Origin of the sequence: Chryseobacterium mulctrae (genome assembly GCF_006175945.1) — a bacterium.
Taxonomy (GTDB): domain Bacteria; phylum Bacteroidota; class Bacteroidia; order Flavobacteriales; family Weeksellaceae; genus Chryseobacterium; species Chryseobacterium mulctrae.
In genome coordinates this window covers 3,504,043-3,561,713 of the sequence record NZ_VAJL01000001.1, presented here as the reverse complement: position 1 = coordinate 3,561,713, position 57,671 = coordinate 3,504,043, and the positions used below count along the sequence as shown (strand labels likewise).

At 33.8% G+C, this 57,671-nt stretch carries 59 protein-coding genes, 2 tRNA genes, 3 rRNA genes and 1 other RNA gene (1 of these 65 running past the window's edge); 25 read left to right on the top strand and 40 right to left on the bottom strand.

The window, feature by feature from the left end; translation table 11 throughout:
* Positions 1-152: 152 nt before the first annotated feature.
* The 4 genes from FDY99_RS16475 to FDY99_RS16460 all read left to right on the top strand — a co-directional run bounded on the left by FDY99_RS16475 (position 153) and on the right by FDY99_RS16460 (position 2,673).
* Positions 153-608 (top strand): hypothetical protein, encoded by a 456-nt coding sequence (locus FDY99_RS16475; RefSeq protein WP_139422891.1) that lies wholly within the window; start codon positions 153-155, stop codon positions 606-608.
* The gene (locus FDY99_RS16470; RefSeq protein WP_139422890.1) at positions 605-805 is read left to right on the top strand and encodes a helix-turn-helix transcriptional regulator; all 201 of its coding nucleotides are present in this window, start codon (positions 605-607) and stop codon (positions 803-805) included. The genes FDY99_RS16475 and FDY99_RS16470 overlap by 4 nt, the downstream gene beginning before the upstream one ends.
* A gap of 271 nt (positions 806-1,076) precedes the next feature.
* Entirely contained in the window at positions 1,077-1,673 is a 597-nt protein-coding gene (locus FDY99_RS16465) for a hypothetical protein (RefSeq protein ID WP_139422889.1), read from the top strand.
* Between the two features lie 109 nt (positions 1,674-1,782).
* Positions 1,783-2,673, top strand: a complete 891-nt coding sequence (locus FDY99_RS16460; protein ID WP_139422888.1) for a DUF72 domain-containing protein — start codon at positions 1,783-1,785, stop codon at positions 2,671-2,673.
* A gap of 2 nt (positions 2,674-2,675) precedes the next feature.
* On the opposite strand, the gene FDY99_RS16455 is transcribed toward FDY99_RS16460, so the two are convergent.
* The 7 genes from FDY99_RS16455 to FDY99_RS16425 form a co-directional block, all read right to left on the bottom strand.
* Entirely contained in the window at positions 2,676-3,266 is a 591-nt protein-coding gene (locus tag FDY99_RS16455; protein ID WP_084550668.1) for a hypothetical protein, read from the bottom strand.
* A gap of 40 nt (positions 3,267-3,306) precedes the next feature.
* Positions 3,307-3,951 carry an HD domain-containing protein gene (locus tag FDY99_RS16450; protein WP_139422887.1) on the bottom strand — a complete coding sequence of 215 codons (645 nt, stop codon included), beginning with the start codon at positions 3,949-3,951 and terminating at the stop codon, positions 3,307-3,309.
* A 139-nt stretch (positions 3,952-4,090) separates the two neighbouring features.
* Positions 4,091-4,930 carry an alpha/beta hydrolase family protein gene (locus FDY99_RS16445; RefSeq protein ID WP_139422886.1) on the bottom strand — a complete coding sequence of 280 codons (840 nt, stop codon included), beginning with the start codon at positions 4,928-4,930 and terminating at the stop codon, positions 4,091-4,093.
* 91 nt (positions 4,931-5,021) lie between these two features.
* Positions 5,022-5,909 carry a ribokinase gene (locus FDY99_RS16440; protein WP_139422885.1) on the bottom strand — a complete coding sequence of 296 codons (888 nt, stop codon included), beginning with the start codon at positions 5,907-5,909 and terminating at the stop codon, positions 5,022-5,024.
* A 56-nt stretch (positions 5,910-5,965) separates the two neighbouring features.
* Positions 5,966-6,607 (bottom strand): DUF4241 domain-containing protein, encoded by a 642-nt coding sequence (locus tag FDY99_RS16435; RefSeq protein ID WP_139422884.1) that lies wholly within the window; start codon positions 6,605-6,607, stop codon positions 5,966-5,968.
* 52 nt (positions 6,608-6,659) lie between these two features.
* On the bottom strand, positions 6,660-7,136 hold the full coding sequence (locus tag FDY99_RS16430; protein WP_139422883.1) for a hypothetical protein: 477 nt from the start codon (positions 7,134-7,136) through the stop codon (positions 6,660-6,662).
* 95 nt (positions 7,137-7,231) lie between these two features.
* Positions 7,232-9,847 carry a valine--tRNA ligase gene (locus FDY99_RS16425; protein ID WP_139422882.1) on the bottom strand — a complete coding sequence of 872 codons (2,616 nt, stop codon included), beginning with the start codon at positions 9,845-9,847 and terminating at the stop codon, positions 7,232-7,234.
* A 129-nt stretch (positions 9,848-9,976) separates the two neighbouring features.
* Between FDY99_RS16425 and FDY99_RS16420 the strand changes: the two genes are divergently transcribed.
* Complete coding sequence (locus tag FDY99_RS16420; protein ID WP_139422881.1) at positions 9,977-10,432, top strand: DUF1573 domain-containing protein; 456 nt, start codon at positions 9,977-9,979, stop codon at positions 10,430-10,432.
* A gap of 225 nt (positions 10,433-10,657) precedes the next feature.
* Positions 10,658-11,548: a polyphosphate kinase 2 family protein gene (locus tag FDY99_RS16415; protein ID WP_139422880.1), complete on the top strand. Its 891-nt coding sequence runs from the start codon at positions 10,658-10,660 to the stop codon at positions 11,546-11,548.
* 82 nt (positions 11,549-11,630) lie between these two features.
* Here the strand turns inward: FDY99_RS16415 and rnpB are convergent.
* An RNA gene (gene rnpB / locus FDY99_RS16410) (RNase P RNA component class A) lies at positions 11,631-11,953 on the bottom strand.
* Between the two features lie 147 nt (positions 11,954-12,100).
* Between rnpB and FDY99_RS16405 the strand changes: the two genes are divergently transcribed.
* Together FDY99_RS16405 and FDY99_RS16400 are read left to right on the top strand one after the other, a co-directional pair.
* Positions 12,101-12,592 (top strand): RNA polymerase sigma factor, encoded by a 492-nt coding sequence (locus FDY99_RS16405; RefSeq protein WP_139422879.1) that lies wholly within the window; start codon positions 12,101-12,103, stop codon positions 12,590-12,592.
* Positions 12,585-13,259, top strand: a complete 675-nt coding sequence (locus FDY99_RS16400; protein ID WP_116097766.1) for a beta-carotene 15,15'-monooxygenase — start codon at positions 12,585-12,587, stop codon at positions 13,257-13,259. The genes FDY99_RS16405 and FDY99_RS16400 overlap by 8 nt, the downstream gene beginning before the upstream one ends.
* Positions 13,260-13,321: 62 nt before the next feature.
* Here FDY99_RS16400 and rpoN read toward each other — a convergent pair whose 3' ends face one another.
* The 9 genes from rpoN to FDY99_RS16355 form a co-directional block, all read right to left on the bottom strand.
* Complete coding sequence (gene rpoN, locus FDY99_RS16395; protein ID WP_102980834.1) at positions 13,322-14,785, bottom strand: RNA polymerase factor sigma-54; 1,464 nt, start codon at positions 14,783-14,785, stop codon at positions 13,322-13,324.
* Positions 14,786-15,585: 800 nt separating this feature from the next.
* Positions 15,586-15,693: ribosomal RNA gene (rrf, locus tag FDY99_RS16390) — 5S ribosomal RNA — on the bottom strand.
* A 143-nt stretch (positions 15,694-15,836) separates the two neighbouring features.
* Positions 15,837-18,596 (bottom strand): 23S ribosomal RNA (locus FDY99_RS16385).
* 204 nt (positions 18,597-18,800) lie between these two features.
* Positions 18,801-18,874 (bottom strand) — tRNA-Ala (locus tag FDY99_RS16380).
* A gap of 87 nt (positions 18,875-18,961) precedes the next feature.
* Positions 18,962-19,035: transfer RNA gene (locus FDY99_RS16375), tRNA-Ile, on the bottom strand.
* Between the two features lie 181 nt (positions 19,036-19,216).
* Positions 19,217-20,733, bottom strand: a 16S ribosomal RNA gene (locus FDY99_RS16370).
* The 16S, 23S and 5S rRNA genes sit together here with 2 tRNA genes alongside, the layout of an rRNA operon.
* 1,115 nt (positions 20,734-21,848) lie before the next feature.
* On the bottom strand, positions 21,849-23,297 hold the full coding sequence (gene asnS, locus FDY99_RS16365) for an asparagine--tRNA ligase (protein WP_139422878.1): 1,449 nt from the start codon (positions 23,295-23,297) through the stop codon (positions 21,849-21,851).
* A gap of 124 nt (positions 23,298-23,421) precedes the next feature.
* The gene (locus FDY99_RS16360; RefSeq protein ID WP_139422877.1) at positions 23,422-24,021 is read right to left on the bottom strand and encodes a CDP-alcohol phosphatidyltransferase family protein; all 600 of its coding nucleotides are present in this window, start codon (positions 24,019-24,021) and stop codon (positions 23,422-23,424) included.
* Positions 24,018-24,689, bottom strand: coding sequence for an LA_2272 family surface repeat-containing protein (locus tag FDY99_RS16355; protein ID WP_139422876.1), 672 nt, complete (start codon positions 24,687-24,689; stop codon positions 24,018-24,020). The genes FDY99_RS16360 and FDY99_RS16355 overlap by 4 nt, the downstream gene beginning before the upstream one ends.
* 90 nt (positions 24,690-24,779) lie before the next feature.
* Here FDY99_RS16355 and FDY99_RS16350 point away from each other — a divergent pair, with 90 nt between their 5' ends.
* On the top strand, positions 24,780-25,730 hold the full coding sequence (locus tag FDY99_RS16350) for a helix-turn-helix domain-containing protein (RefSeq protein ID WP_228448822.1): 951 nt from the start codon (positions 24,780-24,782) through the stop codon (positions 25,728-25,730).
* 83 nt (positions 25,731-25,813) lie between these two features.
* Here the strand turns inward: FDY99_RS16350 and rimM are convergent, their stop codons facing one another.
* From rimM to FDY99_RS16330, 4 genes are all read right to left on the bottom strand, one after another.
* Positions 25,814-26,356 carry a ribosome maturation factor RimM gene (rimM, locus tag FDY99_RS16345; RefSeq protein WP_139422875.1) on the bottom strand — a complete coding sequence of 181 codons (543 nt, stop codon included), beginning with the start codon at positions 26,354-26,356 and terminating at the stop codon, positions 25,814-25,816.
* 84 nt (positions 26,357-26,440) lie between these two features.
* On the bottom strand, positions 26,441-27,004 hold the full coding sequence (locus tag FDY99_RS16340; RefSeq protein ID WP_074232308.1) for a 30S ribosomal protein S16: 564 nt from the start codon (positions 27,002-27,004) through the stop codon (positions 26,441-26,443).
* Positions 27,005-27,301: 297 nt separating this feature from the next.
* Entirely contained in the window at positions 27,302-27,814 is a 513-nt protein-coding gene (locus FDY99_RS16335) for a nitroreductase family protein (protein ID WP_102981378.1), read from the bottom strand.
* A 208-nt stretch (positions 27,815-28,022) separates the two neighbouring features.
* Positions 28,023-28,472, bottom strand: coding sequence for a hypothetical protein (locus FDY99_RS16330; protein ID WP_102981377.1), 450 nt, complete (start codon positions 28,470-28,472; stop codon positions 28,023-28,025).
* 42 nt (positions 28,473-28,514) lie between these two features.
* Between FDY99_RS16330 and FDY99_RS16325 the strand changes: the two genes are divergently transcribed.
* A complete protein-coding gene (locus FDY99_RS16325; protein ID WP_139422874.1) occupies positions 28,515-28,901 on the top strand; it encodes a DUF805 domain-containing protein in 387 nt (128 codons plus the stop codon).
* Between the two features lie 63 nt (positions 28,902-28,964).
* On the opposite strand, the gene FDY99_RS16320 is transcribed toward FDY99_RS16325, so the two are convergent.
* Complete coding sequence (locus FDY99_RS16320) at positions 28,965-29,498, bottom strand: SRPBCC family protein (RefSeq protein ID WP_139422873.1); 534 nt, start codon at positions 29,496-29,498, stop codon at positions 28,965-28,967.
* Between the two features lie 18 nt (positions 29,499-29,516).
* Positions 29,517-29,867, bottom strand: coding sequence for a nuclear transport factor 2 family protein (locus tag FDY99_RS16315; RefSeq protein WP_139422872.1), 351 nt, complete (start codon positions 29,865-29,867; stop codon positions 29,517-29,519).
* Between the two features lie 183 nt (positions 29,868-30,050).
* Between FDY99_RS16315 and FDY99_RS16310 the strand changes: the two genes are divergently transcribed.
* The 12 genes from FDY99_RS16310 to FDY99_RS16260 all read left to right on the top strand — a co-directional run bounded on the left by FDY99_RS16310 (position 30,051) and on the right by FDY99_RS16260 (position 37,517).
* A complete protein-coding gene (locus FDY99_RS16310) occupies positions 30,051-32,126 on the top strand; it encodes a M3 family metallopeptidase (protein ID WP_139422871.1) in 2,076 nt (691 codons plus the stop codon).
* A 190-nt stretch (positions 32,127-32,316) separates the two neighbouring features.
* Positions 32,317-32,733 (top strand): hypothetical protein, encoded by a 417-nt coding sequence (locus tag FDY99_RS16305; protein ID WP_139422870.1) that lies wholly within the window; start codon positions 32,317-32,319, stop codon positions 32,731-32,733.
* A gap of 58 nt (positions 32,734-32,791) precedes the next feature.
* Complete coding sequence (locus FDY99_RS16300) at positions 32,792-32,986, top strand: YqaE/Pmp3 family membrane protein (RefSeq protein WP_394344552.1); 195 nt, start codon at positions 32,792-32,794, stop codon at positions 32,984-32,986.
* A 244-nt stretch (positions 32,987-33,230) separates the two neighbouring features.
* Positions 33,231-33,740 carry an ASCH domain-containing protein gene (locus tag FDY99_RS16295; RefSeq protein WP_139422868.1) on the top strand — a complete coding sequence of 170 codons (510 nt, stop codon included), beginning with the start codon at positions 33,231-33,233 and terminating at the stop codon, positions 33,738-33,740.
* 232 nt (positions 33,741-33,972) lie between these two features.
* Entirely contained in the window at positions 33,973-34,281 is a 309-nt protein-coding gene (locus tag FDY99_RS23410) for a hypothetical protein (RefSeq protein WP_228448821.1), read from the top strand.
* Between the two features lie 138 nt (positions 34,282-34,419).
* Positions 34,420-34,662, top strand: a complete 243-nt coding sequence (locus FDY99_RS23405) for a prolyl oligopeptidase family serine peptidase (protein WP_262711401.1) — start codon at positions 34,420-34,422, stop codon at positions 34,660-34,662.
* Between the two features lie 170 nt (positions 34,663-34,832).
* The gene (locus FDY99_RS16285) at positions 34,833-35,216 is read left to right on the top strand and encodes a hypothetical protein (RefSeq protein ID WP_074232318.1); all 384 of its coding nucleotides are present in this window, start codon (positions 34,833-34,835) and stop codon (positions 35,214-35,216) included.
* A 28-nt stretch (positions 35,217-35,244) separates the two neighbouring features.
* Positions 35,245-35,451, top strand: coding sequence for a YqaE/Pmp3 family membrane protein (locus tag FDY99_RS16280; RefSeq protein WP_139422867.1), 207 nt, complete (start codon positions 35,245-35,247; stop codon positions 35,449-35,451).
* 3 nt (positions 35,452-35,454) lie between these two features.
* On the top strand, positions 35,455-35,874 hold the full coding sequence (locus tag FDY99_RS16275) for a DUF4348 domain-containing protein (RefSeq protein ID WP_139422866.1): 420 nt from the start codon (positions 35,455-35,457) through the stop codon (positions 35,872-35,874).
* A gap of 72 nt (positions 35,875-35,946) precedes the next feature.
* The gene (locus tag FDY99_RS16270; RefSeq protein ID WP_139422865.1) at positions 35,947-36,621 is read left to right on the top strand and encodes a DUF4919 domain-containing protein; all 675 of its coding nucleotides are present in this window, start codon (positions 35,947-35,949) and stop codon (positions 36,619-36,621) included.
* 111 nt (positions 36,622-36,732) lie between these two features.
* Positions 36,733-37,110: a PEGA domain-containing protein gene (locus tag FDY99_RS16265; RefSeq protein ID WP_139422864.1), complete on the top strand. Its 378-nt coding sequence runs from the start codon at positions 36,733-36,735 to the stop codon at positions 37,108-37,110.
* 77 nt (positions 37,111-37,187) lie between these two features.
* Positions 37,188-37,517 (top strand): winged helix-turn-helix transcriptional regulator, encoded by a 330-nt coding sequence (locus tag FDY99_RS16260; RefSeq protein ID WP_139422863.1) that lies wholly within the window; start codon positions 37,188-37,190, stop codon positions 37,515-37,517.
* A gap of 1 nt (position 37,518) precedes the next feature.
* Here the strand turns inward: FDY99_RS16260 and FDY99_RS16255 are convergent, their stop codons facing one another.
* The 16 genes from FDY99_RS16255 to tssD (FDY99_RS16180) form a co-directional block, all read right to left on the bottom strand.
* Positions 37,519-37,974 carry a VOC family protein gene (locus tag FDY99_RS16255; protein WP_139422862.1) on the bottom strand — a complete coding sequence of 152 codons (456 nt, stop codon included), beginning with the start codon at positions 37,972-37,974 and terminating at the stop codon, positions 37,519-37,521.
* A gap of 91 nt (positions 37,975-38,065) precedes the next feature.
* Positions 38,066-38,668: a hypothetical protein gene (locus tag FDY99_RS16250; protein ID WP_139422861.1), complete on the bottom strand. Its 603-nt coding sequence runs from the start codon at positions 38,666-38,668 to the stop codon at positions 38,066-38,068.
* Positions 38,669-38,671: 3 nt separating this feature from the next.
* Positions 38,672-39,748: a DUF4280 domain-containing protein gene (locus FDY99_RS16245; protein WP_139422860.1), complete on the bottom strand. Its 1,077-nt coding sequence runs from the start codon at positions 39,746-39,748 to the stop codon at positions 38,672-38,674.
* The gene (locus FDY99_RS16240) at positions 39,748-40,809 is read right to left on the bottom strand and encodes a hypothetical protein (RefSeq protein ID WP_139422859.1); all 1,062 of its coding nucleotides are present in this window, start codon (positions 40,807-40,809) and stop codon (positions 39,748-39,750) included. Before FDY99_RS16240 ends, FDY99_RS16245 begins: the two co-directional genes overlap by 1 nt.
* A 3-nt stretch (positions 40,810-40,812) precedes the next feature.
* The gene (locus FDY99_RS16235; protein ID WP_139422858.1) at positions 40,813-42,957 is read right to left on the bottom strand and encodes a type VI secretion system Vgr family protein; all 2,145 of its coding nucleotides are present in this window, start codon (positions 42,955-42,957) and stop codon (positions 40,813-40,815) included.
* 204 nt (positions 42,958-43,161) lie between these two features.
* Positions 43,162-44,067 carry an ankyrin repeat domain-containing protein gene (locus tag FDY99_RS16230; RefSeq protein ID WP_228448819.1) on the bottom strand — a complete coding sequence of 302 codons (906 nt, stop codon included), beginning with the start codon at positions 44,065-44,067 and terminating at the stop codon, positions 43,162-43,164.
* 3 nt (positions 44,068-44,070) lie between these two features.
* Positions 44,071-45,324 (bottom strand): PAAR-like protein, encoded by a 1,254-nt coding sequence (locus FDY99_RS16225; RefSeq protein WP_139422857.1) that lies wholly within the window; start codon positions 45,322-45,324, stop codon positions 44,071-44,073.
* A gap of 5 nt (positions 45,325-45,329) precedes the next feature.
* Entirely contained in the window at positions 45,330-46,181 is an 852-nt protein-coding gene (locus FDY99_RS16220; protein ID WP_139422856.1) for a hypothetical protein, read from the bottom strand.
* Positions 46,182-46,292: 111 nt separating this feature from the next.
* The gene (gene tssD, locus FDY99_RS16215) at positions 46,293-46,697 is read right to left on the bottom strand and encodes a type VI secretion system tube protein TssD (protein ID WP_139422855.1); all 405 of its coding nucleotides are present in this window, start codon (positions 46,695-46,697) and stop codon (positions 46,293-46,295) included.
* A gap of 277 nt (positions 46,698-46,974) precedes the next feature.
* Positions 46,975-47,502: a hypothetical protein gene (locus FDY99_RS16210; protein WP_139422854.1), complete on the bottom strand. Its 528-nt coding sequence runs from the start codon at positions 47,500-47,502 to the stop codon at positions 46,975-46,977.
* Between the two features lies 1 nt (position 47,503).
* Positions 47,504-47,716 (bottom strand): hypothetical protein, encoded by a 213-nt coding sequence (locus FDY99_RS16205; protein WP_139422852.1) that lies wholly within the window; start codon positions 47,714-47,716, stop codon positions 47,504-47,506.
* Positions 47,717-47,995: 279 nt separating this feature from the next.
* On the bottom strand, positions 47,996-48,475 hold the full coding sequence (locus FDY99_RS16200) for a hypothetical protein (protein WP_139422850.1): 480 nt from the start codon (positions 48,473-48,475) through the stop codon (positions 47,996-47,998).
* A gap of 18 nt (positions 48,476-48,493) precedes the next feature.
* Entirely contained in the window at positions 48,494-49,072 is a 579-nt protein-coding gene (locus tag FDY99_RS16195; protein WP_139422848.1) for a hypothetical protein, read from the bottom strand.
* An 11-nt stretch (positions 49,073-49,083) separates the two neighbouring features.
* A complete protein-coding gene (locus FDY99_RS16190) occupies positions 49,084-51,777 on the bottom strand; it encodes a lipase family protein (RefSeq protein ID WP_139422847.1) in 2,694 nt (897 codons plus the stop codon).
* Positions 51,734-53,692 (bottom strand): type VI secretion system Vgr family protein, encoded by a 1,959-nt coding sequence (locus FDY99_RS16185; protein WP_139422845.1) that lies wholly within the window; start codon positions 53,690-53,692, stop codon positions 51,734-51,736. Before FDY99_RS16185 ends, FDY99_RS16190 begins: the two co-directional genes overlap by 44 nt.
* A 361-nt stretch (positions 53,693-54,053) precedes the next feature.
* The gene (gene tssD / locus FDY99_RS16180; protein WP_185148738.1) at positions 54,054-54,458 is read right to left on the bottom strand and encodes a type VI secretion system tube protein TssD; all 405 of its coding nucleotides are present in this window, start codon (positions 54,456-54,458) and stop codon (positions 54,054-54,056) included.
* A gap of 253 nt (positions 54,459-54,711) precedes the next feature.
* On the opposite strand from tssD (FDY99_RS16180), the gene FDY99_RS16175 reads away from it, so the two are divergent.
* The 3 genes from FDY99_RS16175 (at position 54,712) to FDY99_RS16165 (ending at position 56,551) form a co-directional block, all read left to right on the top strand.
* Positions 54,712-54,912: a cytochrome C551 gene (locus FDY99_RS16175; RefSeq protein ID WP_139422841.1), complete on the top strand. Its 201-nt coding sequence runs from the start codon at positions 54,712-54,714 to the stop codon at positions 54,910-54,912.
* An 85-nt stretch (positions 54,913-54,997) separates the two neighbouring features.
* The gene (locus tag FDY99_RS16170; RefSeq protein WP_139422839.1) at positions 54,998-55,261 is read left to right on the top strand and encodes a hypothetical protein; all 264 of its coding nucleotides are present in this window, start codon (positions 54,998-55,000) and stop codon (positions 55,259-55,261) included.
* A gap of 129 nt (positions 55,262-55,390) precedes the next feature.
* Positions 55,391-56,551 (top strand): thioredoxin family protein, encoded by a 1,161-nt coding sequence (locus tag FDY99_RS16165; protein WP_139422837.1) that lies wholly within the window; start codon positions 55,391-55,393, stop codon positions 56,549-56,551.
* Positions 56,552-56,743: 192 nt separating this feature from the next.
* On the opposite strand, the gene FDY99_RS16160 is transcribed toward FDY99_RS16165, so the two are convergent.
* Positions 56,744-57,671, bottom strand: the 3' portion of a protein-coding gene (locus FDY99_RS16160) for a 3-oxoacyl-ACP synthase III family protein (protein ID WP_139422834.1). The gene runs 95 nt beyond the window's last position; the window shows 928 of its 1,023 coding nt (coding positions 96-1,023); its start codon lies off the right edge, out of view — the gene reads right to left on this strand; its stop codon occupies positions 56,744-56,746.

Here is a 57,671-nt window from a genome sequence, read left to right as displayed (position 1 = left end):
GCCAAGTAAAAAGTAATAAGAGCCAAGTTAGGCTGTGAATATATTTAAACCGTAGAATTTTTTCTACGGTTTTTTATTTTAGACAAAATGTAAAATAAACTTTACAATATGTAAAATATTTTTTACATTTGTTTTAATAAAAAAATACAACTATGAATACATTACAACTTTTCTCAAACCGCTATAAAAAAATAGGCTGGTTTATTTTTATTCCATCATTAATTTTAGGAATAATTTCATTGACAGGAATTATCAATTCTACTGAAATTTCGTTACCCGTATTTTATAGCTCAGGATTTCCTTTGAACAATGAAGATTCGGGATTATTTACGACCACAACAATAGATCTTTTCCCAAATCTTTTTGGAATCTTAATTATCATCGGCGGAATATTGGTAGGATTTTCAAAGGAGAAAATTGAAGATGAATACATCTCAAGTTTAAGATTAAAATCTGTATTTTGGAGCTTAATGGTAACCTACTCTATCGTTCTAATCTTATTTTTAACCATATTTGGAACATTATTCTTCACCGTCATGATTTTGATTATGTTTTTACCTTTGGTACTTTATGTTTTCAGATTTAATTATTTATTACTTAAAAAATGAAAAATACCATTAAAATAGAAAGAGCATTAAAGAATATAACTCAGGAAGATTTGGCAAAAAAAATCGGGGTTTCACGACAGACCATCAATGCCATGGAAGCCGGAAAGTATGTTCCCTCAACAGTTTTAGCATTGAAAATTGCAAAATATTTTGACAAAAAAGTGGAAGATATTTTTGAGCTGGAAGATGAAGATTAATAGAAACTTGCATCTAATTAAAAAATAAACTACTCATTGTAAGTCCTTTATACATTTAACGCAAAGCTTGATCTTTGCACCGCATGTTTTTAAGCAACAAAGATGAATCAATAAATTGATTTTTTTTCAAGCACGCAATTTATTCAAGCTTCATCTGCGACTTTGTCGCCATTCTTTGCTCCTTAAAAAATAAGAGGCTTAAAAATTGAAATCTTTTGCGTAGTAAAATATTTTTCTCATTTTTTAACCCGAACTTAAGTTAATTGAATCAATGAAAAAACTAATCACTTTCTTCCTAATTTTGAACCTAAGCATTGTTTATTCTCAATCTAAAATTTATGCATTTTTAGGAAAGAAAATTTCTGTTGAAAGAGTAAATCCTGACGATAATTTTTATTTAAAATATAGAAATGTTTATAAAGTTGAGCAGGTGTTCGATAATGAAATTAAAACAGATACTCTAATTTTTAATTCATATACTCATATGAATCAGATAAGCTATTCTGTCTACGATTATGCAATCATTTATCTTGTAAAAAATGATAATGGAAATTTCATTCAGAAAAGAACTTATTACACTCCAATCATTTTAAATAAAAATGGTAATTGGTATGGTTTCGAGCCATCTGATGAAAGCACACAAAATTATGAATCAATAATTGCAAAGAATATTTACATCAAGAAAAATCTTAAAACAGCCAAAGAGATTTATCCTGAATTTAAAAAAAGAAAATATCTTATAAAAGCATTTTATCCATCATTGTTTTTTAATTATATGAATAAGAATTCCATAGAAATTAAAAAACTGAAAACAGCAGAAAAACTTTACGAGGAAAAAGTAAAAGAAATATCTGGTAAAAAGAATTGATTAATTATAAAGTAAATTATCCATTTACAAAACTCAAGTCAATCACATTAATTTATTTATATTTGTTTTAAACTAAAACCTCCCACCTAATTCCTAAAACCTTAATAAAATGAAATTCGGACAAGTAGAAGATCCTTCACAAATAGATTTTACCTTACCAAAAGATCATTCCAAAACCAAAGAAATTTTAAAGCAAAACAAAAAAGGACTGGAAAACATTTCGATTGGTTGTGCAAAATGGAACAAGACTGATTTGAAAGGCTTTTATCCTAAAGGTACAAAAGACGAATTGGCTTATTACTCTACACAATTTAATTCGATTGAATTGAATGCGACTTTCTATGGAATGCCTAGTTCTGAACAGGTTTTAACGTGGAAAGAAAAGACACCAGAAAATTTCAAGTTTTTTCCAAAAATAACCAATACGGTTTCGCATTTCAGAAGACTTTTGAATATTGATGATGTTGTAACGCAGTTTGCAACAGCAGTTCTTAATTTTGATGATAAATTAGGAATGGTTTTCTTGCAACTTCATGATAATTTTAAACCAAAAGATTACGAAAGGCTTGAACAGTTTGTGAATAAATGGCCCAAAGAAGTGCCTTTAGCCATCGAACTCAGAAATACAGAATGGTTTACTGATGAAGAAATTTTAGATAAAACCTGCGAACTTTTCGAGCAAAATAATATTACGAATATCATTGTAGATACAGCAGGAAGACGAGATATGCTTCACATGAGATTGACGACTCCAAATGCTTTTATTCGTTATGTCGGTGCAAATCATGAATCAGATTATGCCCGATTGGAAGATTGGCTAGACCGATTGACGACGTGGAAAAAAGAAGGTCTTCAGAATTTGTATTTTTTTGTGCATCAAAATATCGAAAAAGCATCTCCGCTTCTTTCAGCTTATTTTATTGAAAAGATGAATGAAGCTTGGAAAACGGATCTTAAGGTTCCAAAAATGGGACAGGAAAATATGCCTAGTTTATTTTAGAATTATTTTTTTCTTACCAAAAGAACAAAATTCAGGAACAATAAAAGAAAACAAAGCGTTACCCAGATTCCCATCAGCATATTTTGGTAATTGTCTTCTTCTATTTCTTTTTTTGCTATTGCAGAAAGTTTTTCGCTCTGGTTGATGTAATTTTGTACCTCAATCATCTGATCCATATTTTTATTGGGAACAGAATGCTGGGAAAAATAAACGAGATTTTTTTTGCCCAAATATCCTGCAACCCAATATTCATCAGATTTGGTCATTTTCAGATACTCTACTCTGTAATATTCGGGGCGAATTTTTCCGATATGCTTGGTTTCTAAAGGTGTATTTTTATCAAGATTATTGACATTAATGACATAAAAATCCAAAGGTTGCGGAAGTTTATTAATCACCTGTAATGACAAAGAATTGCTTACAACTCCTATCACAGATTTTTTGATAAACCAATACGTAAAAACGGAAACCGCAAAAACTACACTTGCAATCCTGAAAAGTTTTGCCAATTGACCCAACTTTCCTTTTTTCAGTTTAGAAAAAAAGAGCGAGAAAACAAGTGAAAGAAAAATAACAAAAATGATAAATCCCATAAGTGCAAAGATACTTATTTAAAGATTGTTGATGAGATTCTTAATCTACATTCCATTCTTTCATAAACTGGTCGAGGAAAGTCAGCATAAACTGATGTCTTTCTTCGGCTATTTTTTTGCTCTCATTGGTATTCATTAAGTCTTTCAAAAGCAACAGTTTTTCGTAGAAATGATTAATTGTTGTTCCGTCTGATTTTTTATACTCTTCTTTAGACATATTCAGTTTTGGCTGAATATCGGGATGATACATCAGATTATTTTTAAAACCACCGAAATTAAAAGTTCTTGCAACACCAATCGCACCAATCGCATCGATTCTGTCTGCGTCTTGTACAACTTTAAGCTCGATAGGCAAATCTTTTGGAGCTTCTCCCCTATTTTTAAATGAAATATTCTGAATAACAAATAAAACCTGCTGAATAATTTTTTCTTCAACATCCTGACTTTCTAAAAATTCTCTTGAAATTTTCAAAGCTAAAGTTTCGTCTCCATTATGAAATTTTGGGTCGGCAATATCATGCAATAAAGCAGAAAGTTCTACAACTTCAAGATTACAATCTTCGGTCTGAGCAATTTTTTTGGAAATTTTCCAGACTCTTTCAATGTGGAACCAGTCGTGACCAGCTTCTGCTCCTTCCAGTTTTTCTTTTACAAATTGTATTGTGTTTTGAATTATGTTATTCATTTTTAATATAAATTATATTAATTATTTTTTGCCACGAATGCACGAAGCTGATTTTAAATAATCAATTTCAAGTTAATCGAAAATTCGTGCATTCGTGGCTGATTTTCTTTTCTACATAAATCCTTCAGCGAAAATTTGTCTAAATAATTTCATTCAAAATAATATTCCAAAGTTTTTTATTATAGCTTCTGAAAAAATTGACGTGTCCGATTTCACCTTTTTCTGATTCTGAAGTCTTTAAGATTCTATAATCAGGTTTCAAATTAAAATAAACATCATTTAGAAGACTTTTCACCCCTTTATCAGTTAACCATGCATCGTCTTCAGCATATAAAACCAATACTTTTTGGTCTAATTCTTTTGAATAATCTTTAGTTTCAAGCAATAATTTTCCGGTAGATTTTCTGTTCAAAATTAAGGTTCTCCAGTCATAAGCGCAATTTTTTGGAAGACTTTCTCCCAATCCAAACCAATGTGCTGGAAAATAACCGAATAGCTCGGTAAAAAAAGGTTGCGCAAATCCGAAACCGAAAAAAGCTTCCAATTTTGTATTCCATTTTAGGTTTCCAATAAAAGCATTTTGGGTGGCAACGAAGATAAACCGTTCAAATATTGTTGATTTTTCATTCATTCCAACGATTAATGCTCCAACAGAATGTCCCAAACAAAACTTCTGATAACCTGGAAAAGTTTTAATGATAAATTCTGTGACAGTTTTAAAATCTTCATTTCCCCAAGTTCGCATTGAAGCTTTGAAACCCTTCATTTTTTCAGGCTTTGAAAGCCCTATTCCACGGTAATCATAAGTGATGACAGTAAACCCTTGTTCTGCAAAAAATTGGGCAAAAGAAAAGTAAACCTGTTGCTTCACTCCGGTTGCAGAATTGATCAGAATAATTTTATCATTAGATTTTTCAGGTTTAAAGAGATGGGTGGTCAGTTGACATTGATCTTTTGTGCTAAGTATCAGTTTTTCCATGGAACGTAATAAAAAAATCCACATCAAATGTGGAAATTTTTGTTTTATAAATCTCTATTTAAAAGACTTTTCAATATGCATTAAATAAAATCTATAGTAAATCTTTAAGGTAAGGAAGCGCCATTTGTGCACCTTTTCCCAAAGAAACTTTTGAAGAAACCAGATTACCGAATTTTACACAATCTTCAATGGTGTTTTTATGACATAATGCGACTGCAAAACCAGAGGTAAAGGCATCTCCCATTCCCATTTTGTAGACCATGCTTTCATTTTCGTTGCGGAAATATTTCATTTCGGCTCCGTCATAATAAATCGTGGAATTCGTTTCGTCTCTTACGAAAAGTTTATTAAAATATTTTTTAAGAATTTCTTCTCTTTTGTCTTCTCCAAAAATAATAGAAAGCTCATTGCTTCGGGCTATGATAAAATCAACATCATCTAAAATCTGTTCATTTAATCTTGTCCCAGGAGATGCATACAAACCTACCATTTTACCAAGACTTTTTGCTTTTTTTACGGTATATTCAATAACTTCCATTGGTATTTCCAGCTGCAAAAGAACAAGAGATGATGAATGAATATATCTTTCAGCATCATCAATTTGCTTTATCTTCACATTTTTATTGGCAGCAGAATCTACTACAACAGAAAAGTCACCGTTACAGCTCGTTACATAAGCAATGCCCGTAGATTCCTGATCTGTTTCGTAAACAAAACCTACATTCACATTTTCGTTTACAAGATTTCGCATGATCTGCTGTCCTAAAGGATCAATCCCTACACAGCCAACAAAATGAACAGCGGCACCTAATCTTGCGGTACCAACTGCCTGATTGGCTCCTTTTCCTCCAAAATAATTTTCAGAATGACGAGCCATCACCGTTTCATTACGAGACGGAATTTTGTCAGTATACAATATCAAATCTAACGAACAACTGCCAATAACGACAATCTTTGGATGCTCTGATGAAAAGTTCATAATAATATTTTCATAGTCTTCTAGATTTAAAAACTACATTTTAAATGTAAGCAATTTTAGCTAACTAATATCTCAATAAATTCAGTAATAATTTTTACCGGTTTATTTTCTTTATCAAGAGCTATATAACTTGCATAAAAGCCTTCTCCATAACCAGTTTCAAAAGCAAAAATATTTCCCGGATTTTCTTCAGTAGGTTTTAAAAATGCAAACTGATCGATAGCACCGTTTTCATCAAAGAAATGCTCATGGAAAAATTCTTCGTAAATCCCCATAAAATCATCCCCTTTTCTCTGGAAAAGTTTCTGCTCATGAAGATTAAGCTGTTCCTGAGTCTGTACATCCATAAAACAGCCCATTCCGCTTTCTACAGGATAACCAAAAACTTCACCTTCCGCTAAATCTTTTATATTTTGTTCTTTGGTTGTGGCAAGTTTCCATGATGAAATTTTAGCATCACTAAATACAATTTCTGCATAAGCAACACAGTTACTTTCTCTTTCTTTATGAATTAAAACCTGAAAATCTCCTTTTGGAAATTGGGTAGAAAAAGGTTGCATATCATTCGTAATCAAAGGATCACAAGCAACCAATTTTCCGGTGGAAAGGTATATTTTTCCCACTTCAAAACTTTCCAATAACGGACTTTCTACGAAGTCTTTTGAGAAAAGTTTTTGTATGTTTTCTAGATGTTGCATTTATATTATTAGGCTAAGATTTAGGTTAAGTTTGAGATTTAACCCTAAATCTTTATTTTAATGTTTTTAATTCTGTTTGTATTTTCAGCTTTTTCTCAATCCAATAATTCATCCTTTCTATTCTGTCTGGATATTCTTCAGGAGTAGCATTTTGATAAAATTTAATAGAATTTTCATAATCTGTCAAAACTTTTTCTAAGTAATCTTTGTAGTCTTTTTCATTTTGTGGAATGTATCCAATTCCATCACATCCACAACTGAAAAAAGTTTTACCTATTCTATAAAGTCCCTCTATAATTTCCCATTCTTTTTTGGCAGATACTTTTGGAGCTTTAAAATCATGCCCCAAATTAACCATTGCCTCAGTACATTCAGGGCATTCTATAATTCTACTTTCAATTTCATCACATAATTCTTTTAAGCTGTTTATTTCTTTTTTTGTAAATACTTGCCCTACTTTTCTAATAGACTTTCCGTTCAGTTCTTGATATACTTTATCCTTTTTTATTCTCAACAAAATATCATCCACAGGAGTTTGTTTAAATGTTTTTCTACATTTAAAACAAACATAGTGGAATTTATATGTTTTAAGAGCATATCTACACACGTTAGAAAAATAAAATATTAGAGTGTTTTTAATTTTTCTTCCAAAATCGCAATCTTATCTTGCGCATCTTTTTGTTTCTTGCGCTCACTTTCTACCACTTCAGGTTTTGCGTTGGCAACAAATTTTTCGTTAGAAAGTTTTTTATAAACAGAAATCAAGAATCCTTTTAAATATTTTAATTCTTCTTCTGTTTTGATCTTTTCTTCTCCTAAATCTAAGTTTTCACTTAATGGAATTGAAACTTCCGTAGATCCAACAAGGAACGTGAAACTTGGTTTATCTGTTTTGGCTCCGAAATGAATTTCAGAAATATTGGCTAATTTCTTAATTACAGGTTCATTTGCAAATTCAGAAGCATTGGTATAAATTTCAGCGGCTTCTCTTGGTGAAATTCCTTTTGTCTGACGGTAATTTCTAACACCTGAAATAATTTCTGATGCCGTTTCGAAGTTTTTAATAATATCTTCATTAAATCCTTCTGCTTTTTTCTGTTGGGCAATAACCAAAGCTTCATCGATGCTTCTTTCCGAAATCAATTGCCAGATTTCCTCTGACTGGAAAGGCATAAACGGATGAACCAATTTCATCAATTCTTCAAAAAGAGCAACTGTTTTATTGTAAACTTCTTTGGAAATTCCTTCCCCATAATTTGGTTTAATTGCTTCTAAATAAGAACCACAGAAATCATCCCAAATTAATTTGTAAATTAAATGTAAAGCATCAGAAATTCTGAATTTCTCAAACTGATCGTCAATTTCAACAATTGTTTTATTTAATTTATTTTCAAACCATTCGATAGTCTGAGTTTCTGTTGCATTTGCAGGCTTATCTTCATGATTCCACATGTTGATCAAACGGAAAGCACTCCAGATTTTTGTCATGAAATTTCTTCCCTGAAGCATTAAATCTTCATCAAAAAGAAGATCATTTCCAGCCGCAGAACTTAATAAAATACCAACACGAACTCCATCTGCACCATATTTATCCATTAATTCTAAAGGATCTGGTGAATTTCCTAAAGATTTTGACATTTTTCTTCTCTGCTTATCTCTTACAATCCCTGTAAAATAAACATTTTTGAAAGGAACTTCTTTTCTGTATTCCAATCCTGCCATGATCATTCTTGCAACCCAGAAGAAAATAATATCCGGACCTGTTACCAAATCTGAAGTCGGATAATAATAATTGATGTCTTTATTATCTGGATTATTCAAACCGTCAAAAACAGACATTGGCCACAACCAAGATGAGAACCATGTATCAAGAGCGTCTTCGTCTTGTTTTAAGTTTTCAGTTGTTAGTTGTTGGTTGCTTGTTTTTTGCTTCGCAAGTTCTAATGCCTCTTCGATTGTCTCGGCAACTACGAAGTCATTTTCTCCATCACCATAATAGAAGGCAGGAATTTGCTGTCCCCACCAAAGCTGACGAGAAATATTCCAGTCACGGATGTTTTCCATCCAGTGTTTGTAGGTATTTTTAAATTTCTCAGGATAGAATTTTACTTCATCATCCATTACAACATCTAAAGCCGGTTTTCCAATTTCAGACATTTTTAAGAACCACTGAACAGAAACTTTAGGCTCGATAACCGCACCTGTTCTTTCTGAAGTTCCTACTTTATTTACATAATCTTCTGCTTTTAGCAAAAGATCATTTTCTTCTAATTCTTTTGCGATTTGTTTTCTAACATCAAATCTGTTTTTTCCAGCGTAATGTAATCCGTGCTCATTTAGATTTCCGTCATCATCTAAAGCATCAATCATTGGTAGCTGATGTTTTTGTCCGATTTCGTAGTCATTAATGTCGTGTGCAGGAGTAATTTTCAAAGCACCTGTTCCAAATTCTATATCAACATATTCGTCTTCAATAATCGGAATAACTCTGTTTACAATTGGTACAATTACGTTTTTACCTTTTAGATGAGCATATCTCTCATCATTAGGATTGATACAGATTGCAGTATCCCCGAAAATAGTTTCAGGACGCGTTGTAGCTACCGAAAGGAATTCTTCTGTCCCTTCGATTTTATATTTAAGGAAATATAATTTTCCGTTTTGCTCTTTAAAGATTACTTCTTCGTCAGAAATATTGGTTTTTGCTTCCGGATCCCAGTTTACCATTCTGTAACCACGATAAATCAATCCTTTATTGTATAAATCAACAAAAGATTTGATTACCTGCTTAGAAAGAGATTCTTCCATTGTGAATCGGGTTCTGTCCCAATCACAAGAACAACCCAATTTCTTCAGCTGCTCAAGAATTGTTCCGCCGTATTTGTCGGTCCATTCCCAAGCGTGTTTCAAAAATTCTTCTCTGGTAATATCAGATTTATTGATTCCTTCAGACTTCAGTTTAGCAACAACCTTCGCTTCAGTAGCAATTGAAGCGTGATCTGTTCCCGGAACCCAACAAGCATTGAAGCCCTGCATTCTTGCACGACGGACCAAAACATCCTGAATGGTATTATTCAACATATGCCCCATGTGAAGAATTCCTGTGACGTTTGGCGGCGGAATTACAATCGTATAAGGTGGCTTTTCGTTGGGCTCTGAGTGGAAATATTTGTTTTCCAGCCAGTAATTGTACCATTTCTGTTCTGTTTCCTGTGGATTATACTTTTCTGAAATCTGCATAAATTCTGGTTTCTTATAACTTATAATTTGCAAAAATAGTTTAAAGTAAAAAAATGTAAGCACTAATTAAAATAATTTTTAACTTTGTTTCTCAAAATTTATCTAACAAACATATTAACTTTCAAGAATATGAAAAACTTATTAGCAGGAATTGCATTATTCGGAACATTTGCATTAGCATCTGCACAAACAATTACGTTTGACAAAACTACTTATGAATATGGTCAAATTAAACCAAATTCTGATGGTACAAGATTCTTTACTGTAACCAATACAGGAGATAAGCCTCTTATTATTTCTAATGTAAAACCATCTTGTGGATGTACTACACCAGAATTCAGCCAAGCTCCTATTGCACCTGGAAAATCAGCAAAAATTAAAGTTGGATACAACACTGCAAGCGTTTCTCCATTCAACAAAATGATTGAAGTATTTTCTAATGACCCTGTAAATAGCAGAAGCGTAATCTACATTAAAGGTGAAGTAACTCCTAATGCTCCTGAACCCAAACCATTAACTGCTGCAGAACAAAAAGCAGCGGCTAAAGCTGAGAAAAAAGCAGCTAAAATGGCTGCGAAAAAATAATTTTTACTTAAAAAATTTTAAAACCGTCTCAATTGAGGCGGTTTTTTTGTTACATTTATGTTGTTAGATGTTAGATGTTAGATGTTAGATGTTAGATGTTAGATGTTAGATGTTAGATGTTACAAAGTTAAGATATATTGAAATCTCATCATCATTTATCTATTGAATTAAATCATTAAATCATTAAATCATTAAATCATTAAATCATTAAATCATATAAAAAACATGGATAATAATTTCTCAGACGACTTTTTAATTAAAGGAAAATTTTCAATAAAAAAATCTTCAACAGAATATAAAGGAAAACTCACTAAAGAAGAAGGTGTACAATTATTAATTCAGGAAAAAGAAAAGCTTAGAGAGCTTCAGGAAAAACTTTATGCTGACGGAAGTAAATCATTGTTAGTAGTTTTACAGGCGATGGATGCAGCAGGAAAAGACAGTTTAATAGAGCATGTTTTTGGAGGTGTAAATCCTCAGGGTTGCAATGTTACAAGTTTTAAAACTCCAAGTTCTAGAGAATACTCACATGATTTTCTGTGGAGACATTATTTAGCCTTACCCCAGAAAGGGATGATTGGTATCTTTAACCGCTCTCATTACGAAAGTGTTTTGGTCTGTAAAGTACATCCTGAATACAATTTAAGCGAAAAAACCTGGGATTCTGTAAAGGATTTTGATAAAAAATTCTGGGAAAACAGATATGAAAGCATCAGAAATTTTGAAAAACATCTTGCCCAAAATGGAACGACAATTATTAAAATTTTTCTAAATGTCTCTAAAGACGAACAAAAGAAAAGGCTTTTAGACCGTATCAACGAACAGGAAAAAAACTGGAAATTTTCGGCTGCAGACTTACCCGAAAGAGCTTTATTTGACCAATATATGGAATGCTACGAAACTGCCATTAATGAGACTTCAGAAGATGAAGCACCTTGGTACGTAATTCCGGCTGATAATAAATGGTTTGCAAGACTTTCGGCATTACAAATTATTATCGATACTTTAGAAAAAATGGATTTGAAATTCCCTGAGCTTTCAAAAGAAGATAGAAAAGGTCTGGATGAGGCTAAAAAACAATTGGAAGTGAATAAAAAAGAGCTAAGGAAAAAGTAAAAAGAATCAAAGAAAATTGCCACGAATGCACGAAATAAATTTAATAAAAATCATTCGTGTATTCGTGGCATCCTAATAAAAAACCACGAGAAAATCTATAAGCCGGATTTTGTACTTAAAAAAAGTGCCTGTTATTTATCTACGTTTTACATTGCTGCAAAACTTGAGCTGATTACCCCTCGGCTTTCAGAACGAGCCGCCCCTATTTTCATTACTGAAAAGAACCGATATACTTATCATTGCACCACAAAGAGTTTACCTGGTTTCACTACAGCCGAACTGTACCTGCTTTCTGTTGCACTTGTCCTATCCTCACGGATGACGGATGTTATCCGCTTTGCTGCTCTATGGTGTCCGGACTTTCCTACCCTTGACGAAACAAGAATCAACAAGCCGATTTTCTCGTGGTTGCAAAGATACAATTTAATCTAACAATGAAGCAGTGTAACAATTTACCAATTATAAAGAATTACTTTTTTTTTAAATTGTTACACTGTTAAATTATTACATTCTTACATTATATTATTATCTTCGTGCAGTTATACATTTATTTTGATTTCTAAAGAGAAAGAGTTTGCACAGCTTGTAAAAGATAATCAGGGATTGATTATTAAAGTATCGCGTCTGTACACCAATTCGCTGGAAGATGAGGAAGATCTTTTCCAGGAAATTGTTTTACAGCTTTGGCGAAGCTATGATTCTTTTAAAGGAAATTCAAAAATTTCTACTTGGATGTATCGTGTTGCACTGAACACAGCCATCACTCTTTTTAGAAAAAAAAGTAAAAGTTTACAGACTAACGAGCTAGACATCAATCACAGAGATTTCGTTGAAGTTGATGATGACAAACAGCAGCAAATTTCACTTCTTTACACCGTAATAAAAACCTTACCAAATGTAGAAAGGGCAATTGTAATGATGTATCTCGACGACTTGCCTTATAAGGATATAGCCGAAAACTTGGGTATTACGGAAGTGAATGCACGTGTGAAAATGAACAGATTAAAGAAAATCCTTAAAGAAAAAATGGAAAAACATGCCTGAATTTGATTTAGACAGCTTTAAGAAAACCTGGCAAGAACAGCCGGTGAAACCGAAATACGACAACAATGAGATTCTTAAAATGCTCAATAAAAAGTCACGCAATTACATGAAATATATTTTCTGGATTAGTGTAGTAGAGTTTTTATTTTTCAGCGTTTTAGGAGTATTTTATCTTATACAAAGTAATGAATCAGACAGTTTCCTGAGTATCTTAGAGAAAATGGGAGTTCACAGAGATAGTCAACTTGTCACTAAGCTTGATAACATTTATTTGATTGTAAAAATTCTAAGCCTTGTGGTTACCGGATTTTTTGTACTTAAATTTTATCAAAACTACCGTAAAATTAAAATTGAAGAAGATCTTAAGCTTTTTATTATAAGAATAATTACCTTCAAAAAAACAGTGAATGCTTTTATTTTAACTAATATAGGTTTATTATTAGTTCTAATAAGTGCATTTATAGGTTTTACTTTTTACATTATCAATATTCAAAATATCGATGTCAGCAATTCTACTCTAATCAGTTTTTTAGTAGGATTTATTATAGGTACCATCTTGTGCGTATCCTTAATTTGGGTTTATTATAGATTGGTTTATGGAATTATTATGAGCAGGCTCGATAAAAATTTAAATCAGTTAAAAGAAATAGAATCTCAGGAAAATTAAAATATTCATGAATATTTAGCAATAAAAAAAAGCATTCCAAATCTGAAATGCTTTTTTTTATTTTAAAGTTCTTTTCTAAGTCTTGCAACCGGAATATTGAGCTGTTCACGGTACTTTGCAATCGTTCTTCTTGCAATATTATATCCTTGTTCTTTAAGGATTACCACTAAGGCATCATCCGTTAAAGGTTTTCTCTTATTTTCTTTGCTGATTACTTCCTGAAGATGATTTTTAATTTCTTTTGTAGAAACTTCTTCACCGTCATCATTGGTTAAACTGTCAGAAAACAAATCTTTAAGGTAAAGAATTCCGTTAGGTGTATCTGCATACTTACTTTTAACAACTCTTGAAATCGTTGAGATATCAAAACCTGTAATATCTGCGATGTCTTTTAAAATCATAGGTTTTAAAGACTTCTCATCACCTGTGATAAAATAATTATGCTGAAACTTCACAATAGCATTAATCGTCTGAAGCAAAGTATTCTGACGTTGATTAATCGCGTCTATATACCATTTTGCAGCATCTAATTTTTGTTTAATAAATAATGCTGCCTGTTTGTGCTCAGATGACTTTTTATCGTGAGAATAAGTAGTTAAAATGTCTTTATATTCTTCAGAGACTCTTAAAGTAGGTGCATTTTTACTGTTAAGCATTGGAATAACCTGCCCATCTTTCACCTGTATTACAAAATCCGGAATAATTTCCTGATTGATTGTAATGGTTTGGGTATCAAAGTTTCCACCTACTTTTGGAGATAATTTTGAAATTTCCTCTAAAGCATCCTTCAAATCTTCTTCCTCAATATCATATTTCTGAATAATCTTATTGTAATGCTTATTGGTAAGCGCATCAAATTGATATCTCAAAATATTGGCAGCCAAAGAAACCGCTTTATCAGAACTGATTTTTTTCTCAATCTGAAGTAAAAGACATTCCTGCAAACCTCTTGCTCCAACACCAGATGGATCTAATTTCTGAATATAGTTTTCAAGGATATCTTCAACTTTCTCTTTGGTCGTATAAATCCCTTGTGAAAAAGCCAAATCATCTACAATTGCCTTTATCTCTCTTCTCAAATAACCATCGGTATCTAGATTACCAATAATGTATTCAGCAATTTTCAGATCTTCATCATTAATGTTGATAAGGTTGATTTGCTCCATTAGATAGTCATACAACGACTGTCCTTCAGTAAGGAGGCTTTCATTATCAAAATCTTCATCATCGGCAGAATAATTACTTGAAGCCGTTTTATAGCTTGGTTCATCATCATACAGATATTCGTTGACGTCGAAATCAGTTTCTATACTTTCCGAACCTTCACTTTCATAGCTTTCATCTAAAGTTGAGTATTCATCTTCTTTAGACTCATCCTTTGCTACTTCCAGTGCAGGATTTTCTTCAAGTTCCCTTTCGAGTTCTTCCTCAAACTCCAAAGTATGAAGCTGAATCAACTTCATCAGCTGAATCTGCTGAGGAGCAAGTTTCTGTCCTAATTTAAGTTGTAAATGTTGTTTTAGCATATTCTACTTTATGTTTGTTAACATAACATCTACGAATTTAATACTTTTTTTTGAAAAAATCATCTTTAGCACGATTTTTGTAGTATAAAATTTACAAAGTCAATACAATTATGTTTTGGCCTATTTTCACACAAAATATAACCTTATATTTTGTATAAATAATTCAAAAAATTCTCTTATTTTACTTTAAATTTCTTAGGAGCTATTTCCGGCTATCCGCTATTACTCGTTACGCCGTTGCTTTTCCATCTCTAAATCTCACCAACTCTCCAACTCATGCTTCGGGGTAACCGCTGCTATCCGGGCTAGAAAATTCAGCATAAAATAAAAATTGATGATTAACAGAGTTTTTAGTAATTATTTCATATGAATATTCACTGAATCTTTCAAACTATAACTGAACTGACTATTGTAAAGTATTTGATGGCTAAAGAAAATATAAATCTACAAAAAACAGAAACTGTTGTGAAATAAGAGTATATAATTATTCATTACAGATTATAAGTTTGCTGTTGTAAAGAAAGAGTTTTACAGCAAAATGCTATTTTTTGAGTTGAACCAAAAATGTAATGAATAATTGAGTCGCTCCTCCGGAGCTTTGAGAGATGCGGTTATGATTCTCTGCTACAAAGGGTTCGCTCCTCCGGAGCGAACCTTAACCTTAACCTTAACCTAATAGGCAAAATTACTTATTATCTATTATTCATTATCTATTGCTTTAAATGATCATTAATAAAAATATTGTTGATGTATATGCAAAAAAAAAGTCCTCCAATCTTACGATTGAGGACTTTTAAAAAAACTGGCGGCGACCTACTCTCCCGCTTTCGCAGTACCATCGGCGCTAGAGGGCTTAACTTCTGTGTTCGGAATGGGAACAGGTGAGCCCCTCTGCTAAAACCACCCTAAAGGTTGTATATAAGAGGGTAGAGTTTAGTAGTTAGAGGTTAGTGATATACTAACTTCTAATCTCTAATTTCTAACTTCTGATTTTATCGATAAAAACATTCACAAAGAGGTAACCTTGCTGCACTTTCGTAGCACCATATCAGGCTATAAATCTACGGGTAATTAGTACTACTCGGCTATGACATTACTGCCTTTACACCTATAGCCTATCAACGTTGTCATCTCCAACGACCCTTAAAAGATGTCTCATCTTGAGGCGAGTTTCGCACTTATATGCTTTCAGTGCTTATCTCTTCCAAACGTAGCTACTCAGCGGTGCTCCTGGCGGAACAACTGATACACCAGAGGTTTGTTCAAATCGGTCCTCTCGTACTAGATTCAAGCCCTCTCAAACATCTAACGCCCGCAATAGATAGAGACCGAACTGTCTCACGACGTTCTGAACCCAGCTCGCGTGCCACTTTAATGGGCGAACAGCCCAACCCTTGGGACCTTCTCCAGCCCCAGGATGTGACGAGCCGACATCGAGGTGCCGAACCTCCCCGTCGATATGAGCTCTTGGGGGAGACTAGCCTGTTATCCCCGGAGTACCTTTTATCCTATGAGCGATGGCCCTTCCATACGGAACCACCGGATCACTATGTCCTGCTTTCGCACCTGATCGACTTGTAGGTCTCACAGTCAAGCACCCTTATGCCATTACACTCTACGCACGGTTACCAAGCGTGCTGAGGGTACCTTTGAAAGCCTCCGTTACTCTTTTGGAGGCGACCACCCCAGTCAAACTACCCACCACGCAGTGTCCTTCAATACAGAAGTTAGGCTCCAAGTAAGTAAAGGGTGGTATTTCAACGTTGACTCCACAAACACTAGCGTGCCTGCTTCAAAGTCTCCCACCTATCCTACACATTACTTACTCAAAGTCAATACGAAGTTATAGTAAAGGTTCACAGGGTCTTTTCGTCCCATTGCGGGTACTCGGCATCTTCACCGAGACTACAATTTCACAGAGCTCATGGTTGAGACAGTGCCCAGATCGTTACACCATTCGTGCAGGTCGGAACTTACCCGACAAGGAATTTCGCTACCTTAGGACCGTTATAGTTACGGCCGCCGTTTACTGGGGCTTCAGTCAAACGCTTCGCATTGCTGCTAACGCCCTTCCTTAACCTTCCAGCACCGGGCAGGTGTCAGACCCTATACTGCATCTTTCGATTTTGCAGAGTCCTGTGTTTTTGATAAACAGTCGCCTGGGCCTTTTTACTGCGGCCACCATTGCTGATGGCGTCTCTTCTCCCGAAGTTACGAGACTATTTTGCCTAGTTCCTTAACCATGATTCACTCTAGCACCTTAGGATTCTCTCCTCGACTACCTGTGTCGGTTTTGGTACGGGTTGCTTCACTTCGGCTTTTCTTGGAAGCACTTTCCCTACAACAACTTCGCCCGAAGGCTAGGTCTTGACTATTCCGTCAGTCTCCAGTAAGTACGGCACTCCGTCCCCTTTTTAGTGTGAGCAAGTATGGGAATATTAACCCATTGTCCATCCACTACCCCTTTCGGGTTCGCGTTAGGTCCCGACTAACCCTCAGCTGATTAGCATGGCTGAGGAAACCTTAGTCTTTCGGTGAGCGGGTTTCTCGCCCGCTTTATCGTTACTTATGCCTACATTTTCTTTTCTGTCCGCTCCACCAAGCCTCACGACTCAGCTTCTGTGCAAACAGAATGCTCCCCTACCAGATATATCTAATGATATAAATCCATAGCTTCGGTACTCTATTTATGCCCGATTATTATCCATGCCGGACCGCTCGACTAGTGAGCTGTTACGCACTCTTTAAATGAATGGCTGCTTCCAAGCCAACATCCTAGCTGTCAATGCAGTCCAACCGCGTTGCTTCAACTTAATAGAGATTTGGGGACCTTAGCTGTTGGTCTGGGTTCTTTCCCTCTCGGACACGGACCTTAGCACCCGCGCCCTCACTGCCGTGGAACATTTATTAGCATTCGGAGTTTGTCAGGAATTGGTAGGATTTGACTCCCCCGCATCCAATCAGTAGCTCTACCTCTAATAAACTTATACACGACGCTGCACCTAAATGCATTTCGGGGAGTACGAGCTATCTCCCAGTTTGATTGGCCTTTCACCCCTACCCACAGGTCATCCGAAGACTTTTCAACGTCAACCGGTTCGGTCCTCCACTTTGTGTTACCAAAGCTTCAACCTGCCCATGGGTAGATCACAAGGTTTCGCGTCTAATACTACTAACTAAGCGCCCTATTCAGACTCGCTTTCGCTCCGGCTCCGGACCTGAAGTCCTTAACCTCGCTAGTAACATTAACTCGTAGGCTCATTATGCAAAAGGCACGCCGTCACCCAACTTGTGGGCTCCGACCGCTTGTAGGCGTACGGTTTCAGGTTCTATTTCACCCTTCTATTCGAAGTGCTTTTCACCTTTCCTTCACAGTACTTGTTCACTATCGGTCTTTCAGGAGTATTTAGCCTTGGAGGATGGTCCCCCCATATTCAGACAGGATTTCACGTGTCCCGCCCTACTCATTTATCACTTAAATATGCCTTTCATATACGGGGCTATCACCCTCTACGGCTGTTCTTTCCAGAACATTCTATTAAACATATAAAAGCTTTTGGGCTAATCCGCGTTCGCTCGCCACTACTTACGGAATCTCTTCGATTTCTTTTCCTCCGGGTACTTAGATGTTTCAGTTCTCCGGGTTTGCTCTCCTTGCGGAGTGACATGTCTTCAACATGCCGGGTTGCCCCATTCGGACATCTCGGGATCAATTCGTGTGTGCCAATCCCCCGAGCTTTTCGCAGCTTACCACGTCCTTCGTCGCCTCTGAAAGCCTAGGCATCCGCCATACGCCCTTAACGATTTCTTTCCTAATATTATATTAGTTCAGTATTTTTTGATAAACTTTCGTCTATCGATATTTTTATAAACTCGGCACTCGAAAGTGCTCGGTTATCTCTTTGTGATATCTTTACCGTTAATGTCAATGATCTTTAATTCTTTTCAGAAATTCTGATGAACAAATATTGTTTTTGGCTCTATTCGTAACTTTTAAATCAGTTTTCCAAAACTGTGGAGAATAAGGGAGTCGAACCCTTGACCTCCTGCGTGCAAGGCAGGCGCTCTAGCCAGCTGAGCTAATTCCCCCTCTAGGTAAGATGTTAGATGTTAGTAATTAGATATTAGTAAAAAACTAACTTCTAAATTCTAATTTCTAACCTCTATTTCAATTAGTAGTCTCGGGCAGGCTCGAACTGCCGACCTCTACATTATCAGTGTAGCGCTCTAACCAGCTGAGCTACGAGACTCTCTCTAATTAATAATTATTAATTAATAATTGTTAATTATCTCTGTTCCCGTTTACTAATTTCTAGTGGGTTTTGTATTTTTATATTATATATCAACCAAATAAAAAACTAAAGCTTCTCTTTAAGTAAGTACTTATGTATCTTACGATACTAATTTTGTTTATCGTCTAAAGACGCTCTAAAATGAGATGTTCCAGCCGCACCTTCCGGTACGGCTACCTTGTTACGACTTAGCCCTAGTTACTTGTTTTACCCTAGGCAGCTCCTGTTACGGTCACCGACTTCAGGTACCCCAAACTTCCATGGCTTGACGGGCGGTGTGTACAAGGCCCGGGAACGTATTCACCGCATCATGGCTGATATGCGATTACTAGCGATTCCAGCTTCATAGAGTCGAGTTGCAGACTCCAATCCGAACTGAGACCGGCTTTCGAGATTCGCATCCTATCGCTAGGTAGCTGCCCTCTGTACCGGCCATTGTATTACGTGTGTGGCCCAAGGCGTAAGGGCCGTGATGATTTGACGTCATCCCCACCTTCCTCTCTACTTGCGTAGGCAGTCTCACTAGAGTCCCCAACTGAATGATGGCAACTAGTGACAGGGGTTGCGCTCGTTGCAGGACTTAACCTAACACCTCACGGCACGAGCTGACGACAACCATGCAGCACCTTGAAAATTGTCCGAAGAAAAGTCTATTTCTAAACCTGTCAATTCCCATTTAAGCCTTGGTAAGGTTCCTCGCGTATCATCGAATTAAACCACATAATCCACCGCTTGTGCGGGCCCCCGTCAATTCCTTTGAGTTTCATTCTTGCGAACGTACTCCCCAGGTGGCTAACTTATCACTTTCGCTTAGTCTCTGAATCCGAAAACCCAAAAACGAGTTAGCATCGTTTACGGCGTGGACTACCAGGGTATCTAATCCTGTTCGCTCCCCACGCTTTCGTCCATCAGCGTCAGTTAAAACATAGTGACCTGCCTTCGCAATTGGTGTTCTAAGTAATATCTATGCATTTCACCGCTACACTACTTATTCCAGCCACTTCTACTTTACTCAAGACCTGCAGTATCAATGGCAGTTTCATAGTTAAGCTATGAGATTTCACCACTGACTTACAGATCCGCCTACGGACCCTTTAAACCCAATAAATCCGGATAACGCTTGCACCCTCCGTATTACCGCGGCTGCTGGCACGGAGTTAGCCGGTGCTTATTCGTATAGTACCTTCAGCTTTCCACACGTGGAAAGGTTTATCCCTATACAAAAGAAGTTTACAACCCATAGGGCCGTCGTCCTTCACGCGGGATGGCTGGATCAGGCTCTCACCCATTGTCCAATATTCCTCACTGCTGCCTCCCGTAGGAGTCTGGTCCGTGTCTCAGTACCAGTGTGGGGGATCACCCTCTCAGGCCCCCTAAAGATCACTGACTTGGTAGGCCGTTACCCTACCAACTATCTAATCTTGCGCGTGCCCATCTCTATCCACCGGAGTTTTCAATATCAAATGATGCCACTTAATATATTATGGGGTATTAATCTTCCTTTCGAAAGGCTATCCCCCTGATAAAGGCAGGTTGCACACGTGTTCCGCACCCGTACGCCGCTCTCAAGATCCCGAAAGATCTCTACCGCTCGGCTTGCATGTGTTAGGCCTCCCGCTAGCGTTCATCCTGAGCCAGGATCAAACTCTCCATTGTATGTTTGTCTGACTCACTCAAAGTTTTGACGCTTTAGTTTTTCCTTACTTGGTTGTATATTATTTTTCAATGATCTCTTCTCTCTCGCTTTTTACGATACCTACATTTTCTGTCGTTTTCAGTACCGATTTGCGTGTGCAAAAGTAAAACTTTATTTCTAACTGACCAAATGTTTTTAAAAGAAATTTTAAAGTTTTTTGATGACCCTAAATCCTTATTTCCCACACTTGATTTATTCTACTCCGCTCCCGTTTTACCGGACTGCAAAGATAAGAATCTTTTTATTTCTCGCAAATTTTTATTTCAAAAAATTTAAAAGTTTTTTCTAAGATCTTTATCTATCCGTAGATAACACTAGTCTTATCGTTTTCGCCTTATTCAAAGCTCTTCTGCGCTACCAATCAACTCTCGTTTTTCAGTGGGGCAAAAGTAGTACTTTATTACCACACAAAACAAATGAAGAAAACACCAAAATCAGAATTGTGGAAAATTATATTTTTAAATATTTGTTTTACAGGATACTATATTATTATTTATAGTTATCCACATTGACTTAATGTGATTTAGAAGTGTAATTAAAATTACTTTTGTCCATTTTCAATACATTTTTCTAGAAGAAACAAAAAAACTGAGCAGCAATATTTGAATCGAAACGAACTACAAAGCCATTTTATATGTTTTGTTAAAAAAATCGTAAGTTTCGCTCCTCTGGAGCTCTTATCATGGTTACTAAATATTTATTCTACAAAGTTTGCGCTCCTACAGAGCTTATATAATATAGAATAAGCTAATCGTTACTTGATTAAAGTATGACACTAATATTCACTTGATATGAATTACTAATTATTGGAACAGTATATATACATACATCTACGCTTTTCAATCGAAATGACCAATAATTCTACTTCTCACTTACTTTTTAGCCCGGATTGAACGGTATGTTTGAGCTCTTTTTGCTGCAAAGAAAAAGCTTGGCGCAAAAAAGCGAGTAGTGAAAGCCGGAATAAGCTACTGGAAAATGTGATAGTGTTGGATAATTTGAGAGTTGGGGATACTTATATTACAAAAAAATGTCCCTGAAATTTTCAGAGACATTCTTAATATATAATGTTGAATTAAAATTCTGCATTTTTTGGAGTCCTTGGGAAAGGAATCACGTCGCGGATGTTTGTCATTCCTGTTACGAAAAGTACCAATCTTTCTAAACCTAAACCAAAACCTGCGTGAGGAACCGATCCAAATCTTCTGGTATCTAAATACCACCAAAGCTCGTGCTCGTCAACATGCATTTCTGCCATTTTAGTTTTCAGAACATCTAATCTCGCTTCTCTTTCTGAACCACCGATGATTTCACCAATTCCTGGGAAAAGTACATCCATTGCAGCAACGGTTTTGTTATCGTCGTTCAGTTTCATGTAGAATGCTTTGATTTCTTTTGGATAATCAAATAAAACTACAGGACACTCAAAATGCTTTTCTACCAAGAATCTTTCGTGCTCAGACTGAAGATCTGCCCCCCACTCTTCAATTGGGTAAGCAAATTTTCCTTTTTTATTTTCTTTTGAGTTTAATAAAATCTCAATTGCTTCGGTATAAGAAACTCTTTTGAAACGTTTGGCAATTACATTTTCAAGTTTTTCGATCAAACCTTCTTTTGCTCTTTCTTTTTCCGGTTTTGATTTTTGCTCTTCAGCAAAACGTTTGTCTAAGAAATCTAAATCATCTTTACAGTTGTCTAAAACATACTGAATGACATATTTCAGGAAATCTTCTGCCAAATCGATGTTGTCTTCAAGATTATTGAAAGCAACTTCAGGCTCGATCATCCAGAATTCTGCTAAGTGACGCGTTGTATTTGAGTTTTCAGCACGGAAAGTTGGTCCGAAAGTATAAATTCTTCCCAATCCCATTGCTGCAGTTTCACCTTCAAGCTGCCCAGAAACCGTTAAGTTGGTTTTCTTTCCAAAGAAATCCTGAGCAAAATCGATATCGCCTTGCTCGTCTCTTGGAATATTATTTAAATCGAAGTTGGTTACTCCAAACATTTCACCTGCTCCTTCTGCATCTGCTCCTGTTACAATTGGAGTATTGATGTAGAAAAATTGGTTTTGGTTAAAAAAAGAGTGAATTGCAAAACTCACCGCATGACGTACTCTGAAAACTGCTCCAAATAAATTGGTTCTGAATCTTAAATGCGCCTGCTCTCTTAAAACCTCTAAAGAGTGTTTTTTTGGTTGTAAAATCGTTTTGTCTCTTTCCTCAGTATAGTTATCGCCTAAAATGATGATTTTTTTGGCAATAATTTCTACGGCTTGTCCGGCTCCCTGACTTTCTACCACCTCTCCTACTACTTTTAGAGAAGAAGCAGTGCTAATTTTACTGATTAATTCTTGATCGAAATTTTCAAAATCAACTACAATTTGCAAATTATTAATCGTAGAACCATCATTTAGCGCAATAAAGCGATTTGCACGGAATGTTCTTACCCAACCGTAAACTGTTATGTCATGATGTAATACTTTTTTGTAGCCCTCAAGGACTTCTTTAATCGTCTGCTTTTTCATTTGTTGATGATAAATTTTTGTATAAAAAATTAATGTTTGCAAATTTACAAAAAACAGCGCAACTTTTAATGATTACGCCATTTGATTTAAAAATTGATTATTTCACCGATGTTTTTTCTCTTGTTTAATTAAAAAAAGTAGTCTTTTTTCTTTGCTTTCCCTGCCTGATTTGCCATGCATGATAAAAACTTGGTACATCATACTGCCATTTTGGAAGAATTAAAATAATCAGAATTACATCAATGTGAGAAATAATTCCTAAAATTATGGTGAGATGGAATGCCCAACCTGCCTGTTGGAATCCGATTAAATAAGTGAAAGCAATCAGTAAACTCAATCCCCACAATTTTGAAAACCATGCGTGAGTACAGGTTTCTTTTCCAAATTTTATCCAGCTTATAATATAACATAATGCTTCCATGATGAAAATTAAAGCAATACTTTGCCAATGATTTTTTATCAATTCGGTATTCAAAAAGTAGGTAGCCAACCCTAAAGAAAGCCAAAATACTAAATCAACCTGACTATCCAATCTTCTTAATTTTTCTGAGGAAACTCCCACTTTTCGAGCGATGATTCCGTCAAAAATATCCGTAAGCAATCCAATAAACATTAAGGCTAAAATTAAAAATCGAGATTCTTCACCTTTTACATAAGCTAAAAACAAAATAATCGGTGCAAAAAGAAAACGGATTGATATTAATATATAAGGTACACTTTTCATAGTTTTTCTTTTTTAGATTTAAAATTCCAGTTGATAAGAGGTAATTTTCTTTTTTCATTTTCATTCCAAAGTCCAATTTGTAAACCTTTCATTTTTTTAGATTTATTAACCAAACCTATTTGCATTCCTTTCATTTTTTCCGATTGATTGAAAATTGCGACCTGCATTCCTTTAAAATCATCAGAATAATTTCCTAAAAAAGCTATGTTTAAACCATTACCTTTCAAGGAATTATTAACAAAACCTGAAATGTGAATTCCATTTAAAATTCCCGAAGTATTATTATAAAAATTAACGGAGACCCCATTGGTTATTCTGCAATGATGATAAATAGAAATCCCCAAACCATTCAATTTTTCTCCATCAACCATACCTCCTGTAGATAGATGCAATCCACTTACAGTTACTGTTGATATTTTTTTAGAAGGAACCGGTAAAGCTTTAGGAATTAAAGGATATATCAAGCTTATCGGATTTGCCTGAAGATTTAAACCATTAATTCTCTGTTTTTGATAATCATCTAAAACTCCAACGTTAAGACCGTTTGTATTTCTAAGATTTTTATTTTGCGGATTTACTGTAACTAAGGCTGATTTTATTTTCAGACTGTCTTGTCCGAAATACAATGAGCTCATCACTAATGCTATTGCTAATAAGTTTGTTTTCATACTATTTTTATTTAAAAATTATACTTCAAAGCTAATTTTGAAAACCCTATTTCTGAATGCGAAAAAAAATTAAAATAAATTTCTACATTTGTGAAAATCGCAAAAGCAATGAATCAGGAGATACTACTAAAGCAGATAAGAAAGAAAATAGGTGACAAATCTTTGAATGATGAGATTTCCAATATTCTCAACATCAGTTACGATGCTGCTCACAGACGTACTTCTATGAAAGCAAAATTCAGTTTTGAAGAAGCTTTGGAACTGGCAAAATATTACCAGATTTCTCTCGATCAGTTTTTGGGAACGGAAAATCAATTGGTGGTTAAAAGAACACGTCCGGTAAAAACACAGGAAGATTTATTGCATTTTTTTGAAAGTTCACTGAAGATTTTGGATGTTTTCCAAAGTGTCAATCAGTCGAAAGTCTATTATTCTGCGAAAGACATTCCGTTTTTTTATACGATCTCAGATACTATTCTTTCGCGTTTTAAATTTTATGTTTGGATGAATTTGCTGAACGAAGACAAATTTCTGTGTTCTTTTGAAGATTTTGACCTTCCCTATCATTCTCCGAAAAATGAAATGCTGAAAAATTTATATGAAAATCAGAACGTAACCGAAGTCTGGAATGACACCACGATTATGAGTATTCTGATGCAGATTTCGTTTTACTCCGAAATGGGTCTTTTAAAATATAAAGATATTGTACTTATTTTGGATGAAGTAAGAAGTGTCATTCAAAATATTGAGCATAAAATACAGCACAATCCTGATTTTAACTTCTACGTCAACGATTTGGTTATCTTAAGCAATAATATTTTGTTTAAAAATGAATATCAATCGTCTTTTTTTATTCCTTTTAACATGTTTGGATACATGATGACCAATGACGACAAAACTTGTAGCGATACTTTAGTTTATTTCGAGCACGAAATTAAAAATTCAAAATCGTTGAATACTTCCGGAAACCGGGAAAGAAAAATGTTTTTCAATAAAATGTATAATCAGATTGATGACTTACTTGAGAAGCTAAAATCTTAACCATTCAAAAATTGAGTTTTATAATAAAAAAACATCTTCATTTCGAAAATGAAGATGTTGTATATAAAGATTGTATTTTAAATTTACTCATCCTTTTTAGAAGGCACCAAGAAAACATCGATCAAACCTTCCGGAAGCTGCATTTTGATAAATTTTTCCTCACGGTCAACTTCAAGAATCCAGTCTTTAATCAAAGGAATCACTACTTCTTTACCATCTAAATTGGTTACAAAATAATTCTGAGCCGTCTGATCATTCACAGATCTGATGATTCCGCAACTGTTATCCTGCTCATCAAAAATTTCATATCCGATTATTTCGTGATAATAAAATTGTTTCCCGGTAAGTTGAGGCAAACTTGTCAAAGGAAGATAGACACTTTTACCTAAAGACTGATCTACCAAAGCCTCATTAGAATTTTTAAAAGCAATATTCAGAGCATCCAGTTTGCTCCAAGAAGATTTTTCAATAAAAAAAGGCACCAGCAAACCATTGATTTCCACAAAAATAGAATCCAGTTTTTTATAAAGCTCGGGTTGGTCTGTATCCAGTTTAAGGATTACGTTTCCGGCAAGCCCATGTCTGCGTGTAATTTTTCCTAATAAATAGCAATCTTCTTTTTTCATAATGATGTTTGAATTTTAAAAATCAGTTTTAAACAACAAAGACACGAAAAAATCGTGCCTTTGCTTAGTATCTTTTTAGAAGAATTAAGCCTGAGTTTCTTCAGTTCCTTCTGCTTCAGCAGTTGGTTCTTCTGTAGCTTCTGTAACTTCTTCAGCAGGAGCGTTTGCAGCTTCTTCAGCAGCTTTCGCATCAGCTTCAGCTTGTGCAGCAGCAGCAATTCTAGCTTCTTTTACTTTAGTTTCAGCATCCAAAGCAGCTTTTTTAGCGTCAGCTTTAGCTGTTGCCAAACCATCAGCTTTACCTTGTACTTTAGATTCTTTAGCTTCGATCCAAGCACTGAATCTTTTTTCAGCTTCAGCCTCATCAAAAGCACCTTTAGCAACACCACCTTGTAAGTGTTTTTTGTAAAGAACTCCTTTGTAAGAAAGAATAGCTTTAGCAGTATCAGTTGGCTGAGCTCCGTTGTTTAACCACTTTACAGCAGAATCAACATTTAAATCTATTGTAGCAGGGTTAGTAATTGGGTTGTAAGTACCTAATTTTTCGATGAATCTACCATCTCTTCTAGCTCTTGCATCTGCAACTACGATGTGAAAAAAAGGTCTACCTTTTGATCCGTGTCTTTGTAATCTGATTTTTACTGACATAATGTTTGAATTTTAAGGGAACTCGTCCCGATTTAATATTTAAGTGTGCAAAGATAGTAAAAAAGTTTTAAGTAAAAAGACCCAAGTAAAAAGTTTTAGAATAATATTTTTTAGAAGCCGGGAACCTGCTTTCCGCTATATCTTTTTCGCAATCACTTTTTTCAAGCCAACGCAGAAAAAGGATGTCGCTGCAATCAAGGCTATGAAATTGGTCTATAATTCACAATTTGTCCTATCATCAAAATTGGTAAACTGCTACATTGTTAAATTGTTACAGTATTAGATTGTTACATTGAACTAATCAACATTTCCCATGTAAAACAATCCAAGACATTTTTGGTTTTCTTCGATCGTTAAAGAATCTTTTAAATGGTCAACAATTTTTGGAGAACTCCAGTAGCAACCCACTCCATTTGCGGTACACGTAAGATACATATTCTGTACAGCCATAGAAACCGCTGCAATTTCTTCCCATTCAGGAACCATTCCGCTGAAATTAACAATAATAGAAACCACAGCATCTGCTTTATTGATTTTAAAACCAATATCCTGATATTTTTTTTCTAAAAAAACTTGTGGAGCGGTAACCGATTTGTAAATTTCCTGCATTTCTACAGCTAAATTTGCTTTTTCTTCCCCTTTAAAAATTTTGAAACGCCAAGGTTTTGTACGCTTATGATTGGGAGCCAATGTTGCCGAATGAAGAATTTCATCGATGATTTCCTGAGAGATTTCTGTTTCGTTATAATCTTTTGGGAAGATGCTTCTTCTCTGTTCTATAATATCTTTTAAGACTTCTGCTTTATTCATGCAGACAAAATTACGGAAAAGATGGAAGCGAGGTGTGAGAAGCGGAGTGTTTTTTTTCCGGATGCGGAATACTTTTACCAAATTTTTTGGCTACTATTTTTATGCTTTTTTATGATGTCACTAATTCACGAATATAATTTTTAAAACTTGAGAAAATTCGTGCATTCGTAGCGCTCTACTTGGCTCTTTTTACTTTTTCCTTGTCTCTTTAAATAACTTCCTCAATCTTCTGATGAATTTTATTCAACGTAAACTCTTCACCCGCTTTCATGCCCATTATTTTTTGAGCCATCGGACTTTCAGGAGAAATAGCGTAGAAACGATCACCTTCAAAGAAAAATTCACCCAAGGAAACGGAAATATAAAACCTGGCTTTATTGGTAATGACAAGTGAGCCTAACTTAGCATGTTCAGAATCAGAATTTAAAACTTTCTTCATCTGTTGCTGCATGCTTTTTAGGTTAGCCATCTGTTTATCCAAATGGTAAATCTCATCCTGCATTTCTTCACGAATAGAATCGTATTTTGAAGTTTTTTTTACTTCACGGCTTGCTTCTAAAGTAAAGTTGAGATAAAACTCTAAGGTTTTTACTTTTCCGGAGATCATATCTCTCACAAAAATCCGCAAATCATTTTTATTGTAAATCGCCTTCTGCATACATCGTAATCTTTAGTTAAAGATAATATTTTTTGAAAATAAATGATACTTTTACTCTTCAAAAATAAAACCATGTTTCAAAACGTATTTTCAACTGAAGGAAGAATCAGAAGAACAGAATTTGCTCTATCCATTTTAATACATGTAGGAGCTGTTTTTTTCACCGTTTTTTTAGCAGTCATTACCAAGATTGATTTTTTCTTTATCATTACAGCGCTTGTTTGGTTTGCAGGAATAATTTTCAGAGTTATTCAGGGAGCAAAAAGATGTCATGATATCGGAGTGAGTGGCTGGTTTCAGTTTATTCCTTTTTTTATTATTGCAATGGCTTTTGTAGATAGCAATCGTGGGAGCAATAAGTACGGTGATAATCCTAAAGGCATCGGAAATTATTATACAATCGACGAAATTGGCACAAAAAATTATTAAATAAAAAAAACTGTTTTCAAAAATTTGAAAACAGTTTTTAATAAGCTTAATTCTAAGTTATACTTACTTTTCAACCAAAGCTTTTAGATTATTAAGACCTTCTTCGTAAGATTTTTCCATTTGGTAATCCATCATCGGTCTCATAATTTTCATCCAGGTTTCCTGTTCGGTATCCATACTCCAGGTCACTTTTGTTGAATTTCCTTCTGAAGTTAAAACAATATCAGAAATCGCCTGTCCTTCGAAAGGTCTTTTGAAAAGCATTTCTGTTTTTTGTTTTTCGTTGGGAATAATCTCTTTAATTTCCTGACATCCAGCTCCTGCATCATCATTTTGGCTGTCCCAACAATACTTATCTCCTACTTCACCTGAAGTCCCGGTGTAATTAATTGTCATGTTTTTGTCTAATTTCATCCAAGGATTCCATTGGTTAAAAGATTTCATAGAAGCAATTTGCTGCCACACTTTTTCTTTCGGTGCATTCATTACCATCGATTTTTCGTAGTGATAATTTTTACCAAAAGCCAATACTGCAACGATTGCATACACAATAATCAGGAGGATAATTCCTCCAATAATTTTTAAAATTGTTCTCATAGTCTATAAATATTAAAGTTAGTTTTTCTGCATTAAATAAGAAACCAGCTTTTTAATGAGTCCGTTTTTCATTTCAAAAACATCGCAAAAATCAGCGTTCAGAATATCTCCATTTTTAAAACTGGCAACCACATTTCCTTCAGCAATCACGATATCATTTTCTTCGGTCATTCTGAAAACTGTAATTTTAGGTTTTCCGGTAAAGTTTTCGTTCTCTATTTCTTTGTCAAACGCTTCTTTTCCATGATGAAGATAAACTCCGGGCATTTCCCAGATCACATCTTCGGTAAGGCAACTTAAAATCTTTTCATGATCTGTTTCCTGAAAAGAATCCATGTATTTCTGTACGGTCTTTTTGTTTTGAGACATAGTTTATTGTATTTACATCTAAAATCAAAATTAAACATTTCACTATAACCTCGTCTTTTCCTATGACAAGAATATTCTTCATTCAGTATTTTTGTCATACATCTTAATCAAGGCATCGTTTTTGTGTACCACATAGACAATTCAAATCAAATAATTAAATTTACATTAATTAAAAATACATCAATGAATATTTTAACAGAAAAATTCAGTACACCATATCATTCAGCGCCATTTAATCAAATAAAAAACGAAGATTATCTTCCTGCTTTCAAAGAATTAATTCAGAAATCTGAAGAAGAAATCAACGCAATTGTAAATGATCCGGAAGAACCAACTTTTGAAAATACCATTGAAGCATTGTCTTTTTCAGGTGAACAGCTTGATGTAGCTTCCAATATATTTTTCAATTTAAATTCTGCAGAAACAAGTGACGAACTTCAGCAAATCGCTCAGGAAGTCTCTCCTATTTTAACAGAATATTCTTCAAAAATCTCTCAAAACGAAGCTCTTTTCAATAAAATCAAAAAAGTTTACGACGAAAAAGAGAAATATAATCTGAATGAAGAACAGCAAATGCTTTTAAATGAAACTTATAAAGGTTTTGTAAGAAGCGGTGCTTTATTAAATGAAGAAGACAAAGAAAAATTAAAGAAAATCAGCATGGATTTATCTTTAAAATCACTTCAGTTCGGGCAAAATGTATTGGCTTCAACTAATAATTATTTTAAACACATCACAAATAAAGAAGATCTTGCAGGAATTCCAGAGGCTATTTTAGAACAATATGCTGAAGAAGCGAAAGAAAGAAATTTGGATGGCTATGTTTTGACATTGCAATATCCAAGCTACATTCCGTTGATGACCTATGCCGAAAACCGTGAACTGAGAAAAGAAATTGCGTTGGCAAACGGTAAAAAGTCTTTCGACGGCGGTGAATTTGACAATCAAAATTTAATAAAAGAACTTCTAAATTTAAAACAACAAAAAGCAGAACTCTTAGGCTATGCAACTTATGCAGATTACGTTTTGGAGGAAAGAATGGCAAAATCTCCGACAAAAGTTATTGACTTTCTGAATGAACTTTTAACTAAAGCAAAACCTTACGCAGAAAAAGAAATCGAAGAATTAAAAGCTTTAGCAAAAGCCGATGGAATCGATGAAATGCAAGGTTATGATCACGCATTTTATGCCGAAAAACTTCGTAAAGCAAAATATGATCTGAATGATGAAGAATTAAAACCTTATTTCCCATTAGAACAGGTTCAGGAAGCTGTTTTTGGATTATCAAAACAACTTTTCGGATTAACTTTTGAAGAGAGAAACGATATTCCGAAATATCATGAAGATGTAAAAGTTTATGAAGTAAAAGAAGTCTTCGACTCCGCTCAGACTGACAACCAAGAACCATCAACTGACAACCAACAACCATCAACTAGCTACAAAGCTCTGCTTTACGTGGATTATTTCCCAAGAAAAGGCAAAAGAGCGGGAGCCTGGATGACGAGTTATAAAAATCAATATATAAAAGATGGCGAAAATTCTCGTCCCCACATTTCTATTGTCTGTAATTTCAGCAAACCGACGAAAGATACACCGAGTTTATTGACGTTCCAGGAAGTGACAACCTTGTTCCATGAATTTGGGCATGCGTTACACGGAATGTTAGCGAATACTCAATATCCAAATCTTTCCGGAACTTCTGTGAAATGGGATTTTGTGGAATTACCTTCTCAGTTTTTAGAAAACTTCTGCTACGAACCGGAATTCTTGAAGACTTTTGCTAAACATTATAAAACCGGAGAAATTCTTCCTGACGAAAAAATCGAAAAAATTGCTCAGTCGAAAAACTTTATGGAAGGTTATCAGACGTTGAGACAAATTGGTTTTGGATTGTTGGATATGAATTACCACAAGAAAGTTGGAGAATTGGAGCATAAAAGTGTGAAAGAGTTTGAGGATAACTATACAAAAGCGACACAACTTTATCCTGCAAATCCTGAAACAGCGATGAGTCCAAGTTTTTCACATATTTTCCAGGGTGGATATTCTGCTGGATATTATTCTTATAAATGGGCAGAAGTTTTGGATGCCGATGCTTTTCAATACTTTAAAGAAAACGGAATTTTCAATCCTGAAATCGCTGCAAAGTATAAAATTCTTCTTTCTTCCGGCGGAACAAAAGATCCGATGGAATTGTATAAAAATTTCAGAGGAAGCGAACCAAAAGTGGAGAGTTTGCTGAAGAGGGCGTTTGGATAAGATTTTTAGAAATAATTATAAAACTCCAGAAAGGTGAAAACTTTTTTGGAGTTTTTTTTTGCAAAAATTTTTAACACATTAGAAAATTTGAAAGAAGTGATTCAACAGTGAGAAGAAAACATTTTTTTTAAATTTTTAATTTTATCATTAATATATTATAAACATCATTATTTTTGACGAAACCATGACTATGAAAATTTTGTTATTCTTCTCATTATTATCTTCCATTATAATTTATTCTCAAAGAAGGAATTATTTCGTCGATTCAGATAAAACACCGAATTGTAATTTAATAAAAAAAGGGAATTTTACAAGAAATGAAGATGGCGATGGTTCGCTTAAAGTTAAATTTCGTAAAAATAGAATGACTGAAATTCATGGTAATAAATCCATTATCATAAAAAGTCGTCTAAAAATGATAAGTCCATGTAAGTTTGAAGCCGAAATAAAAAGTATTCAACCAAAACCTGAAATAAAAGATGATCTTATATACGTTGGAAATAAAATAGTATATGAGATTGTTGAAACAGGGAAAAACTTAATTATTTATCAATATTGGTGCAATGAAGGAAGAAATATTTGCACAGAAATTCTAGAAAAAGAATAAGTAACAAAAACTTTTTTTTCTAACCTTAATTTAAAATTAAGATCATACAAATTATGTTATTAGCTTTTTACTTCCATTTCGATCGTTCATGGTCAGAGGGGAAATTATTACCGGAAATATTTGTTTTATTTTACTGATTACAATTCTAGGCTGGATTCCGGCAGCGATTTGGGCAGCTTTATCGTTACAAAATTCAAGAACAGGAAAGAGAAATGAAAGGTTAATTCGTACAATTCAGGAAAATAAAAACTAAAACCAATGCATTGTTTATCCTAAAAATTTTATTTTAGTCAAAATAAAAAACAATCAACCAATATGCTCATTTTATTTAATAAAACAGAATTTCAAATTACCATCAATTCTGTTTCTGTTCCGGATTTTAGATGGAATTAAGTTGAAGAAATGGATTTAATTGAAGTAATCCAAAGAAAAATCTCTACAAATTGGATGGTCGCAATGCGTAAATTTAAAAGTTACCTATAATCAAAGAAAAAAACATGCATAAATTTATATTCCTTTTTATTTTTATAAGTTTATTGTCTTGCAATAAAAAAGAAATTGATATGACAGAGTATTGGAAAGAATTTCAAGGAAAGAATGTTGAATACAAAAATAGTGAACAACCCCAATCATTTTACTTTTGTGACAATAAAAAGGATGCTGATGAATGTGCTGATTTAGTGGTTAAAAAAATAAAACAAGCAACTTCACCATCCGTTTGGTGGTTTGAAAAAAATAAAGAGGAACTTCCAAAAGTTGGAAACCTTGCCATTGTTACAGATTGGAATGGAGATCCTAAAGCAATAATTCGAACAACAAAAGTTGAAATTGTAAAATATAAAGATATTACACCTGAATATGCTCAACTTGAAGGTGAAGGTGATAAAACTTTAGAATATTGGAAAAAGGTTCATTGGGATTATTATACTGAAGAAATGAAGAAATTTGGTGAAAAGCCAAATGAAGAAATGAAAATTGTTTGTGAATATTTTGAAACTATTTGGTAAAAATAAAATAGATACAGCTCACACTTCAAGAAATTGCGACTTCACATTTACTTTTCGCAGTATTTTTTCATTATTTTCAAGAAAAACAAACCTCAAATTACAATAGATTATGTTTCTGTTTAAAATTTTGGATGAAACAAAAACGGACGAAATAACTTTAATTGAAGCAATCCAGAAAACAGTTATAAGTCCGAAATCAACAAACTTTTTGTTTTCTAATAATCTTAACAGTATGAAATTTAAAATAATCCTTTTATTAGTTTTAACCATCAATCAATTTTTTTCACAAAGGAAAGAATTTCGGGATACGAAAGTTGATACGCTTACATTTTTAAACAATAGAAAATTATTGAACAGTTTAAATACAGATAAATTTCAAAAGAAAATATTTGTAGAAAATGACATTCAAATTCCTTACAGATTTTTAACGCCTAAAAATCATTTCGTCAACCAAAAATATCCTTTGGTTATCACCTTTCATAATTCTACAAGGATTGGAAATGATAATGAAAATCAACTTGAACCATTCGCAAAAATATGATTACGAGATGAGATTTATGACAAATACCCATGTTATGTTGTAGCACCACAATTTAATAAACGCTCCTCAAATTATGAAATCAGTGGAGAAGGTATTCAAATTTCAAAACCCTCCAACGAGGTTTTTGCTTTATTGAAATTGATTAAAAATCTTGAAAAACAATATCCAAACATTGATAAAAACAGGATTTATCTGATCGGTTATTCAATGGGAGGTTCTACCGCTCAAAACCTTATGAATTTAGATCCTGATACTTTTGGAGCAGTTGTTTCTGTTGCCGCTGTTCCTGATCTGTCAAACCTTAATAAAATTAAAGACAAGAATATATGGCTAATTCATGGCAAACAAGATGATGAAAACCCATACAATTGGCAGCATTGAACTCTATAATAAACTTTCTACCAGCAAAAATTTGATCTTTACAACTTTCACAAACCTTCATCATAACAATATTGTGATCCCTTTTTTAGTAACAGATGAAATTCCGAAATGGTTATTTGAAAAACGCAGAAAATAGAAAATAAGTATTGGTAATTCCGTAATTTTACAACATGAATAATATAGACCAAAGACTGGAAAATGTAAAAAAACTTCAGGCAAAAAGATGGGAAAATGAAGATCATTGGGACGACATCAATGATCTTTTGATTAAAGAGCTTGAAGATATTCTGACCATTGACGCTCAAAATATATCTGCTTTGGTTAATCTTGGTGCTATTTTATGTGATTCGGGTGAATATGAAACGGCTCTCGCTATTTTAAAAATCGCATTAGATCTGGGTTCAGAAGATAAAAATCTGTACACCAATCTTGCCATCGTGATGGTTGATATGGGAATGAATCCCGAAGAATATCATGAATATTTGGAAATTGCTGAAAATATGAGCGAAAACCCACTCACTTTTAAGGCATATTTTGATCCACATGCTTATTAAAAACCAATTAATTTAAAAACTCAAAACCATGTTACTCGCTATTTTACTTCCATTTTTATCATTCATTGTGAGAGGCAAAATCATCACTGGAATTATATGTTTTATTTTGCAAATTACCATTTTGGGCTGGATTCCTGCAGCGATTTGGGCAGCTTTATCGTTGCAAAATGAGAGAGCTGAAAAGCGAAATGAAAAATTGATTCGTGCTGTGCGTGAAAATAAAGCTCAATTTTAAAACATGAAAATCTTTAAAATAATTTTCATCAATATCTTTATTTTTCTATTCTTTATATCCTGTCATCAGCAAAAAAACTGTGGTTCAGATTTTAAAGCATTCATAGAAAAATTTAAAAAAGACAGCACCTTTCAAAAACAACACATCGATTTTCCGATGATGGAATATTATTCTGACGAAGATTTCCCGATGGATATTCTTGAAAGAATGACAACTGAAGACAGCTATAGTTTTATTGATATAGAAAATGATTTACCTAAAGAATTAAGAAATAAAGATTTGTATGATGTTCACATCAACCAAAATCAGGATACCATTTATTATCAAAAAATTGGGAAACAGAACAGCATTAATATTACCTACAAGTTCAGGTGTACCCAAAAAACGTATCGCCTCATAGAAATAGAAGATCTGACCGATTAAGTTGTTAACAATCAAAATTGAGTTTTACAATTTCTCGTTTTTCTGTAAGTTAGCATTTCAAAAAACACTCAAATGCTACAACATTTTCTTTTCTTCTCACTGATTTTTATATCAAATTTTTCTTTTTCTCAACAAAAAGAATATGAAGCTCCCAATTACAATGTCATTCAGAAAAATATTGAGAATAAAGATTCGGAATTTTATTATCCGAAATTGATGGATAAGCTGAAAGCTAATGATACGCTTATTACCAATGATCAATATAAACATTTGTATTTTGGATATACTTTTCAGAAAGAGTATCATCCCTATAAAATCTCTGAAAATGAGAAAAAACTTAACCCCTATTTTCAAAAGAAAGATTTGAAAAAAACTGATTATGCCGAAATTATAAAAATCTCTAATGCTGCACTGAAAGAATTCCCTATCAATCTTCGGGTGATGAATTTTCTCGCCTACATTTATCATTTAGATGGAAATGAAGCGATGGCAAACAAAGTTTCTCGTAATTTTTATGGTTTATTTGGTGCTATTTTTAGTTCAGGAGACGGAAGAGAATGTACTACAGGATTTCATGTAATCACCGTGAATCATGAATATGTTGTGATGAATATTTTACAGTTAGAAATTGCTTCGCAAGGTTTATCGGGAGATTGTGATTATATAAGTTTAGAAAAAGACAAATATAAATTGCCGGGAGTTTATTTTAATATTACAAAACTCAAGGAAAAAGGGTTTGATTTTTAAATAAAGGCTATTCGACTAAATAATTTTCTATTTCATGTGAAATAATTTAAATGAATGTTTTTTATTCAACTTAAAAAAATATATTTTCGCACCTCGAAAATTAATTAAAGAATGAAAAGAACTTTATCACTTGTTTTAGGTTTAAGCATTGTAATTTCTACAACATCTTGCGCAAGTATTTTTACAGGAACCAAAGATTCAATCGCATTTACCACAACGCCAGAAGGTGCAAAAGTAATCCATAAAGGAAAAGAAAAATGTACAACACCTTGTAGTGCAGAAATTCCGAGAGGTTTGGGTAAGCAGATGGTAATGTTTGAAAAGGAAGGTTTTCAGACTAAAGAAGTGAAATTGACAAAAACTTTTAATCCGGTAACACTTTTAAACATTCTTCTTGGCGGAGCAATCGGTGTAGGAATTGACGCTGCAACGGGATCGCTTACAAAATACAGCCCGAAAAGTTATACTGTAGAATTAGAATCTAAATAAGACTTTTAGGTTACAATATTATATGAAAATCAGAATTAAAAGTTTTAGTTCTGATTTTCTTTTTTTATAATTGCTAAATGAAAAAAGAAAGCTCAACCAATTCTGCCAATGATACCATTTTACAGAATTACTGTAACGCCCACAAAATTTTATCTAAAATCAGCGGAAGATGGAAAGTTTCGATCCTTTTTGCTTTAAATGAAAATACTTTGAGCTATTCTAATTTTAAAACAGCACTTCCCTCTTCGATTACAGACCGGATTTTAGCCAAACAACTTAAGGAACTACAGGAGAATGAACTTATCGAAAACAATAAAGACAAAACAAAGTCTGAATATTTTTTGACGAAAACCGGTAAAAAAGTTTTGAGCTTACTTCAGTATATTAATGAATTAGATTTTAATTAAATCAGAATTTTACTTTCTCTAAAAACTCAATCACTTCACCATTCGGGCTGTAAACAAGACTGTTTCTTACCTCAACAGATTTTTTTTCGTTAGCCAAGCTGATTTCAAAAACACCTTCACTCAGATCTTTTGCGCCGCTTTTCAATGCTTCTTCTCTTGCTTTTTCAGCATTTTCTACAGTAAAACATATGTGTAAAATAGAATTTTCTATAAATTCATCATTAGGATTTCTTTTTCTTCCCTGAGTCGGAATTTCAGCATCTTTATCAAATAATTCAATATGACAGTTGATTTTTTCGTTGTAAAGCATCATTCCTTTTTTCAGATTAAATGACGGTAATTCCCAAGAATGAACCTCATCAAACCCCAATGCTTTATAAAATTTTAAGGTCGCATCAAAATCAGTCACTTTCAAAGAATAATGATGAAATGCAAGAATATTTTCGGCTAAATTCATTTGTAAATATTTTTCACAAAGATATTTTTTGTTTTAGCGGAAAGAAAGAACTTACAAAATTGTGAGTTGATAGAGATATGGTTTTGATAAATTATTTAAATCGTTTTTTAAATTCTTCCTTAGGCATTACGTAAGTCAAATACTTCTCTACGTTGTAACGGTATTCTTCTTCTGTAGGTGCAATAGAAATTGGAGTCTGTTTGTAAACACCGTTCTCATCTTTTTCATCTGTATCCATATCCATGATAAAATTATCATTAACACCTTTATATGATAAAACTAGAATTGGGTTTTCTTTTGTTCCAAAAGAAGGATTATTAATTTGTAGAGGATCTACTTTTACATAAAGTTCTTTGTCTTTAATCAAACTAGTTTGTGGTAAACTATATTTTTCTCCATATTTTTCAAAACGCATAATTTTAAAATATTTATGTGAAAAATTATCAAATACAATCTCGTCTTGGCTGTTTCCATAAATCCCTTTAAATATAAGTATTCGTTTTAAATAACTTTCATGAGTGAATTTACCAGAAAAATGTTCATCGTTTACTTGTATTTTTACATCTTTTGATGATTCAATATATTTATTAATAACATTTTTACTGTCATTTTTTTTGACAAATAATAATGAAGCAATAAAATTAATTACTAAAATTATTACTAAAATTCCGACTATCTTAAAAATAATTTTCATAAACTATATTTGTGCTATTACATTAATACCATTCTTTGCGTCACTATTATTAAAATCTTTTGCCTTTTCTATAGTTTCTGCAGCAAGACTATTTTCATATTTATCAGCAAAAGTACCTATTGCTATATTTGCTACAAAGCCTGCAATGCCTTTATAACCTGCATAGTTATCTGCTTTTAGACCATAATGTCCTATATATCGTGATAGCATACCGCCCGCAGTTTGAGACATATTTCCAGTAGCCCTGCCGACAGCTTCATGTCCCACACCTTGTAAAATTCCACCCACATTACCATTCAAAATTGTACCTCCAATTTCGCTGGTTATACGTGTAGCCGAAAGACCAGCACCAACACCGGCTGAAACAGCATCGCTCCCTACAGCAGAAATTGTACTTGTCGTTCCTTCGTTACTCGATCCAAAATCTGTATCTCCAAATGCCTCACTTGGCGTGTATAAGGCTAAAGTAAGCGCACCGGTAACTCCCACTACAACAACAGAAGTGCCTGCTGTAACACCTGTAATAACTCCCATTACCAGTTGACTTCCCATCTGCATCATTGCTTCTTTATTATTATTACTGCTTATAAAATCTGCAGCTCTCTGAGCAACGACAGGATCCATAATAATCGTAATCTTACCTTTTTTCGGACAATCTAAATAGGAACGATTTAAAATAGCTTTTTCCTGATTAAAACGAACTTTATTATGTGGTAAAGACCATTTTTTCTCTAAAGTAGCATCACAATCGTGCGCCATTTTATAGAGCGCCACACCTCCAGCCGCAACACTTATTGCACACGCAGCAACAATAACCACTGCAGCAGCACCGCCAGTAAGAACAATAGCAGCTCCAATGGCAATTCCTAAAGCCAAAGCCTGTAAACCACCCCAAAATTTTGCAGGAGCTTTACACTGAAATGAACCAGATAGTTTGGTATCGATTATTGTCAAAAAAGGTTGTGTTTTGGTACTGTACATCACATTACTCGGGCTCGTAATCTTAATCATTTGTGGAGCACCGTTTGTCATCATCGTACATACAGCTGTTGTATCTTGTGGAACATATGACTCTGCCATTATACTTCTATTTTTGTCAATTTATAACTGATCATCAGTCTTACATTATTTTTTATTTCTTCAATAATTGTAACGTCTGAAGCTGTGATCCATGTATTTTCTAAATCATAAGTGGAATTTTCTCTATAACTGAATTTAAATTCTGAGAACTTATAATTAACCAGAGGTTTAAACTTAATATCATATATTTCTTCTAATGAAGCTGTATTTACTCTGTCTTTTATCATTTCCCCAACTTTCCTTACATTAATTGTATTTTGGGTTTCCGTAATAATATCTTGCCTGAACTCAAACGGAATTGGTTTCCCTTCGAACAGCTGAGAGTATAAATCTTTTTTAAAAGGACTAAATACATTTTCATTGCTAACCAAATAGTTATCAAAAAACAAATCGAAAAACATCTTATTGTTTACCCATTCTTTTAATTTTCCTTCATTCAAAAAAATTTCATCATTAGTTTGCAGAAATAACTGTAAGTTTTCTTTTGTTTCGGAGCTTCTTAAAAAACCATATTTGCTTTTCAGAAGTTCTTTATGCAGTTTCCAACTCTCAACAATTTTATCGTGATTGATTATCTTATCAATTTTTCCGGTTTCCTTATTTAAAGAAACCCGCAAATTACAAGCAAGTAAATCTATATCTGAAATCAAATCCACAGCCTCTTTCATTTCTTCCGGGTAAGAGTTCATAATATTCTCTACAAGCTTTGTATTCACAAAACTTTCACCGTTTTTCTGAAACTTATCTACCAGAAATTCTCTCTTTGTATCGATATGGTTGATTAGCATTCCCCCAATGTAAGTCATTACAGACTGTTCACAACGATACCTTGCAGAGCTTTCACTTGTAAAAATTTGCTCTTCCTGATCTGATTTGGTTGAAGGACTTGTATTTAAATATAAAAATTTAAGATATACAGGAAAAGTATTTCCTATAATTTGCTGTGTAATGCCACAATTCTGATTGTGAAAGTTTACAATTTCTTCAATACTTTGGTTGTATTGTTTTGATATAGATTCTAAAGTATCTACATCTTTAATCTCGTATTCTAAAAACTTCATATTTTAATTAATATCCACTTGTGTACCTGTAACATAAGTATTGCCTGTAGCGTTAATTGATGTATTAGATTTACTATGCAGACTCAAATTATTTTGTGTTACAAGCAATGCGTTATCTTTAGAATTCATATCAAGCATACCATTTCCTACAGATATCGTAATTGAATCTTTTTTAATGGTAATTTTATTTTCACCGACTTTAAGCTCAATCTGAGTTTTTCCTTCCAAAGAAATATTCCCGGCATTATCCATCGTCAAAACACTTTGGTCTTTTCCCACATTAATTGTAGTCTTTGTTTTTACATTGGTTGTGTGATTATTTCCAATGTCTTCATTATTATCATTACTCACAAAAGTGGTCACATCACCCGCTCCGCTTAAAGTAACATGGTTTCCGTTCCTGTCTTTGATCTCAATTCCGGCACCATCATTCAGACAAATAATATTTCCGCTTTTACTGGATAAACTTTTAACATTATTTCCAGCTCCGCCACCTCCACCAACTCCACCATGAAACATTCCGCCCATTACAAACGGTCGGTCAGGATGTTGATGAACGAAATTGATAATTACCTGATCACCAACTTCCGGAATTGCCATGAATCCACGGTTTTTATTTACTTTGTCACTGCTTCCTGCATCTGGAGTCATTACTCTGATAAACTCTGATGTATCTTGCCCACTTTGCCAGTCAAACTGAACTTTAACTCTTCCCTGATTTAATGGATCTGCATTGGCGGTAACTTTTGCAAACTGAGCTTCAGCTCTGGGACTTTCAAAGTCAGGACGGGGAATATAACCGCTGTCTGCAGCAATTGCCTCAAAATTTCCGGTATAATATCCTCTTGCATCCACTTCATGAGTCACCTCAACCATCATTAATTTGGTGAAATAAGAAGTCTGATTGGTATCCTGTTTTCTCATCTCAACATCTGCGGTACATCCCGGATATAAGAATGGAACTGTAGTTTCTCCTGACGTAATGAATACCTGTGAAGCTTTACTTCCGGCTGTTCCTTTTTGTGAGGCATCAATATCCATAAAAGAGGCTGCTTTTATCGGAGCAACCCTTAGAGAGGGTGTTGTAAATGTTTTTTCTGAAATTTCGTAGGCGCGTTTTGCAATATCCGAAGCGTGGTTAATTTTAGAACTTCCTGTTGTCAGTTTTTCGTTTTTACTGCTGTTGTATCCATAAAATGAAGGATTAACATGCTGCGCTTTCATCCTTACTTTCACATCATTTACATTACTTCCGTAAGTCAGTTTTACGGGTTGCTCTGCCGGTGGAAGTTTCCCAAAATGAAGGACTTCTCCATCATAGAAAAACTGTTCACCATACGCTTCCGCCATTCTTGCCAAATAATTGTAATGAGTTTCTTCGTATTGGGAGCTGTAAGAAACGTTTCCATATTGAGCATCTACTCTAAAATCGAATTTATTTCCACCAAGTCCTTCTTTGATCACCTGATCAGCAATACTGTTAAGACTAATGGGTTGAGCTCCTCCGAAACTCTGAATATGCGGAGCAGCATCTAAAAGTATTGTCGGGCTGAAACCACTTAGTACAATATTTCCTAAACTGCCTTTTTCCTGACTGAAACCAACTTCTGTGATTACTCCTACAAAATTTCTTTCAGGACCGTCGATGACATCTTTATATTTAAAAACGACGGTCAGTCTTTTTCCTAAAAAATTCTGAGCTTCTTCAAGATTATGATTTTCTGCAGAACCAAGCGTATCATGAGGAAGAGTAATGCTGAATTCATGATGTTTTATGGCGCTCTGGCTTAATTTAAAATGCTTAAAATGTTTGATTTCTTTACCTTCAATAACCAAATCGAGCTTTACCACTCTGTTAATTCCTAAGATCTGGCTTGTAGGAATTGCCAAAGCATTATGTATTTTTGAAGTAGGCTGATTTGCCCAAACTTTCTCTTCTACTATTGCCGAATTATTGGTCTGAGCCATCTGATTCATAAACATGTCTGAAGAATTCTTAACTGCTCCATTAATTGGCTGGCTGACATTTTTAATATTTTCAGTGGCTTTATCTGCTATTTTTGTGGAAGCTTCTTCTTTTAAATTTTGGGCAGCAACAGTCTTTATATCGTCTGAAAGCTGAGGTTTGGTGGTATTATCCTGAAACATAATATTTTTCTTTAAACTTGTGAATTTGGTTTTTATATTTTATTCTATCTCATTGGAGATGACAAAATTTTCATATTTTTACTATGAAAATTTTTGTGATTCTAACTTTTAAATTTAATCATAATTAATACCGAAAGAAAAATTTAAGCTTAAAATTTCACTTTTTGTAGTAATACTACGACTCGTTTTTGAGTAATTTCTATTTTATTGAGACAAAAGTTTCTGGTCTTCTTTATATCTGTTTTCACCATAATTTTTATTAAAATTCACAGATTTTTTGTCTTTTTCACTCAGTTTTTCATACAGATCCATTCTTAGTTTTGCTTCTGCCTTTGGATCTTCTATTACAGGAAAATTGATACCATACTTTTCCTGAAGCTGTTTTTTCATTGCAGATACCTTTTCAAAGTAAACAGCGTTTTTAGAATTTTGATTTCTAGCTTGCTTCTTTTCTTCAGAACTAATGTATAAAGCCATCGGAGAAAGCTCAATTCCATCTATTTTAGGTTTGCCTCCTTTTTCTAAAAAATATTGTGCAGTGGCCAAATTACTTCGGGCAGCAGCTTCCATAATATTTTCACCCAAATAAGAAGTATGATTGATGTCTGCACCGTTATCTAACAAAAGATCGATCATTTTTTTCTCAGTTTGTTCATTTCCCAACAACATGGCAGCACGAAGAGGGCTATTGCCTACCGCAGGATTAGGATTAGCCATATATTTAAATAAAAGTTTTACCATTTCATAATTATTCGTTCCTACAGCATGTGATAAAGGCGTCATATATCGGTGAGATATAATAATGTTGGGGTCTGCTCCATTTTTAAGAAGAATTTCCATTGCAGGAAGATCTTCAACAATGGAAGCATACATCAGTAAAGTATATCCTTTAGTATCACTAAGCTGGTTGATGATCTCTGGATCATCTTTTAAAGCACTTTCTAATCCTGAATTATCTTCATCAAAAATTTTCTGTGCAGCCTGTAATTGCTTTCCTTCAAATAACTTTTGAGGAGGATATTGCTCTTTATTTTGAGTTTTTCTGGATCTTGTATCCTGACAGGAAAATAAGGTCATGGTAAAAAAGATTAAAAAGATTATTTTTTTCATGGATCATGGGTTTACTGCAATTACATTGGTATTAATGGTTGCAATCATAGCTTCTACAGCATCTGCATAGGCGCTGTGACCGCTTCCGAATGTTTTCAGATTCATTCCTTCATTATCCGGAATGTATCCGAAGATCTCGTTTTGCTCGCCTAATGCTCTTGGAACAGCCCCTGTAAGACCTCCAAAAATTGCCAATTTATTCAGACCTGGAATTCTTGAAATCGCAAGTGTAGACAAAAGACCTTCTCTGTTGTTCTGAAGTGCATTAAGAATATCATTACTCGTACTGTAATTGGTGATATTAGAACTAGAACCTATTGCACCATTTTCATCTAAATATTTAAGAGTATTGTCATGAACTCCTCTTGTGTTGAAAGTATAAGCCGGTAATCCTGTATAATAAGATGCCATTGCGCTGTTTCCTCCACCCAAAGAATGTCCTGTGAAAGAAACATTTCCGTTAGTTGCTTCGTCCATTTTCTTCGAAAGATCCATTGTCTTTTTTATCTGGGGAGTCTGAGCACCAAAAGCTTGTCCTCCATCTTCAATAAACCAGTCATGATAAAACTGCATTCCTTTTGGTTCTGACCCTCTGAAAGCTACAAAATACTGTCCTGTATTATTATTTTTATAAACTGATGCAAAAAAACCATCAGTTTCATTCGTATCAAAATCCTCTATTCCCAGTTTTCCAGGGCCAAAAATTGCATCAAGCTCGTCCTGATTATCCGTATTTATTCTTGTATAATCACCGATCTGTGTAGCTTCATCAGAATTATCATTATAAGAATCCTGCGCCATAGCTGCGGCGTTGCTCAATTCAGTAATCTGAGCTGGTGTAGGAAGATGAAACTTCACTGTTCCACCCAAAAAACAATTTAATGTAGAATTTTGAAGAAGTGGCTTTTTACCTTCAACTCTTACCTTTTGATGCGTATTCGTCCAGTCGCTTCCTTTGGTAAGAAATGAGCAAATATTCAGACAATCATCAATAAGCGCACTTCCAGCCCAAGCTGCAGCGGCCAAAACAAACAATCCGCCACCAAATGCAGCGGCAATTCCAACTCCGGCAACAGCTCCGGCAATCATCATTTGCGGACAAATAAAATTGTCTTTAAAACGATCGTCTTCTGTCACCATCAGTTTTGAGCCATTTTTAAGATAAACGCTCGACTGAGAACTGACTCCTATTCCGATCAGCCGTCTTCCGCTGGTACATATAAGCGGAGTTTCTTGTGCGATATACAGTTGACTCATATTGTTTATATTATTAATTGAATATGATATCTGCAGACATACAGCATTTTTTCATTTAGCTTTTCCTTTACATGAAATACAATTTCTGATAAAACGGAATCGAGGTTATAAATATATTCTCCTTCCATCATCAGATCATATTCTAATGGAATATTTAAAGCTTTCTGATAATTTTGAGCATAAATTTCATTGAAATCTCCGGTATGGCTTTTAAGCTTTCCTAGAATGTTCATCTGAAATTTATCTTTATTATCTACAAACTGATAGTTTGTTTCGTACACTATTTTTTCTCCCGGAAAAAGAGTTGAAAGAAATTCTCTTTCTTTGAATTGCCCTTCATTTGTAAAGTTCACTCCGGTATTTGGAAACGGGTAAAAAAGTATCTGATAAAGTAGATTGGCTTTAATATTATCATCAATCCGCTGAAATTCTTTATCGTAAATATTGATAATTTCGTTGTAAGAATCTTTTACCAACTGCAGAAAACGCAATTCTTTTCTTTTGATCTCTTCCCATTTTTCAATAATTACCGCTTCATTTTCAATCTTATCAATCGTTTTATCTTCATTGAGAAGTAATGAGAGATTTTCAGTTGCATTATTTACCTGATCTAAAATTTCATAGAAAGGTTTCATCTGAGCATCAAAATGAATATATTTTTTATCTGAAATAAGAATATCAATATGCTTATATTCTCCGGGAATGATTTCCCAGATTTCTTCTGTTTCTGTTTCGTTTGCTTTTCCGTTGCCTAAGGTAAGATATGACTTGACGTTTACAGAATATTTTCCGTTTCTGTACCAAGCATATTTAAATGAATTTAATTCTTGAATTTCGTTTACTTCACTTTGATTCATAACCGGAAAGTTTTGGAAATTAAGGATGATTTTACAACAAAAATGATACTATATCGAAAATGTGTATGAATAGTTTTACTCATACACATTAATCATTTCATAAGCGAAAAATTAAGCTCCCGGCCAAACACCTGCGTATTCAGCTCCACCGTAGTTGATTTTTTCTGCGCTTACTACAAAGCTGATTAACATAGAGTTTTGGTCTATTGCATCAAAATCTACTTCGTGCTGAATAACGTATCCGTTTTCCCAGTTCAGGGTAATCAAAGTACCTTCTTCGTGAGATTTGTTGAAAGTAATTTCACCTGAAGTCGGTTTGTACTTACCATTAAGCAAACTTTCAAGAATTTCAGATTTCTCTGTTGCTTCGATCGTTAATTTGATGATTGCGTTGGAAGGATCTGATGCTACACGTCCTGAAACGTCTGTAGATCTCGATACGCTGTAATTAAGCTTTAGTAATTTTTGTCCTTCGCTTCCGTTGAATTTTAAGATTCCTCTTGAATTGTCTGCCATTTTGTAAATTTTAAACAGTTAATATTTTGTGATTTGGTTACTCCAAAGATAGAGCCATTGATTTCTTTTGGAGCTATAAATCTAATAAATCTCAGTTTTTGTAGTAATACTACGATTTGATGTAGTAGTTCTACGACTTTTGATACAAACACAGAAAAACCCTTTTGTATAAAGGGTTTTAGATATTATAAAATAAAATTATCACATTAATATGATTAATTTTAAGGAATTTTTAAGAAGAACTTGATTAGATTAAAAAAGGATATTGTTATTTTAATTACTTTCTTTTGTTATAATTAATTGTTTGAAATAGCTTTCCGTCTTCATTATATTTTTTCCATATACCTATAGAATTTTTCTCATTTTCATAAAGAATATAATTATTATATTTCTCAATAGTTTTTAACTTACCATTTTTGTAATAACATTTTTTTTCTATAAAATCTTTCTGAAACTCATCATTGTTATAATAAATTGTTGAATCTAAATTATTAAGCTTATCATAATAAAACCATGTTTGTATAGATGCTTTAGTATTTAAATCTTTATTAGAAACAATCCCAATCAATCCTTTTTCTCTTATATTACCATTTTCGTAGTAAAAAATGTGTAATTCGTTACTTCCTAAGCTATCTTTTGTAAGAATTACATATTCTAATTTATTATTGAGATATTTTCGTTTTAAAATGGTGTCATTTTTTAAATTTTCTTTTGCAGAATTTATATGAATTGATTGCTTTTCGTTATTCTTCTTTTTAGAACAGAACAATAACATGAATGCAGTTAAAATATATAAAAATTTCATTTTAAAAGTTTTTGTTAATATTTATGATCAATCCATCATATAATTGCTTCGCAATTGTATCGATTCCTGAAAACAATGCTTTTGAGTCTTTTGCACTTGTTACAAAACCTAATTCTACAAGTATTTTTCTCTTAGTTGTATTTTGTATTTGACTTAAAACTTTCGAACCTCTAACATCAATTTTTAGGAGAATTGCTTTAAACAGGATCAACATTTGGTCCATCCAATTCTTTATCTATATAATAAGTATTGCATTAAAAAACAGCTTTCCATTCAAGTTTTTTTTAGAGTATTGATTAGTCGAGTTCCCTTTTACGTTCATAAAATCATTTCTTTCTACAATATCGAGAAAGAAAGTTTATCTATAAAAAATGAGAAAATTAATTCCTCATTTTTTATTTCCTTTATTTCGTTTTCACTTCTTCCAACTTTTTTTATATCCTCAGGAAACCAAAGTAAAATAGTGGCTTGTTCATATTTTTATTAGTCTTTATCAGGTTTTAGAAATACTTCGAATAGATTGATATCTCTTCTGTAAGAATGAGATTATTTTTTTCAAAGCTACAAACATCAATAAACCTAAAATATAACCTACCAAAATTCCACAAAACACTCCAATAACTATGGAAATATTAGTATCCCACCATTCTTTAACAGAATTAACAAACCAAAAAAAGATTATAGCTACAATTGTACAGCCGACCATTGAAACGCCCAAGAAAAAAGTTTTGAAACCTTTACTAATAGATTTCTGTTGAATACCTATCAAAACAGAGGTTGATAAAATACCTGCTGTTATAAGCCCAATTAGCAACAAAATAAATAGTAAACATAAAACCACTCCAATAATTACGACGATAGCAAAAAAAATGGCTCCCATTATTAATAGAACAACAATAAAATCATCATCATTTTTGAAAGAATCAATAATATATGGTGAAAAAAGACTAATGAAGTTAATATGATTTATCATCCCTTAGCTGGTGTTTATTTATTTTCCTTGCTTCGCTTTCGCTTCTTTCAACTGTTTTTTAATATTCTCAGGAAACCAAGGTAAAACAGGGTCTTGTTTATATTGCTCATACACTTCATCAGGATTTAGAAATGTCTCAGGAAGATTGAGTTTTTTGAGTTCTGCTTGGAAATCCAATTCTTTGTCAAAATAAACAAGTTGTTTTTCTTGAGTATTGATAATGAACCATTTTTCGGGAGAATCAAAAGTAGAATCTTGATTATCTTTTTCAAATGGCTTGTAGCCATAAATGTAAATTTTATGACAATTAAATCTCAATATAGGGGATATTCCACCTCCAAGATCATTTTGAAGTCGTTCAACAAAAGTATCTAAAAACCATTCTTCAGGATTACCTATACTTGAAATGCTATATGGTTTTATTAAGGGAATAATAGGAGTATTACCTAAATCCTTTTTCACATAATAAAATTTATCAATTCCTGCATTTTTATAGGAATAATCAGGTGTATGTTCTTTCATTTCTTTTTTTATTTTATTGCATTTTAATGAACCAAGAATCATGAAAGATAAAAGTAATGTTTTTAATAATTTCATATTAACCTTTTTTAATTTCCAAAAGGAAATGTGGTTTTATTGTAATCATCTGTTTTGTTATATTCTCTTATTATAGAATCTTGTTTTTGCTTCATGTTTTCCATCATTTTTTTAATTCTTTCATCTCCATTTGCCATCCAGTCAATTTTTGATTTATTGTAGGAGTTTGTCCAATTTCCTTTAATTTTCATTAAATCATTTCCTCCTGCAATGTCATGATAAAGAAAACCAGAGATAATGCTTACCACATCATATTCTATGCTTCGTGAACCATCTTCAGACGCTCTTAAATCAAAAGTATCACTAAATGAATGATATATCCCTGTTGTACCATTTTTATCTACTTTAATTTTACTTCTGACTCCTATACTTCTTAAGAGCCAAGTTAATTCATTAGCTGCGACTTTCCACGTATCTCTGTATTTTACACTAAACGGATTTTTAAACTGATCCAGCATATCTCCTTTTGCTCTTTTTCCTCCTAATTGAATTCCTTTTTTATGCTCAATTTCGAAACTATTCTTTAAATAATTTGAGTTTTTAATAACCATTTCAGCAATTTCTTTCTCATATTCAACAAACTCCGGATCTTCATTAATCATCTTAATCAGCCTTTTGCTGTTACTAATATCTACTTCACCACTTTGCAGCATAGAATAAATCCCGGCTTCAAAAAGATTATCTATATTTCCATCGGTAAAACCAATAGATTTTGCCAGGCTTTGTCTTGCACCATGTGCCCAGCCTGAACCGTCATATTCTTTGTCGCCTCTTGCCCAATCTACAATATCAGTGTACCAGTGCTTTGTAATTTTCAGTTCTTCTTTGGCTTGGTCTACCCATTTTTTTATTCCTGCGGTATTGGCAATGCTGGTTTTTACCATTCTGGATTTTCCTTCGCCTTCTACAAATGCTTTTTCTTCTTTCCTTTTTTGTTCCAAAGTCGCACCGAAAGAATAATCTAATCTATAAAACAAATCTTTGCCTGTATCTTTTACCCGATCCCAAATGGTTTGATCCTGATACTGATCCCAATCTGAAAGCGTTCCTTTATTAAACATTAATCCTACCGGAGCAAAATGAGCCTGCAATTCCATATTATGTACTTTTTCAAAAGCCACTAATGCATTAAGCTTAAGGCGGTACAATTCACTTTTCATATAAAGAGCTTTTTTCGCTCCTTCTGCTTTTGAAATTGCTTGATCTAAAATTGTATGAAACCAATCCGGTAACACATTGCTTATTATAGGAATTTTATATTTTGCCGGCGTATATTTTTTGGAGGGATTAGCCTTTATATAGTCCCGATACGTTTTATAGTGATGATAAATTTTCCAATAAGATTTTACGCATTCTCTGAATGTCGGTGCATTTTCATTAATACTTCCATCAGGATTGAAAGCTTTATCTAAAAGACGTTTAGGAAAATGATAACCTTCTTCCGAGAAAAAACCTTCTGCGCTTGCTCCTGCATAAAATCCCCAACTTTCAACATAGAGATTATCTTTTTCATTACATGCGTTTTTCACATAAGGAATATCTCCCATTCTGGTTACAAATAAGGCTCTGTCATTAGGAAAAGTAAACTGTACAGATCTATCTATTAAACCTCCCCACGAATCGCCACCAAGAAGCTCATTCATTTTTTCATAGATTCCCTGATTTTGATACAATTTTTCTTTAGTAAAAATATCTCCTATCCACTCCAGAACCCATTCCTTAATAAAATCTTCGAAATAATAGTTTTTGAAATGCTCGTAATTTTTTCCGTAAAGTCCTTGTGGCTGATGTGTTCCTAAAAATAATATATTGATAGGAATTTCTTCCCAACCCATTTCATACGCATAATAGATAATTCCAAGTGCAGTTCCTGCGGCAATTGCTGCCCCTTGACTATGCCCTACTACAGTTATAGGTTTGTATTGTGGTGAATAGCTAAGAGCTCCGGGATTTTTTTCTTTCAAATCATCAATAACAGATTTTTCTTTAATGTTCCATTTTCTTTTAGCCCAAGCATACCCCTGTGCAATGCCATGTTCTACACGGTGCGCTCCTGAAGACTGAAGACCATGAGAGCCATTGATGAAATGTGCATTTCCGAGAGCATGAAAATATTCTTTAAAAACTTGAGAATACTTTTTTTTTGTAACGTTATCATAACCTTCCCAATATCCTTCAAACTTTTCTTTTGCAGCAAATATCCATCGATAATTTTCTGTCGTTTCATAATTGGGATCACTATATAATGTACCGCCTCCTTGACGATTATCAATTTCTAGCTCATCATTGGTATAAATATCAACATTATCAGTTATCTTTTTTTCATTCATATTTGCCCCTCTCATTGGGTTTTGAGAAACATCATCTGGAACTTTGTCCACAATAACATTGAGATAAGATCCAGGATTTTTTTTGGGACTACTTAAATAACCGTTGCAGAAAATAACATCCCCATTTAAAATAGGTTCCGGGAAATTTAGTATTGGGGATTTTGGAGGCTCTTCATTTACTCCATAAATTACACCGTTTTTTACACCTTTATCGGTAACCATTTCAACAGCATTCTCAACAATATTACTTTCAGAAAAAATATTATAATCTTTCTCGACAACTTCCGTTATCTTACCTTTTACAATTCTCGTTCTGCTCATACGTAAAGGATTAGTAGTTTTTACTTCGTTCGCCACTGTTATTCTGAACTTCATTTTGGGCATGTTTGCTTATTGAGCCATTTGAATTTGTCTCAATACCCTGATCAGAATTAATTACAGTTTTGCCTTGCTTCACTTCGCTTGTAACATCTCCCTCAATCATTTCCGTCAATTTTCCTGTAATAAACATACTTGTATCTCCAATTACAGAAGTCATTTTCATAGCTCCCACGCTTTGGGTAGCGTTTAATCCTATACTTTGGGTTCTGTTCATTCCAATAGTATCAGATTGATCCATTCCTACACTCGTGGTCATATTTTCAGAAACGTTAATAAACATATTCTTACAATTCAATGTCATCGTCTCTGGAGCAGTGATATTAATATTACTTCCCGTTGTATCCAGATGAATCTCATTACCAGATTTATCCGTAATAATAATACTTTCATCTTCTGTAAAAACCACTTTATGTCCACTTCGGGTCATGATAGATTTTACACGATTGTCCGCAAATCCTCCTAAAGCTGTTCCCCCATGAAACATTCCCCCCATTACAAAAGGTCGGTCGGGATGATTGTGTACAAAGTTTACCATTACCTGATCGCCGACTTCTGGTATTGCAACATAACCTCTATTCTGAGTGATCTGATCTGTTCCTCCTGCATCAGGACTCATCATTCGGATGAAATGAGTTGTGTCGTTTGTTTGCCAATCAAATCTTACCTGAACTCTTCCTTGTCCTTCAGGATCGGTGTTTGAAATGACAGTTGCGATCTGTGGCTGCGCAATAGGAACGGTAAATTCAGGTTTGGGTAGAAAGCCTGTATCAGATGCAATTCCTGCAAAACTTCCGGTGTAATGACCAATTGTATCTATTTCATGAGTTGTTTCTGTAATCATGATTCTTGTGAAATACGAAGTTTCATTCGTATCAACTTTTCGCATTTCAATATCCACAGAACATCCCGGATGTAAAAAAGGAACGGTTGTAGAACCTGAAAGATTGAAAACATTCACCGCCTCGCTTCCAGAAGTGCTTTTTTGTGAATATTCAACATCCAAATGAGTTGTTGCTTTTATTGGAGCAACTCGTAATGATGGAGTTTTATAAATAGCATCGTTGTGTTGATAAGCCGTTTTTGCTAAATCTCCAACATGCTGAATCGGTGTTAAACCCGATTTCAAAACTTCATTCTTATTACTATTGTAGCCGTAAAATTGTGGTTTGGTATGAACCGCTTTTAATTCTACTTTTATGTCGTTTGCACTGCTTCCGTAAGTTAATTTAATCGGCTTATTTTGCGGTGGAAGTTTTCCAAAGTGCAGAACTTCTCCATCGTAATAAAACTGTTCGCCATATGCTTCTGCCATTCTTGCCAAATAATTGTAATGGGTTTCATCGTATTGACTGCTGTAAATAATTTGAGAATAATCATTTGTATCAATTCTGATATCAAAACGGCTTTTATCTAAACCCTGTTTTATCACTTCTTCAGCAATAATTCCCATATTGACAGCCTGATTTCCACCAAAACTTTGAATATGTGGTGCTCCATCCAATAAAATTGTTGGACTGTAACCTGACAAAACGATATTTCCCAGACTCATTTTCTCCTGACTGAAACCAACTCCCGTGATAACGCCTACAAAAGTGCGTTCAGGACTGTTTTCGATGTCTTTATAAGAAATGACAGCCGTTAATCTTTTTCCTAAAAATTTATTCGCTTCTTCTAAAGTATGGGTTTGGCGGTCGCCTAAAGTATCATGCGCTAAAGTCAGCGTAAATTCGTGGTGCTTCTGTGAGCTTTGGGTAAGCTTAAAATGTTTGTAATATTTGATCACCTTACCTTCAATGACCAAAGATAATTTTACCAGTCTGTTGATCCCGGTATGATGATTCTCTGAAATTCCTGCCGCATTCTGAGACGGGCGGAAAACGGAACCTCCGTTTTTTTCTGAGGTATTCATATTGTTGTGATTATGTGGTAGATTAAAGATATTAAATTTTATTTATCTATCTAAATTTTAAGTCATAAATTTCATATTCAGGCTTTTAACTTCATGTTATTGTAAAGACAATTTGTATTTTTACTGACTTTTTTAAGAACAGACTCAATTGCAGCCCTGCTTGAACGGAGCTCTTTTTTATTTTTTGGTTATAACCAGAAAATAAAAAAAGCGGGAGTGGAAGAAGGATAAGCTGCCTTAAAAAAATAATAAAGCTTTTTACAATCCTCAAATCGAATTCTAGCCAAAATATTGAGTCAAAAAAGACCGTCTTTTTGGGACAGTCTTTATTTGAATCTCTACAAACCTTAATGAATTGCTGTTATGCAGTCGGCCAAATTCCTTCGTAAGCAGAATTACCATAGTTGATTTTCTCAGCACTTACGATAAAGCTAATTAACATTGAGTTTTCGTCTACTGCGTCGAAGTCTACTTCATGTTGAATTACATAACCGTTTTCCCAGTTTAAAGTAATCAAAGTACCTTCTTCGTGAGATTTGTTGAACGTGATTTCACCTGTTGTAGGTTTGTATTTTCCGTTTAACAATGACTCAAGAATGTCAGATTTTTCTGTTGCCTCGATTGTTAATTTGATCAGTGCATTTGACGGATCTGATGCTACTCTACCTGAAACATCTGTAGATCTTGAAACACTGTAGTTCAACTTTAATAATTTTTGTCCTTCGCTGCCGTTGAATTTTAAGATTCCTCTTGAATTTGCTGCCATAATAAGTAAATTTTAAATCGTTAGTATTTTTGTGATTTCTATAACCCAAAGATAGATACACCGGAAATATTTTTAAAACTTTTAAACCATTATTTCGAAAATTGTAGTAATTCTACGATTTTATGTAGTAGAACTACGACATTTCATAAACATCAACCATTTTTTAACAAATATTGCTAAACTTTAATATAAAGTTCACATTTTATGGAATGATAATTGGCTATGTTTTTAAACACCATAAAAATAAAGTATTATGAAAAAGTTAATGTTATTTGCCTTTGGAATAGGCTTAGTTGCGGCAAGCTGCGGATCAAAAGAACCGCAAATGTCTTCAGAAAACAAAGATTCGATGAATATAACTGCAGATACGTCTGCAAGCAAAGACTCGATGCCGATGAAAAGTCCGGATACAGTGAAAATGCCTGTAGATACAGTTGCAGCTCCGGTAAAATAAAGAATAAAATTTCAGACAAAAATAAATCTGCTGATAATTTCGGCAGATTTTTTATATTTGATTGAACAACCAAAACGTTTTAAATATGAAAAAAACAGGAATAGCAATGCTTTTAGGTTTAATGACTTTAGGAAGCTGTGCAGACAAAAAAGAAAACAGAGAAGCGTATAAAGAAAATCACAATAAAGACTCTCTGCTCAATCTATCGGCAGATTCTGCGGCTGCAAATTCTGAACCCACTAAACCGGAAAAAGATACTCCGAAAGCATTACGAGATACTGCTGCTACACCAACCGATTATGGTAGTAAAGAATCAAAACCTAATACCTCTGTAGGAGGCTCAAGATAAAAAACAAATCCGTAGAACATTCTATGGATTTTATTTTTAAAAAAATTACAAAACATCCCTCTTATTTTCATTAAAAAGAGAATAATTATTTAACTTAATTATTACATTTGTATCCAACAAAAAAAATTCATGAAAAAAACAGCAATATTATCATTCCTTTTCCTGGCAGCAATAGCATTTGCTCAGGGAATTAAATTTGAAGAAGGAAATTTTAAAAGTATTTTGGCTAAAGCAAAAAAAGAAAACAAGCTTGTTTTTATTGATGCTTATGCAGTTTGGTGTGGACCATGTAAATTAATGGTGAAAAATATTTTCCCGTTAAAGCCAGTTGGAGATTATTATAACGCAAACTTCGTCAATGCAAAAATAGACATGGAAAAAGGCGAAGGTATTGATCTTGCAAAAAAATACAATGTAAAAGTATTCCCTACTTATCTTTTTATCAACGGTGATGGTGAAGAAGTTCACAGAACAATCGGTTATGTTGAAGAAAAAGATTTCATCCAGTTTGCTATGGACGCAGGTGATCCTAATAAAAGACTGACTGCTTTAAAGCAAAAATTTGAAAAAGGAGAAAAAGATTCTGAATTCCTTTTAAATCTTGCTGAGCTAACTGTTTATAATGACACAGAATTTTCTAACAGAGTTTTGGAGCGTTATTTTGCTGCAAAACCGGAAATCAATCAAAATAACCTGCAACTTCTTTTCCAGGCAATGAAAAGTACAGAAGGAGCTCCTTACAAGATTTTCACAGAAAGAAAAGCTGACATCATGAAAATCATACCTGAGAAAAATCTTGAAAACATCGAGAAAAATGTGAAGGTAAATACAGTAATGAGCAAAGCTTACAACACAACAACCAAAAAGTTAGATGAAGCTTATTTCCTTGCAGAAACTCAGAAATTCATGACTAAAGATGAAGCAGAGAACCTTTTAAAAAGAGTAAAAGCAAGCAGAGCCTTGAAAGATAAAGATTTTGCAACGTATGAAAAAATAACGATTGAACTGAATAAAGACACGTCGGCTTTAAGTGCAGACCAACTTAATTCTTTAGCTTGGAATTTCTTTGAAAATGTGACAACCAAATCTTCTTTGGAAACCGCTGTAAAATGGGCACAGGAATCTGTAAATAAGAATGAAAATTATGCAAATACAGATACTTTAGCAAACCTTTACAACAAAATTGGAGACAAAAAAAATGCTAAAATATGGGCTGAAAAATCACTTCAGCTTGGAAAAGCAGCTGGTGAAGATACCGGAGATACAGAAAAATTATTGAAGAGCCTTTAATCTTTAGTTTTAAAACATAGAAAATCCCGCTGAAAATATATTTTTCAGCGGGATTTTTATTTATCGACTTAGTTGTTAAGTAACGTCAGTTCGAGTAGCGAAGCGTATCGAGAACAGCCTTTATTATTAAAACTTCTCGATACAGTTTTCTTCAAAAACTTACTCGAAGTGACGACGAAAATCTTTGATAATTTAATACTCAAACAAAATACTTCCCCAAGTAAAACCACTACCAAAAGCCGAAAGAAGAACCAAATCTCCTCTTTTGATCTTTCCTAATTCAATCGCTTCACTTAAAGCAATCGGAATAGAAGCAGCCGTTGTATTTCCGTACTTCTGAATATTATTATGGATCTTTTCGTCCGGTAATCCAAATTTCTGCTGAACAAACTGAGCAATCCTTAAATTCGCCTGATGCGGAATAAACATATCCAGATCTTCAATGGTTTTTCCTGCTTTGTCTAAAGCCTCCTTCATGGTTTCTGGAAATCTTGTCACCGCATGTTTGAAAACGAAATTCCCATTCATAATCGGATATACTTCTTTATCCGTTACATTTTCAGGTTCTTTTCTCATTCTGTCGCTCCAGCCATATTTTGAACCCGGAAACTGTGTGCACAATTCATCGGCATATTTTCCTTCAGAATGCATATTCATCGCCAAAATATCTCCTGCGTTTTCATCTTCGGTTGCAGAAAGTACAATTGCTCCTGCTCCGTCACCGAAAATTACAGAAACACCTCTTCCTTCGTCAGAAAAATCAAGTCCGAAAGAATGAACTTCAGCACCTACAACCAAAATATTTTTATACGTTCCAGATTTAATAAAAGCATTCGCAACGCTCATTGCATAAACAAAACCTGAACACTGGTTTCTTACATCCAAAGCTCCGATGGTATCACAACCCAACATATCCTGAAGCAAAACTCCGCATCCCGGAAAATAATAATCCGGAGAAAGTGTTGCAAAAACAATATAATCGATATCTTTTGCCTTTAAACCAGCTTTTTCTAAAGCTTTTTCAGAAGCCTTAAAACCAAGATAAGCTGTCGTTTCCTGAGCATCGTTTCGGTTGATTCTGTGTCTTCTTTCTTTTATTCCGGTACGCTCGGTAATCCAC

What these genes read in the sequence shown, in the direction of transcription:
- FDY99_RS16475 (WP_139422891.1), top strand. Translation starts at nt 153, where the DNA reads ATGAATACATTACAACTTTTCTCAAACCGCTATAAAAAAATAGGCTGG.
- FDY99_RS16470 (WP_139422890.1), top strand. Translation starts at nt 605, where the DNA reads ATGAAAAATACCATTAAAATAGAAAGAGCATTAAAGAATATAACTCAG.
- FDY99_RS16465 (WP_139422889.1), top strand. Translation starts at nt 1,077, where the DNA reads ATGAAAAAACTAATCACTTTCTTCCTAATTTTGAACCTAAGCATTGTT.
- FDY99_RS16460 (WP_139422888.1), top strand. Translation starts at nt 1,783, where the DNA reads ATGAAATTCGGACAAGTAGAAGATCCTTCACAAATAGATTTTACCTTA.
- FDY99_RS16455 (WP_084550668.1), bottom strand. Translation starts at nt 3,266, where the DNA reads ATGGGATTTATCATTTTTGTTATTTTTCTTTCACTTGTTTTCTCGCTC.
- FDY99_RS16450 (WP_139422887.1), bottom strand. Translation starts at nt 3,951, where the DNA reads ATGAATAACATAATTCAAAACACAATACAATTTGTAAAAGAAAAACTG.
- FDY99_RS16445 (WP_139422886.1), bottom strand. Translation starts at nt 4,930, where the DNA reads ATGGAAAAACTGATACTTAGCACAAAAGATCAATGTCAACTGACCACC.
- FDY99_RS16440 (WP_139422885.1), bottom strand. Translation starts at nt 5,909, where the DNA reads ATGAACTTTTCATCAGAGCATCCAAAGATTGTCGTTATTGGCAGTTGT.
- FDY99_RS16435 (WP_139422884.1), bottom strand. Translation starts at nt 6,607, where the DNA reads ATGCAACATCTAGAAAACATACAAAAACTTTTCTCAAAAGACTTCGTA.
- FDY99_RS16425 (WP_139422882.1), bottom strand. Translation starts at nt 9,847, where the DNA reads ATGCAGATTTCAGAAAAGTATAATCCACAGGAAACAGAACAGAAATGG.
- FDY99_RS16420 (WP_139422881.1), top strand. Translation starts at nt 9,977, where the DNA reads ATGAAAAACTTATTAGCAGGAATTGCATTATTCGGAACATTTGCATTA.
- FDY99_RS16415 (WP_139422880.1), top strand. Translation starts at nt 10,658, where the DNA reads ATGGATAATAATTTCTCAGACGACTTTTTAATTAAAGGAAAATTTTCA.
- FDY99_RS16400 (WP_116097766.1), top strand. Translation starts at nt 12,585, where the DNA reads ATGCCTGAATTTGATTTAGACAGCTTTAAGAAAACCTGGCAAGAACAG.
- rpoN (WP_102980834.1), bottom strand. Translation starts at nt 14,785, where the DNA reads ATGCTAAAACAACATTTACAACTTAAATTAGGACAGAAACTTGCTCCT.
- asnS (WP_139422878.1), bottom strand. Translation starts at nt 23,297, where the DNA reads ATGAAAAAGCAGACGATTAAAGAAGTCCTTGAGGGCTACAAAAAAGTA.
- FDY99_RS16360 (WP_139422877.1), bottom strand. Translation starts at nt 24,021, where the DNA reads ATGAAAAGTGTACCTTATATATTAATATCAATCCGTTTTCTTTTTGCA.
- FDY99_RS16355 (WP_139422876.1), bottom strand. Translation starts at nt 24,689, where the DNA reads ATGAAAACAAACTTATTAGCAATAGCATTAGTGATGAGCTCATTGTAT.
- rimM (WP_139422875.1), bottom strand. Translation starts at nt 26,356, where the DNA reads ATGAAAAAAGAAGATTGCTATTTATTAGGAAAAATTACACGCAGACAT.
- FDY99_RS16340 (WP_074232308.1), bottom strand. Translation starts at nt 27,004, where the DNA reads ATGTCAGTAAAAATCAGATTACAAAGACACGGATCAAAAGGTAGACCT.
- FDY99_RS16335 (WP_102981378.1), bottom strand. Translation starts at nt 27,814, where the DNA reads ATGAATAAAGCAGAAGTCTTAAAAGATATTATAGAACAGAGAAGAAGC.
- FDY99_RS16330 (WP_102981377.1), bottom strand. Translation starts at nt 28,472, where the DNA reads ATGCAGAAGGCGATTTACAATAAAAATGATTTGCGGATTTTTGTGAGA.
- FDY99_RS16325 (WP_139422874.1), top strand. Translation starts at nt 28,515, where the DNA reads ATGATACTTTTACTCTTCAAAAATAAAACCATGTTTCAAAACGTATTT.
- FDY99_RS16320 (WP_139422873.1), bottom strand. Translation starts at nt 29,498, where the DNA reads ATGAGAACAATTTTAAAAATTATTGGAGGAATTATCCTCCTGATTATT.
- FDY99_RS16315 (WP_139422872.1), bottom strand. Translation starts at nt 29,867, where the DNA reads ATGTCTCAAAACAAAAAGACCGTACAGAAATACATGGATTCTTTTCAG.
- FDY99_RS16310 (WP_139422871.1), top strand. Translation starts at nt 30,051, where the DNA reads ATGAATATTTTAACAGAAAAATTCAGTACACCATATCATTCAGCGCCA.
- FDY99_RS16305 (WP_139422870.1), top strand. Translation starts at nt 32,317, where the DNA reads ATGAAAATTTTGTTATTCTTCTCATTATTATCTTCCATTATAATTTAT.
- FDY99_RS16295 (WP_139422868.1), top strand. Translation starts at nt 33,231, where the DNA reads ATGCATAAATTTATATTCCTTTTTATTTTTATAAGTTTATTGTCTTGC.
- FDY99_RS23410 (WP_228448821.1), top strand. Translation starts at nt 33,973, where the DNA reads ATGAAATTTAAAATAATCCTTTTATTAGTTTTAACCATCAATCAATTT.
- FDY99_RS16285 (WP_074232318.1), top strand. Translation starts at nt 34,833, where the DNA reads ATGAATAATATAGACCAAAGACTGGAAAATGTAAAAAAACTTCAGGCA.
- FDY99_RS16280 (WP_139422867.1), top strand. Translation starts at nt 35,245, where the DNA reads ATGTTACTCGCTATTTTACTTCCATTTTTATCATTCATTGTGAGAGGC.
- FDY99_RS16275 (WP_139422866.1), top strand. Translation starts at nt 35,455, where the DNA reads ATGAAAATCTTTAAAATAATTTTCATCAATATCTTTATTTTTCTATTC.
- FDY99_RS16270 (WP_139422865.1), top strand. Translation starts at nt 35,947, where the DNA reads ATGCTACAACATTTTCTTTTCTTCTCACTGATTTTTATATCAAATTTT.
- FDY99_RS16265 (WP_139422864.1), top strand. Translation starts at nt 36,733, where the DNA reads ATGAAAAGAACTTTATCACTTGTTTTAGGTTTAAGCATTGTAATTTCT.
- FDY99_RS16260 (WP_139422863.1), top strand. Translation starts at nt 37,188, where the DNA reads ATGAAAAAAGAAAGCTCAACCAATTCTGCCAATGATACCATTTTACAG.
- FDY99_RS16255 (WP_139422862.1), bottom strand. Translation starts at nt 37,974, where the DNA reads ATGAATTTAGCCGAAAATATTCTTGCATTTCATCATTATTCTTTGAAA.
- FDY99_RS16250 (WP_139422861.1), bottom strand. Translation starts at nt 38,668, where the DNA reads ATGAAAATTATTTTTAAGATAGTCGGAATTTTAGTAATAATTTTAGTA.
- FDY99_RS16245 (WP_139422860.1), bottom strand. Translation starts at nt 39,748, where the DNA reads ATGGCAGAGTCATATGTTCCACAAGATACAACAGCTGTATGTACGATG.
- FDY99_RS16240 (WP_139422859.1), bottom strand. Translation starts at nt 40,809, where the DNA reads ATGAAGTTTTTAGAATACGAGATTAAAGATGTAGATACTTTAGAATCT.
- FDY99_RS16235 (WP_139422858.1), bottom strand. Translation starts at nt 42,957, where the DNA reads ATGTTTCAGGATAATACCACCAAACCTCAGCTTTCAGACGATATAAAG.
- FDY99_RS16230 (WP_228448819.1), bottom strand. Translation starts at nt 44,067, where the DNA reads ATGAAAAAAATAATCTTTTTAATCTTTTTTACCATGACCTTATTTTCC.
- FDY99_RS16225 (WP_139422857.1), bottom strand. Translation starts at nt 45,324, where the DNA reads ATGAGTCAACTGTATATCGCACAAGAAACTCCGCTTATATGTACCAGC.
- FDY99_RS16220 (WP_139422856.1), bottom strand. Translation starts at nt 46,181, where the DNA reads ATGAATCAAAGTGAAGTAAACGAAATTCAAGAATTAAATTCATTTAAA.
- tssD (WP_139422855.1), bottom strand. Translation starts at nt 46,697, where the DNA reads ATGGCAGACAATTCAAGAGGAATCTTAAAATTCAACGGAAGCGAAGGA.
- FDY99_RS16210 (WP_139422854.1), bottom strand. Translation starts at nt 47,502, where the DNA reads ATGAAATTTTTATATATTTTAACTGCATTCATGTTATTGTTCTGTTCT.
- FDY99_RS16205 (WP_139422852.1), bottom strand. Translation starts at nt 47,716, where the DNA reads ATGTTGATCCTGTTTAAAGCAATTCTCCTAAAAATTGATGTTAGAGGT.
- FDY99_RS16200 (WP_139422850.1), bottom strand. Translation starts at nt 48,475, where the DNA reads ATGATAAATCATATTAACTTCATTAGTCTTTTTTCACCATATATTATT.
- FDY99_RS16195 (WP_139422848.1), bottom strand. Translation starts at nt 49,072, where the DNA reads ATGAAATTATTAAAAACATTACTTTTATCTTTCATGATTCTTGGTTCA.
- FDY99_RS16190 (WP_139422847.1), bottom strand. Translation starts at nt 51,777, where the DNA reads ATGAAGTTCAGAATAACAGTGGCGAACGAAGTAAAAACTACTAATCCT.
- FDY99_RS16185 (WP_139422845.1), bottom strand. Translation starts at nt 53,692, where the DNA reads ATGAATACCTCAGAAAAAAACGGAGGTTCCGTTTTCCGCCCGTCTCAG.
- tssD (WP_185148738.1), bottom strand. Translation starts at nt 54,458, where the DNA reads ATGGCAGCAAATTCAAGAGGAATCTTAAAATTCAACGGCAGCGAAGGA.
- FDY99_RS16175 (WP_139422841.1), top strand. Translation starts at nt 54,712, where the DNA reads ATGAAAAAGTTAATGTTATTTGCCTTTGGAATAGGCTTAGTTGCGGCA.
- FDY99_RS16170 (WP_139422839.1), top strand. Translation starts at nt 54,998, where the DNA reads ATGAAAAAAACAGGAATAGCAATGCTTTTAGGTTTAATGACTTTAGGA.
- FDY99_RS16165 (WP_139422837.1), top strand. Translation starts at nt 55,391, where the DNA reads ATGAAAAAAACAGCAATATTATCATTCCTTTTCCTGGCAGCAATAGCA.